The sequence below is a fragment of the Sandaracinobacter sp. genome (genome assembly GCF_041909755.1).
Classification (GTDB): Bacteria; Pseudomonadota; Alphaproteobacteria; order Sphingomonadales; family Sphingomonadaceae; genus Sandaracinobacteroides.
In genome coordinates this window covers 1-55,331 of the sequence record NZ_JAYRCW010000003.1, presented here as the reverse complement: position 1 = coordinate 55,331, position 55,331 = coordinate 1, and the positions used below count along the sequence as shown (strand labels likewise).

Below are 55,331 nucleotides of genomic sequence, written 5' to 3'. Positions count from 1 at the left end.
CGAAGGCAAGCGCGTCATCGCCGTGCAGCCGGCCCGAGGGCAGCGGCCGCGCCCGGGTGCGCTTCATCACCGCGTCGATGTCCGCTTCCCACCATTGATTGAAGGCAGCGGCGGCGCCCGCGCCGACGGCGATGCACAGGATCGCCACGAAGGCGAGGAAGGGCGGCAGGCTACCCGGCGCCGCGAACAGGCCGCAGGCGCCGGTGAACACCACCAGAGTCATAACCCGGGGTTTCAGCAGCGACCAATAGTCGCGCCAGTCCGAGTGAGAAAGGGCGCCTGTCGGCGCCCTTTCGGTTTCGAGATCGGGCGTGAGTGCCATTCCCGCCTCAGTGCGAGCCCTTCATGTTCCGCAGATCGGGAAGCGTCTCGAACTGGTGGAACGGGGGCGGGGAAGACAGCGTCCACTCAAGCGTGGTGGCGCCTTCGCCCCAGGGGTTGGCGGCCGCCTTGCGGCCCGCGAACAGCGACCAGAAGACGTTGATGAAGAACACCACCATGCCGGCCAGCATGATCGCATAGCCCCAGGACGCGATGTTGTTCCAGTAGGCGAAGGCTTCCGGATAGTCCGGGATGCGGCGCGGCATGCCGTCCTGGCCCAGGAAGTGCATCGGGAAGAACAGCACGTTCACGCCGATGAAGAAGATCCAGAAGTGCAGCTTGCCCAGGAACTCGTTGTAGTTCCGGCCCCACATCTTGCCGAACCAGTAGTAGAAGCCCGCGAACAGGCCGAACACCGCGCCCAGCGACAGCACATAGTGGAAGTGGGCGACGACATAATAGGTGTCGTGCATGTAAGTGTCCACGCCGCCGTTCGAGAGGACGACGCCGGTGACGCCGCCGACGGTGAACATGAAGATGAAGCCGATGGCCCACAGCATGGGCGTCTCGAAGCTGAGCTTGCCGCCCCACATGGTGGCGATCCACGAGAAGATCTTGATGCCGGTGGGCACCGCGATGATCATCGTGGCGGCGGTGAAGTACATCTTGGTGTTCACGGACAGGCCGACGGTGAACATGTGGTGCGCCCACACGACAAAGCCGACGAAGCCGATGGCGACCATGGCATAGGCCATGCCCAGATAGCCGAAGACGGGCTTGCGGCTGAAGGTGGAGAGAACCTGGCTGACGATGCCGAAGGCCGGCAGGATCATGATGTACACTTCGGGATGGCCGAAGAACCAGAACAGGTGCTGATAGAGGATCGGATCACCGCCGCCGGCGGGATCGAAGAAGGTGGTGCCGAAGTTGCGGTCCGTCAGCAGCATGGTGATGGCGCCGGCCAGCACGGGCAGCGACAGCAGCAGCAGGAAGGCGGTGACCAGCACGGACCAGACGAACAGCGGCATCTTGTGTAGCGTCATGCCCGGCGCGCGCATGTTGAAGATGGTGGTGATGAAGTTGATCGCGCCCAGGATCGAGGCAGCGCCGGCGAGGTGCAGCGAGAAGATCGCGAGATCGACCGCCGGCCCGGGGTGGCCCGAGGTGGAGAGCGGGGGATAGACCGTCCAGCCCGTGCCCGCGCCGTCGAAGCCCGCCGGGCCCGGCACGAACATGGAGACGCCCAGCAGCACGAAGGCCACCGTCGTCAGCCAGTAGGAGACGTTGTTCATCCGCGGGAAGGCCATGTCGGGCGCGCCGATCATGATGGGGACGAACCAGTTGCCGAAGCCGCCGATGACGGCGGGCATCACCATGAAGAACACCATGATGAGGCCGTGGCCGGTGATGAACACGTTCCACAGGTGATAGGCGGCGTCGATGTTGCCCTTGGTGAACCAGGGCAGCACCTGCATGCCGGGGTTCGCAAGTTCCCACCGCATGAAGCCGGACAGCGCGCCGCCGACGATCCCCGCGAAGATCGCGAAGATCAGGTAGAGCGTGCCGATGTCCTTGTGGTTGGTGGACAGGAACCAGCGGGCGAAGAAGCCCGGCTTGTGGTCGTGATCGTCGTGCGCGTGATGATCGTCATGCGCGTGAAGTGCGTGGGTGGCCATCTGGCGTGTCCTTCTCAGGCGGCGGGCGCTGCGGGCGCAGCTGCCGGAGCTTCGGTGGTGATCTGGGGGGCGGCAGCAGGCGCGACCGCCGCGCGGACGGCGCCGGCGACCTGCGCCGGGGTCAGCGCGACCTTTTCGGCCGCGATGCCGGGACCCGTCGGCTCGATGCCGTCGGCGGCCTGCTTCATGCGCACCCAGCGCTTGAAATCCTCTTCCGACAGCACTTCGATCGCGATGGGCATGAAGCCATGCTTGGTGCCGCAGAGTTCCGAGCACTGGCCGTAATAGACGCCGGGGCGATCCACCTTGAACCAGGCTTCGTTGATGCGGCCGGGCACGGCATCCATCTTCACCCAGAAGCTGGGCAGCGCGAAGCTGTGCAGGACGTCGGCGGCGGTGATCAGCACCTTCACCGTCTTGCCCGCGGGCACGACAAGGCGGTTGTCCACGTCGAGGAGATAGGGTTCGCCTGCCTTGGCGGCCTCATCCTTGGAAAGCGGCACGGAATCAAAGCTGATCCCGCCGAAATCCGGATATTCATAGCCCCAATACCATTGATAGCCCGTCACCTTCACGGTGACGTCGGCCTTGGGCGGGCTGTATTGGTTGGCGAGCAGCCGGAAGCTGGGGAAGGCGACCGCCAGCAGGATCAGCGCGGGCACCAGCGTCCAGATCACCTCGATGGTGAAATTGTGGGTGGTGGTGCTGGGCGTTTCCACCGCCGCAGAGCGGTAGCGCAGGGCAACCCAGGCCAGCAGGCCCAGAACCACCAGCGAAATCACGCCGATGATCGGGTTCAGGATCTTTTCCAGCAGGAACTTGGCTTCCTGCCCGATCGGGGTGAACTGGTCCTGGATGGCGATGCCGGCCGGAACCGGCTGGCCGACGCCGGGCGTGGGCTTGGTGCGGGTGTAGCCGGCCAGCGCATCGTTCTGCGCGGCGGCATGGGCGGCGCCGGCCTCGGTGACGGCCACGGCGGCTGCTGTCGGTGCGGCTGCGACGGCCGCCACTGGGGCAGCGGCGACGGCAGGCGCGGCATCCTGCGCGCCCGGCGCATCCGCCATCTGTGCACTGGCCGTGCCGGCCATCATCAGAGCCGCGGCAATGGCGGCACCCTTCAGGCCCGAAGGCCAACCCTTTTTCATTCCCTAATCCTCTGGTTCCGGGATTCTCGACGTCAAGTTGGGGCCATACCGGAGGGGAACGGGCACGACAAGAAGCTGTGAACCCGTGCGACGATCAACCCCGGTCGGCAGCAGGCAGGGGGGCGGATCAGGCGGCGAGATCGTCGAACTTCGCCTCGCCCGCCTTGGTGAGCTGGGCGGCGACGGCCCGGCGCATGTCCTCGCCCTGAAGCATCGCGGCATTCCACACCGCCACATAGTCGAGCCCCTGCTCGATCGTCATGTCGCGGCCCGCGTTCAGCACCTGCTTGATCCCCGTGATGGCGAGCGGGCTCTTCGCCGCAATCTCCCTTGCGAGCGCCAGCGCGCCCTCCACGGTTTCCTCGTGGCTTTGGAAGCAGCGGTTCAGGAATCCCTGTGCCATCGCCTCGTCCGCCTTCCAGCGCCGCCCGGTATAGGCCAGCTCGCGCACCAGCCCCTGCGGCAGCAGCAGGGGAATTCGCTGAAGCGTGCCGACGTCGGCGACGATGGCGATGTTCACTTCCTGGATGGTGAAGAAGCAGTCCGCGCTGCCGACGCGGATGTCGCAGGCGGTGATCAGGTCCACGCCGCCGCCGATGCAGCCGCCCTGGATGGCTGCGATCACGGGCACGCGGCAGCGATCCACTACGCTGATCGTTTCCTGCATGTGCTTCACATGGCGGCGGAAAGCTTCGCGCGCGCGGCCCGCATCGGCATGCGGCGCGGGCATCGAGGTGGCCGCCCAGTTCAGATCGAGCCCGGCGGTGAAGTGGCGGCCGGTGGACGACAGCACAACGGCCCGGATCGCCGGGTTCGAATCGATCTCGGCGAACACGCGGGGAATCTCGTCCCAGAAGTCGCCGTTCATGGTGTTCAGCGCCTCTGGCCGGTTCAGCCGCACATGGGCCACATGCTCTTCGACAGAATAGGCGATCGTGGCGTAGGTCATCGCGGCTGCTTCCCTCTTGCGCTGCTGTCAGCTATCGCAGGCGGCATGACCCGCTTCACCGTGAACGGCAACCCCACACAATATGAGCTGGCGGCCGACACCCCTCTGCTGTGGGCGCTGCGCGAAGCCTCCAACCTGACGGGCACGAAGTTCGGCTGCGGTGCCGGGCTGTGCGGGGCCTGCACCGTGCATGTGGACGGCGTGGCCCAGCGCAGCTGCCAGGTGCCGATCGGCACCATCGAGGGCACCTTCGTCACCACGATCGAGGGGCTGTCGGATGCGCGCGATCATCCGGTTCAGACGGCCTGGCTGGAACAGCAGGTGCCGCAGTGCGGATTCTGCCAGTCCGGCATGATCATGGCGGCGGCGGCGCTGCTGAAGGCGAACCCGAACCCCAGCCGCGCCGACATCCGCGCCGCGATCAGCAACATCTGCCGCTGCGGCACCTATCCGCGGGTGGAGGCGGCGATCCTGCGCGCCGCGGAAATCGCCCGCGGCAGCTGACGCGGGGGATGCGCGGCCGGGGCCGCGTAGAACCCTGCATGAAAGCTGCACTCGCCCTTGCCGCGCTGATGGCCGCGGCCCCCTCGCTCGCCGCGCCGGTCTGCGACGGCATCCTGCCCGATCCCAAGCGGGGGCGGGACATTCCCGTTCGCGTGCGGATGCCGGAAGGCGGGGCCGGCAAGGCGCCGGTCATTCTGTTCTCGCACGGGCTGGGCGGCTCGGTAGAGGCCGGCACGGCCTTTGCGAAGGCCTGGGCGAAGGCGGGGTTCCTGGTGATCCATGTGCAGCATCCCGGGTCCGATACCGGTGTCTGGAAGGGCAGCGGCAATCCGAAACAGGCGCTGACGGGGGCTGCGAACGGCCGGCAGCTGATGGCGCGCGTGGCGGACATGGGGCGGGCGGCGGACGCCGTGCAGGCGGGAACCCGGGTGGGCGCCTGCAATCTGGCCACCGGCGACATCGCCCGGCTGGGCGCGGCCGGGCACAGTTTCGGTGCGCACACCGTGCTGGCGCTGGCCGGGCAGAGCTTTGGGCCGATGGGTGCCCGCGGGCGGGACCCGCGCATCCGGGCCGTCGCCGCCCTGTCACCCATCGCGCCGCGCAACGACGCCGCAAAGGCCCCGGCCGCATTCGGCGGCATCGCCATTCCGGTGCTGGCCGCGACCGGCAGCGAGGATGGCTCCCCCTTCGCCAATGGCAAGAGCCTCGCCGAAATCACGGCGGCGCGTGCCGCCGTCTTCACCGCGCTTCCGCCGAGCCGGACGGGCAAGGCAAGCGTCGGCCTGTGGCTGGAGGGCGCGGACCATGGCGCCTTTTCCGGCGGCGGCGGGCGTGCCGGCGGCTCGCCGAATGCCCATGCCACTGCGGTCGTTTCCGCCGCGACGACCGCCTTCTTCACCGCCAACCTCGGCGGCAACGGCAGGCCCGACCTGGCCGCCGCCCGCAGCCTGCTGGCCCCCGGAGACCGGCTGAGCCAGCGCTGAGGCTTCAGATGTCCGCGTAGGTGAAGCGCTCTGCCTTGCCGCCGGGGTGGGTGACCGCGCCCAGAGAGGCAGGTCCGACCGTCCGGCTGTAGCGATAGAGCGCGCCGGACTGGTAATCGTTGGTGCGCGGCTTCCAGCCCGCGCGGCGGGCGGCGAGCGTGGCGTCGTCCACCAGCAGATCGATGGTGCCGGTTTCGGCGTCGATGCGGATCCTGTCGCCGTTCTCGATGAGGGCGATGGGGCCGCCCTCGGCCGCTTCCGGCCCGACATGGCCGATGCAGAAGCCGCGCGTCGCGCCGGAGAAGCGGCCGTCGGTGATGAGGGCGACATGCTCCCCCATGCCCTGCCCATAAAGGGCGGCGGTGGTGGACAGCATTTCCCGCATGCCGGGCCCGCCCCTGGGGCCTTCATAGCGGATGACGAGGACTTCGCCCTTTTCATAGAGCCGCTTCTCGACCGCCTCGAAGCAATCCTCCTCGCAGTCGAACACGCGGGCCGGGCCTTCGAAGACCAGCTTGTGCAGGCCCGCCACCTTCACGATGGCGCCGTCGGGCGCAAGGCTGCCCTTCAGCCCGATCACGCCGCCGGTTGGGGTGATGGGGTTGTCGATGGGGCGGATCACGTCCTGGTCGGGGTTCCAGCGGATCTCTGCCAGATTTTCGGCGAGCGTCTTGCCGGTGACGGTGAGGCAGTCGCCATGGAGGTAGCCACCATCCAGCAGCGTCTTCATCGCCATGTAGATGCCGCCGGCTGCGTGCATGTCTTTCGCGACATAGCGGCCGCCGGGCTTCAGATCGGCGATGTAGGGCGTGGTGCGGAAGATTTCGGCCACGTCGAACAGCGTGAATTCGATCCCGGCCTCATGCGCCATGGCGGGCAGGTGCAGCGCGGCGTTGGTGGAGCCGCCTGTCGCGGCGACGACGCGCGCGGCATTTTCGAACGCCTTGCGCGTGCAGATGTCGCGCGGGCGGATGTTCTTTTCCAGCATGTGCATCACCGCACGCCCGGCGGCGCGGGCGATGTCCTCCCGGCTCTCATAGGGGGCGGGCGCCATGTTGCTGTTCGGCAGCGACAGGCCAATGGCTTCGGCCACGCACGCCATGGTGTTGGCGGTGAACTGGCCGCCGCAGGCGCCATGGCCGGGGCAGGCCACCTTTTCCAGCGCGATCAGCTCCTGCAGCGGGCAGGTGCCCGCCGCGTGCTGGCCAACGGCCTCGAACACGTCCACCACCGTCACGTCCTTGCCGTGGAAGCGGCCCGGCAGGATGGAGCCGCCATAGACGAACACGGACGGCACGTTGAGGCGCAGCATCGCCATCATCATGCCCGGCAGGGATTTGTCGCAGCCCGCAAAGCCGACGAGCGCGTCATAGCAGTGGCCGCGCACCGACAGCTCCACCGAATCAGCGATCACCTCGCGCGAAACAAGGCTGGCCTTCATGCCCTGGTGGCCCATGGCGATGCCGTCGGTGACGGTGATGGTGTTGAAGCGGCGCGGCATGCCGCCACCTTCCTCAACGCCTTCACGGCAGATGTCGGCCTGAAGGTCCAGCGTGGTGTTGCAGGGCGCGCTGTCGTTCCCCGCCGACGCGATGCCGACGAACGGCCGGGCGATTTCCTCCTCCGTCAGCCCCATCGCATAATAATAGCTGCGGTGCGGGGCCTTGGACGGCCCGACCGAGACATGGCGGCTGGGCAGCTTCGATTTGTCGAACGGCATTGAAAAACTCCGGGTGGTCGCGTCGGGGGTGTCGGCGGGCGGGTTAGGCCCTGCCGAGGCGGTGCGTCAACGGCAAAAAGTTGCGCATGGAATAAAACAAGCGCAATAAAATAACGAACACGAACGGATCGCGCTAGATGCGCACCATTCTCATCATTGCCGGATTGCCATAGCGTTCGCCGGCCGTGCTGCCCACCGGCGCGGCGGCATCCAGTTCGGCAAGATCTGCCGCTGTCAGCTTCAGGCTGGCGGCGCCTGCGCTGTCCTCCAGCGTGGCGCGGCGCTTGCAGCCGGGAATCGGCACCACGTCCGGTCCCTGCGCCAGCAGCCAGGCGATGGCGACCTGCGCGGCGGTCGCCTGATGCCGGTCGGCGACGGCCTTCACCACCGCGACGGCCTTCATGTTCGCGTCGAAATTCGCGCCCTGATAGCGCGGGTCGTGCTTGCGATAGTCGCTGTCGGGCAGCTCCTCGGCGCGCTTGGCTGTACCGGCCAGGAAGCCGCGGCCCAGCGGCGAATAGGGCACGAAGCCGATGCCCAGTTCGCGCACCAGCGGAATGATGTCCGGCTCGGCGGTGCGTTCCCACAGCGACCATTCAGATTGCAGCGCGTCGATCGGGTGGGTGGCGTGCGCCCGGCGGATGGTTTCGGGCCCTGCCTCGGACAGGCCGATGGCGCGGATCTTCCCCTCGCGCTTCAGGTCGGCCAGCGTGCCGACGACATCCTCGATCGGCACCTTCGGATCGACGCGGTGCTGGTAGAACAGGTCGATATGATCTGTCCGCAGGCGCTTGCATGCGGCTTCGCAGACGGCGCGGATATGATCCGGGCGGCTGTTCACGCCGACCGAGCGGCCGTCGACGATGTCGAAGCCGAACTTGGTGGCAATGATCGCCTTGTCGCGCCGGTCGGCCAGCGCTTCGCCCAGCAGCTCCTCGTTGGCGAAGGGGCCATAGACTTCGGCCGTATCCAGGAAATCGATGCCGATCTCCAGCGCGCGGTGCAGGGTGGCGATCGCCTCTGCCCGGTCCACCGCGCCATACATGGCCGCCATGCCGTTCACGCCCGCCATGCCCATGCAGCCCAGCCCGATGGCCGAGACCTGAAGTGAACCGAGTGTCCTGCGTTCCATGCTTGCCTCCCGTTCGGAACAGGGCCTATCTGCCCGCCAAGTAGGAAGCGAGGACGCCGATGGCAAAGCGCTATTTCGGAACCGACGGCATCCGGGGGGCAGCCAATGGCCCGAAGATGACCCCGGAACTGGCGATGAAGGTGGGGCAGGCGGCGGGCACGCTGTTCCTGGACGGGCCGACCAAGCACCGGGTGCTGATCGGCAAGGACACGCGGCTTTCAGGCTATATGCTGGAACAGGCGCTGACGGCGGGCTTCACCAGCGTGGGCATGGACGTGGTGCAGGTGGGGCCGATGCCCACGCCCGCCGTCGCGATGCTCACGCGGGAGATGCGGGCGGATATCGGCGTGATGCTGTCGGCCAGCCACAATCCCTTCCACGACAACGGGATCAAGCTGTTCGGCCCCGACGGCTACAAGCTGACGGACGCGCAGGAGGAAGCGATCGAGGCGCTGATCGACAGCGGCGTGCCCCGGGTGGACGGCGACCGCATCGGGCGGGCGCGGCGGATCGACGATGCGCGCGGGCGCTACATCCATGCGGTCAAGTCCAGCGTTCCGGATGGTGTGCGGCTGGACGGGCTGAAGCTGGTGCTGGATTGCGCCAATGGCGCGGCCTATCGCGTGGCGCCCGAGGCCCTGTGGGAACTGGGCGCAGAGCTGGTGTCGATCGGCGTCAGCCCGGACGGGGTGAACATCAATGCGGGCTGCGGCTCCACCCACCCGCAGCAGCTGGCAGCAAAGGTGGTGGAAACCGGCGCGGACATCGGCCTTGCGCTCGACGGCGACGCCGACCGGCTGATCGTGGTGGATGAAACCGGCCGCATCATCGACGGCGACCAGATCATGGGCGTGATCGCCCGCCAGCTGCACATGGCCGGCAAGCTGAAGGGCGGCGCGCTGGTGACGACGGTGATGTCCAACATCGGGCTGGAAAAGTTCCTGGAAGGCCTGGGGATCGGCATGATCCGCACCGCCGTGGGGGACCGGCATGTGCTGGAGGCGATGCGGGAACGGGGCTGCAATCTGGGCGGCGAACAATCCGGGCACATCATCCTGTCGGACCATGCCACCACCGGCGACGGGCTGCTGGCGGGTCTGCAGTTGCTGAGCCTGCTTGTGGCGGACGGGCGCAAGGCAAGCGAGGTGCTGACCTGCTTCACCCCCTGGCCGCAGCTGCTGAAGAATGTGCGGCAGGAACCGAAAGTGCTTGAGACGGATTCGGTGAAGGCGGCGATCGCGGCCGCCGAACGGGCGCTGGAGGGGCGGGGCCGCCTGCTGGTGCGGAAATCCGGCACCGAGCCGCTGATCCGGGTGATGGCGGAAGGCCAGGACGAGGCGCTGGTGCAGCGCACGGTGGACTCCGTGTGCGAGGCCGTCGCGCGGGCCGCATGATTCCCCGGGTTCTGATCATCGCCGGCTCGGATTCCGGGGGCGGCGCGGGCATCCAGGCCGACATCAAGACGGTGACGATGCTGGGCGGCTATGCGGCTACCGCCGTGACGGCGATCACCGTTCAGAACACGCTGGGGGTTTCCGCTGTGCATCCGGTGCCGCCGGAGATTGTGGGCGCGCAGATCCGCGCCGTGCTGGACGACATCGGCGCGGATGCGATCAAGATCGGGATGCTGGGGGACGTGGCCACGATCGACGCCGTGGCGGACGCGCTGGCGGGGGTGACGGTGCCCATCGTGCTGGATCCGGTGATGGTGGCGAAGGGCGGCTCCGCGCTGCTGGCGGAAGAGGCCGTGGGTGCGTTGCTGGCGCGGTTGCTGCCGAAGGCGGCGGTGATCACGCCCAATGTGCCCGAGCTGACGGTTCTGACGGGCACGGGAATCGCGGACGAGGCCGACATGCTGCTGGCGGCGCAGGAACTGGCCGGCGACGGGGCGGTTTCGGTGCTGGCGAAGGGCGGGCATCTGGAGGGCGACACGGTCGCCGACTGGCTGGTCACGCGAAACGGCCAGCAGCGCTTCGAAGGCGCGCGGATCGAAACGCGCCACACCCATGGCACCGGCTGCACGCTGGCCAGCGCGATTGCCTGCGCGCTGGCGGCCGGGCTGCCGCTGGCCGATGCGGTGGAGCGGGCGCGCCGATTCGTTGTGACGGCGCTGCAGGAAGCGCCGGGGCTGGGGAAGGGCCATGGGCCGATGGGGCATCAGGCGGTCCGGCTGGATGTGGGGCTGGAGCAGGCGGGCACGTCCGGGCGGCTGAACCAGATCACAGTTTCCGCGCGCGATTACCGGGCTTCGGTGGAATTCTATCGCGCGTTGGGGCTGACGCAGATCGTCGATGCGCCGCCGCGCTATGCCCGGTTCGAGGCCGGGGGCGGGGCGACGCTGTCCATTCACGCGGCCGGGGAACCGGGCGCGACCGTCTATTTCGAGGCCGCCGATCTGGATTCGAGGGCCGCCGCGATGGGCGTTCCCGTGGTGGCGCAGAGCTGGGGCTGGCGGGAGGCGGAGCTGACCGATCCGGCCGGCAACCGGCTGATTTTGTTCGATGGTGGCACCAACCGCCGCTTCCCGCCCTGGCGGCTGTAGGCTGCCCGAATGAACCGGCGGCTCAAATCCTGATCGCCGGCGTCGACGAGGCCGGGCGCGGGCCGCTGGCGGGTCCGGTGGTGGCGGCCGCGGTGATCCTGTGCGACGGCGGCATCGCGGGCGTTGCCGACAGCAAGGCGTTGTCCGCGAAGAAGCGCGGGCTTCTGGCGGCCGAGATTCGGGCCAGCTGCCATGTGGGCGTGGGGCAGGCGAGCGTCGAGGAGATCGACCGGCTGAACATCCTGTGGGCCAGCATGCTGGCGATGCGGCGCGCGGTGGAGGCGCTGGTGGCCGGCTCCGGCCTTTCCCCCCGACTGGTGCTGGTGGATGGCAACCGCTGCCCGGACTGGAGCTGGCCTTCGCGCGCCATCATCGGCGGGGATGCCAGCGAACCGGCGATTTCGGCCGCCTCCATCATCGCCAAGGAGGTACGCGACGGGCTGATGCGCGGGTTGGCGGATGCCCATCCGGGCTACGGCTGGGAACGGAACATGGGCTATGGCACGGCGCAGCACCTGGCCGGAATCCGCGCGCTGGGGGTCACCCCGCACCACCGCCAGAGCTTCGCGCCGGTGAAAAACGCAAAAAGCGAAAATTGAGTCTTTTCGGCAACAGGCCCGATATCTGGTGGTTCGCGCCATGATCCGGACTCAAGGGATTGTGGCAAGCAGTGTTTGCGAGTCCCTTCCTCAAGACTCTGCTATAAATACATGACTTGACGACAGATTCCCTGAGACTCCAACCATAAGGCGTAAATGGTTCGAGAGGGGTTTCCGGTGGTTCGCGATCAGATCATCCTGGGGGACAGCATCGCAGAGATGGCGCGTCTGCCGGCGGAATCGGTGGATCTGATCTTTGCCGATCCTCCCTACAATCTTCAGCTCGGTGGCGACCTGACCCGGCCCGACGGCAGCCATGTGGACGCCGTGACAGACGCCTGGGACAAGTTCGGCAGCTTTGCCGATTACGATCGCTTCACCCGCGACTGGCTGGCCGCCGCGCACCGGGTGATGAAGCCCAACGCGGGGCTGTGGGTGATCGGCACCTACCACAATATCTTCCGTGTCGGCGCGATCCTGCAGGACCTCGGCTTCTGGGTGCTGAACGACATCGTGTGGCGCAAGGCGAACCCGATGCCCAACTTCAAGGGCACGCGCTTCACCAATGCGCATGAAACCCTGATCTGGGCCAGCAAGAGTCCGCGCGCCCGCCCGACCTTCAACTACAAGGCGATGAAGGCGCTGAACGAGGATCTGCAGATGCGCTCGGACTGGGTTCTGCCCATCTGTTCCGGGGCGGAGCGGGTGAAGGTGGACGGCGTGAAGGCGCACCCCACGCAGAAGCCCGAAGCGCTGCTGCACCGCATCCTGCTGGCGACGTCCAACGAAGGCGACGTCGTGCTGGACCCCTTCTTCGGCTCGGGCACCACCGGCGCGGTCGCGAAGCGGCTGGGCCGGCACTGGATCGGGATCGAGCGCGAACAGAAATATGCCCGCGTGGCCGAAGCGCGGATCGCCGCCGTCGAGCCGCTGCCCGCCGAGGACCGGGTGATCACCGGCGAAAGCCGCACGGCGCCGCGCGTGGCCTTCGGCCAACTGGTGGAAACCGGGATGCTCAGCCCCGGCGCTACGCTGACGGACCGGCAGCGCCGGCACCGGGCGCGGGTGCGCGCGGATGGCTCGCTGGCGCTGGAAGGCGGCCTGCAGAAGGGCAGGGCGGGCTCCATCCACCAGCTCGGCGCTGCCGTTCAGGGCCTTCCCAGCTGCAACGGCTGGACTTTCTGGCATGTTGAAACCGCCTCCCGCCTGGTCCCCCTGGACCAGATGCGAGAGGCCTATCGGGCACGAGCCGGGGCATAACCCGGCCGGACGTTCAGCCGGGGCCATGAGCCCCGGCGGGTCGCAAAATTGATGGGCGCACGGCCGGGCTTCTCCCCCTGTCGTGACGACTGCCCGGGGGCCGAACCCCCGGCGCCGGCATCTTCCGACTGCCGGTCGGCCCGACCTGCCGCTTCACCGCCCGGCCTTCTGCCGGGGCCTCACCCCCGCGCAGGCCGGGGCCGGGCGGTGAACGGCGCTGTGCAAGGGGCGTACATGGCTTGCATTGATATGTTGTAACATATACCACTCCGGCAAATCGTATCTGCCGGAGTCGCCATGCACCGCCTTGCCGCCCCCCTGCTGCTGTCCTGCGCCCTTGTGTCTGCCCCCCTTCGGGCAGAGGATGCGCCGCAGGATATTCATGATCCGGTCGGGCCCGACATCATCGTGACGGCAGCCTTCGCCCGCGACCGTTTCGCCCTGCCGACAGCGGTGGGCGTGCTGGAGGGGGAGGCGCTGTCGCGCAACATCCGCGGATCCATCGGGGAAACGCTCGCCCGGCAGCCCGGCGTTTCCGCCACCTTCTTCGGCCCCAACGCCTCCCGACCGATCCTGCGCGGCTTCGATGCGGAACGGGTGCGCATCCTGACAGACGGCATCGGCAGCTTCGATGTCTCCAATGCCTCGGCCGATCATGCGGTTGCCATCAATCCGCTGCTGGCGGATCGGGTGGAAGTGGTGCGCGGGCCGGCCGCGCTTCTCTATGGATCGGGCGCGATCGGTGGCGTGGTGAACGTGACGGACCGGCGCATCGCGCGCGAGATCCCCGAGGAATGGGCCCATGTGGAGGCCATGGGAACGCTGGCGAGCGCCGCGAAAGAGCGCAGCGCGGCCGCCTCCATCGACGTGCCGCTGGGACAGACCGGGCTCGTCGCCCACGCCGACGGCAGCTATCTGAAGACAGGCGACTATCGCGCGGGCGGCTATATCTTCTCGAAGGGGTTGCGCGAGGAAGCCGCGCATCAGGGCGGTGAAGTCGCCGAAGAAGCCGAGGCGCGCGGGCGGGTCGCCAACACCGATGCCCGCAGCTGGGAAGCGGCGGGCGGACTTTCCTGGATCGCGGACGGCGGCGGCAGCATGGGCGTCTCGCTGTCGCACACGCAGAGCAATTACGGCGTGCCCGGTACCCTGGACCTCTCGCACGACCATGATCACGACGATGACCATGACCATGGGGAAGACGGCGAAGACCATGGCCATTCGCATGAGGAGGTGCGGCTGGACATGCGGCAGACCCGCCTCGACGCGCGGGCGGCGGTGCCGATGTCCGGCGCCTTCGAGACGCTGAACGTCCGCTTCGGCTGGGCGGATTACCGGCATGACGAAGTGGAAAGCACCGGCGAGATCGGCACCAGCTTCTTCAACAACGCATTGGAGGCGCGGGCCGAACTGGTGCAACGCGACCGGGGCGGCTGGAAGGGCGCCTCGGGCATCCAGTTCATGACCCGCCGGTTCGAGGCGGTTGGCGAGGAAGCGGTCGTTCCGCTGAACATCACCGAGCAGCTGGGCCTGTTCACGGTACAGAATTTCGAACTCGGCATCCTGAATGTGGAGGTGGGCGGGCGCTTCGAACACAGCGATGTCCGCTCCGCGCCGATCGGCGTGTCGCGCAGCTTCGACGCCCTGTCTGGCTCGGTCGGCGGGTCGGTGCCGCTGGCCGAGGGGCTGCGGCTGGCGGCCAGCATCGCCTATACGGAGCGTGCGCCGGCAGCCGAGGAGCTGTTTTCCGATGGCCCGCACGCCGCGACCCGCAGCTACGAGATCGGCAACCCGGATCTCGCCAAGGAGCGCAGCATCGGTGTTGAGGCGGTGCTGCGCGGCCGGGGAGACGGCTGGCGGTTCGAACTGTCGGGCTTCTTCAACCGGTTCGAAAATTTCATCTATCTGAACCCAACGGGCGAAGAGGCAGACGAACTGCCGGTCTATGCCTATGCACAGGCGGGCGCCCGCTATTGGGGGATGGAGGCCGAAGGCGCCATGACGGTCGCGAGCTTCGGAGAGACCGACATCGACCTGACCGGCATGGCCGATTTCGTGCGCGCAGACATCCTGGGCGGCGGCGGCCCGGTGCCGCGCATCCCGCCGCTGCGGTTCATCGGCGGGGTAGAGGCCAATGGCGGCCGCTTCGGCGGCCGGCTGGAGGCCGAGCATGTGACCCGCGCCGACCGGGTGGCCGCGAACGAGAGTGAAACGCCCGCCTTCACGCTGGTGAACCTGTCCGCCAGCTGGCGCCCGTTCGGGGATGCGAGCCCGACGTCGCTGATCGCTTCGGTGAACAATCTGTTCGACGTCGAAGCCCGGCGCCATGCCAGCTTCCTGAAGGACTATGCGCCGCTGCCGGGCCGCGATTTCCGGCTGACGGCGCGCATCAGCTTCTAGGGCGGCGCTGGCGTCAGCCCTTGGGGCAGGCCTCGCGGAACTGCTGCAGCGTCTCTGCCGAAGGCGAGGGCGCGGTGCCGCGCCCCGCGAAACTGACGAGAACGAAGCGGCTCTGGCGGGTCATGCCGTCCAGGATGGCGGCCGGGTTGTCCAGCAGGCCGTCGACGCGGGTGCCGCCGGCGGGCAGCACGCGGCCGGTCGAGCCGATCACGATCTCGCGGTTGCCCTGGAACAGGCTGAGCCGGGTGGGAAATTCGCCCTCCGTCACGTTGCGCGGCGGCCGCCTTGTCCAGGTGGAAATGCTGGTGCCCTTGGCCGAGCAGTCAAGCCGGAAGGCGTTCGTCGTTTCGGGCTTGCCGAAAACGAGTGCGGCAGTGCCGTCTCCCTTGCTGACGGTCCAGCCGGACTGGGCGGACAGGGGAGCGGCGATCAGGGCGGCGGCAATCAGCGCGGCGGAAGGGGTCAGGGTTCGCATCGCGCGACCTTAGGCCGGGTGTGCGTGCGCCGCCAGTGTGAAAGCCGCTGTGGACGGACCGAGCCGATTTGCCCTAGCCTGCCGGCATGGCATCCAACGACATTGCATCCGCCGGGCGAAAGGCACCGGTCCGACTGTTTATTTCCTATGCCCGCGAAGACCGGGATGTGGTGGAGCGGCTGGCCCATGCCCTGGAAAAAGCGGGCTTCATCGTGTGGTGGGATGCCGCGCTCGAAGGCGGCCATCATTTCGCGGCAGAGATCGAACGCGAGCTGAACGCGGCGGAGGCCGTGATCGTGCTGTGGTCCGCCGTGTCGGTCAAATCCAACTGGGTGCTGGACGAGGCGATGCACGGCCGGGACCGGGGCTGTCTGATCCCCGTCCGGTTCGACGACACACCTCCGCCCTTGGGCTTCCGCCAGATCCAGACGATCGACCTCAACGAAGGCGACGAGGCGCAGGAGATCGAGGCAATTGGACGCGCAGTCGCCCGGATCCGGGGCTTGCCCGTGCAGGAGCCGGGCGTGCATCCGCGATCCACGCCGACAAGGCGGCGGGGCGAGCAGAGACCCGCGTGGGTTCCGTTAGCCTGGGCGCTGTTCGGAATGGTCTGGGCGCTGATCTTCTGGGGAATGGCCAGAAACGGCTGACCATTCCCCGAAAGAGCCCGGTTCAGCCGTGCGTTTGCGCGCGCGGGCCGCGCCCGCCGCCACCACCGCCACCGCCGCCACGACGACGGTTGCCGCCGGGGCGTCCGCCGCCCGGCTTGCGTTCGCCGCGCGCCGCGCCCGGATGCGCATGCGCGGCCCGGTCTTCGCCGCCCGCCGATTCAGCGCGGCCAGCCATGCCCTGCGGCTGCGGGCGTCCGCCGCTGCGCCGCCCGCCGCCGGGCCGTTCGCCGAACCGGCGCGGGGCGTTGCGATGGGTGCCGACTTCGCCGGACCGGGCATGGTCTTCGCGCTCCTGCCCCTTGCCGACCGGCATGGGCTTGGGCAGGCGGGCGGCTTCCTTCAGGAAGTTGTCCGGCAGGGGCAGCACATCCACCTTCTGCCGGGTCAGCTTCTCGATGTCCTTCAGATAGGGCTTCTCATCCGGCGCGCAGAAGCTGACGGCGACGCCGTCAAGGCCCGCGCGGGCGGTGCGGCCGATGCGGTGCACATATTGCTCCGGCACGTTCGGCAGCTCGAAGTTGATCACATGGCTGACGGCGTCGATGTCGATCCCGCGTGCGGCGATGTCGGTCGCCACCAGCACGCCGATCTCGCCGCGCTTGAAGGCGTCCAACGCGCGCTCGCGCTGCGGCTGGCTCTTGTTGCCGTGGATCGCGGCTGATCGGATGCCCGCGCCCGCCAGATGGCGCACCACACGGTCCGCGCCATGCTTGGTGCGGGTGAACACCAGGCACTTCGCGAATTCGGGCTGGCGCAGCGTCAGCGTCAGCAGCGCCTGCTTTTCCGCCTGGTTCAGGTGCGTCACATATTGGCGCACCTTTTCCGCCGTGGTGGCGACAGGGGTGACTTCCACCTTCACCGGGTTCACCAGATAGCGCCCCGCCAGATCGGCGATCGAGGCAGGCATGGTGGCCGAGAAGAACAGGCTCTGTCGCTGGCGCGGCAGGATCTGCGCGATGCGCTTCAGGGCGTGGATGAAGCCCAGGTCCAGCATCTGGTCGGCTTCGTCCAGCACCAGCACTTCCACCTGGTCCAGCAGGAGCGAGCGGCGGTCCACCAGGTCGAGCAGACGCCCGGGCGTCGCGACAAGCACGTCGGCGCCGGAAAACAGCTGCTTTTCCTGCCGCGGGATCGGCACGCCGCCGAACACCGTCAGCACCGTCAGCTTCAGGAAGCGGGCATAGGCGCGGAAGCTGTCGGCGATCTGCGTCGCCAGCTCGCGGGTGGGGGCCAGCACCAGCACGCGCGGCGCCATCTTCTTGCGCGGGGCGGGATTGCTGATGATGTAGTTCAGGATCGGCAGCGCGAAGGCCGCCGTCTTGCCGGTGCCCGTCTGTGCGATGCCCAGCAGATCATGCCCTTCCATGGCGGGCGGAATCGCCTGCTTCTGGATGGGGGTGGGGGTTTCATAGCCCTCTTCGGACAGGGCAACGAGGAGCGGCTGGGCGAGGCCCAGGCTTTCGAAAGTGGTCAAGTCTCGTCTTTCAAGTCTGACCCGCGCGCAGGTTCCGGATGGAACCGCGCTTGAGCCGGCCAGACATCCCGCGTGGCAGGAATGTCGTTCAGGAGTGCAGCGGCAAACCCGGGGTCGGTTCGGACGGATCCGATGCGATCACGCGCCCCGGCGACTGGGCTCCTCGCACGCCCGAGGATTCGGGCGGAGGCCATCGCTGCACTGCGGCATATAGGGCAGCAAGGCTGACATTGCAATGAACGCCCGCCACCAACGAAAAAGGGCCGGGGGATCGCCCCGGCCCTTCTTTTCGTCTGCCCGGGGTCTGCCCCCGGACGTCAGGCGTCCTTGCCGCCCGGTGTGTGGGCGCCCGGCATCGGAGCCACGGGCACCGGCGGGGCATCGGGATCATCCTCGTGCACGTCGATGATGCCGCGGCCCACATGGCTCTTGCGATAGCCATAGAGGTAATAGACCACGAGGCCGACGGCGCCCCAGACCGGCAGCACCATCTTCGCATCGAACGGCAGGTTCAGATACAGGCCGAAGGTGCCCAGGATGGCGAGCGGAGCCACGAGCCACACGGCGGGCGTGCGGAACGGCCGGTGGCGATCCGGCTGGGTGAAGCGCAGGATCAGCACCGAGATCGCCACCATGAAGAAGGCGAACAGCGTGCCCGAGTTGGAGATATCGGCCAGCTTGCCCACGGGCAGGAAGGCCGCGAACAGCGCAACCGCGACACCGGTTATCATCGTGACGATGTGCGGCGTCTTCCACTTGGGGTGGATGGAGGCAAGCTTTTCCGGCAGCAGCCCGTCGCGCGCCATCACGAAGAAGATGCGCGTCTGGCCGAACAGCATGATGAGGATGACGGACGGCAGCGCCAGGAACGCGGCGACGCCGATCAGGTCACCCACCCGCTGCCAGCCGATGGCGCGCAGCACATGGGCCAGCGCTTCGCGGCTGCACACCAGCGGTTCCGTCATGCCAGAGGCAACGATCGCCTGGCACTGGGCGGCGAGCGCAGGGGTGCCGGGGGCAAGGATCTCGCCGTTCGGGCCGCTGACAGGCTGGGCCCCGATCGCGCCGATCGCGCCGGCGGCCACCAGCAGATAGAAGACGGTGCAGATGGCAAGCGAGCCCATCAGGCCGATGGGCACGTTGCGCTGCGGGTTCTTGGTTTCTTCCGCTGCCGTCGAAACGGCGTCGAAGCCCACATAGGCGAAGAAGATGGAGGCGGCCGCCCCAACGACGCCAAGTCCGGCGCCATGGCCGGCACCGAACCAGCCGTTCGGCGTCATCGGCTGGAAGTTGGCGCCATTGATGACAGGCAGCGTCAGCACGATGAAGACGGTGAGCGCCGTCACCTTGATGGCGACGAGCACGGCGTTGACGCGTGCGCTTTCGGTGGTGCCGATCAGCAGCAGGCCCGTCACCAGCAGCGCGATCAGCAGCGCCGGCAGGTTCACCAGCCCGCCCGCATAGGGGCCCATCACCAGGTCTGTCGGCAAGGTGACGCCCCAGCTGCCCAGAAGGCCTACGAAATAGCCCGACCAGCCGACCGAAACGGCCGACGCGGCGACGGCATATTCCAGGATCAGCGCCCAGCCGACCATCCAGGCCAGCAGTTCGCCCATCACGGCGTAGGTGTAAGTATAGGCGGAGCCGGAGACCGGCACCATCGAGGCGATTTCGGAATAGCAGAGCGCGGCGACGGCACAGACGAGGCCGGCGACGACGAAGGCCCACATCATCCCCGGCCCGGCCTTCTGCGCCGCTTCGGAGGTGAGAACGAAGATGCCGGTCCCAATGATGGCGCCGACCCCCAGAAGGGTCAGCTGCCAGGCGCCGAGCGTGCGTTCGAGGGATTTCTTTTCAGCAGTTGCGAGAATGGCGTCGAGCGGCTTGATGCGCCAGGACATTCGGTTCCCTTCCTGAACCCCGCGGCACAGCGTCCGGCGGGTGAATTTATATGGCGGCGAACCTGTCCGTTCGCGGCGCTTCGGTCAAGAAGGTCAACGCACGGTTCGGCTCAGTCGTGGCGCACCAGCATCGGGCCCAGCGGCCGCCCGCCGAAGATATGCACATGCAGATGCGGCACTTCCTGGTGGCTGTCGGTTCCGGCGTTCACCAGCAGGCGATAGCCGGGCCCTTCCAGCCCCAGCTGGCGCGCCACCTCGCCCACGGACCGCCAGAAGCCGGCCTGAAACTCGGCCGGGGCCTTGGCAGAGAAATCCGCCATCGAAACATAGGCCGCCTTCGGAATCACCAGCACATGGACGGGAGCCTGCGGGTTGATGTCGTGGAAGGCGAAGGCGAACTCATTCTCGAACACGGGCTTCGCCGGGATTTCGCCGCGCAGGATGCGGGCGAAAATGTTGCCCTCGTCATAGGCTACGCCGTTCGTCACGCTCATGTCGCTCTCCCCGCCTTTTCCTCGATGCCCGACAGGCCCTCGCGCCGTTCCAGCTCCGCCAGCACGTCCGCCAGCGGGACACCGCGCTGGTTCAGCAGGATCAGCAGGTGGAACAGCAGGTCCGCCGCTTCGCCCACCAGCGCCGCATCATCTTCGGCAAGGGCGGCGATCACCGTCTCCACCGCTTCCTCGCCCAGCTTCTGCGCGATCTTCAGCCGGCCCTTCGCCAGCTGCTTCGCCACATAGCTGCTGTCCGCCTTGCCCTCTTTCGCGCGGGCGGCGATCACGTTTTCCAGCCGGTCCAGAACCTTGCTCATGCCCGCATCATTCGCCTGCCGGCGGGCGGACGGCAACCCCGGCCCGCATCAGTGCGCGCTTGGCGTCCGCGATGGTCGCCTCCCCGAAGTGGAACAGGCTGGCGGCCAGCACGGCAGAGGCCTGCCCCTGCGTGACGCCGGCGACAAGATCGTTAAGCCCGCCGACGCCGCCGGAGGCGACGACAGGCACCGGCACCGCGCCCGAAACGGCGCGCAACAGGTCCAGATCATAGCCCGACCGCGTGCCGTCGCGGTCCATCGAGGTAAGGAGGATCTCGCCTGCGCCCAGGGCGGACACCTGCCGGGCGAAGGCGACGGCGTCGATCCCGGTCGCGCGGCGGCCGCCATGGGTGAAGATTTCCCACCGCCCGGGCGAAACCGCCTTCGCGTCGATGGCGACGGTGATGCACTGTTCGCCGAACTGGCGCGCCAATTCGCCCACCAGTTCGGGCCGGGCGACGGCGGCGGAGTTGACCGACACCTTGTCGGCCCCGGCCTTCAGCAGGGCGCGAACATCCTCAGCCGTGCGCACGCCGCCGCCGACGGTGACGGGCATGAAGCAGTGCGTGGCGGTTTCGGCCACGATGTCCAGCAGGATCGACCGGTCCTCGTGGGAAGCGGTGATGTCCAGGAACACCAGCTCGTCCGCGCCTTCGGCATCATAGCGGGCGGCGGCTTCCACCGGATCGCCCGCATCGCGCAGCCCCACGAAGTTCACCCCCTTGACGACCCGACCATTGGCGACGTCCAGGCAGGGGATCACGCGGACAGTTGCGCTCACGCGGCGGCATCCAGCGCGGCGGCGAGATCGATGCGGCCGTCATAGAGGGAGCGGCCGGCGATGACCCCGGTGATCCCCCGCTTCAGGCGCAGGGCGCGGATCTCGGAGATGTCGGCCAGCCCGCCCGACGCGATCACCGGCAGCTTCACCGCCTGCGCGAGCGCGGCGGTCGCCGCGATGTTCACGCCCTTCAGCAGCCCGTCGCGGCCGACATCGGTGAACAGCAGGGCAGCGACGCCGGCATCCTCGAAGCGGCGGCCCATGTCTGCCACCGGCACGTCCGACACATCGGCCCAGCCGCGCGTGGCGACCAGCCCGTCGCGCGCGTCCACGGCGACCACGATCTTGCCCGGATGATCGCGCGCCGCCGTCCGCACAAGGCCGGGATCGCTCAGCGCCGCCGTGCCGATCACGACACGGGCGACGCCCAGCGCGATCCAGCGGTCGATCGCGGGCATGGTACGGATGCCGCCCCCCACCTGCACATTGGCGGGCGTGGCCGACAGGATGGCTTCCACCGCCGACGCGTTGCGGGCTTCGCCCGCGAAGGCGCCGTCCAGATCGACCACATGCAGCCATTTCGCGCCGGCTTCGGCGAAGGCGCGGGCCTGCGCGGCGGGATCCTGCGCATAGACGGTGGCGCGCGCCATGTCGCCTTCGGCAAGGCGGACGACTTCGCCGCCCTTCAGGTCGATCGCGGGAAAGATGGTAAACGGCATCAGGGTTTCCAGGCGAGCCAGCGGGCAAGGAGGGAGAGGCCGTAGCTCTGGCTCTTTTCGGGGTGGAACTGGGTGCCCAGCATGGTGTCGCGCTGGACGGCGGCGGTGATTGGCCCGCCATAGCCCGCACGGGCGGCGACATGGGCGGGATTGTCCGCCTGCAGCGCATAGCTGTGCACGAAATAGGCCCAGCCGGGCTGGATCAGGCCATCCGCAGAAGGCTCCACCTCGTTCCAGCCGATTTGCGGGATTTTCAGGCTGTGGGGTTCCATCCGGCGGACGCTGCCGGGTATCCAGCCCAGCCCCCGGTGGATGCCGAACTCATGCCCTTCGGACGCCATCAGCTGCATGCCCACGCAGATGCCCAGGAACGGCCGGGCGCGGCGACGGACGGCCTCGTCCAGCGCGTCCTCCATGCCGGGAATGGCGCGCAGCGCGGCGGCGCAGGCGCCGAACGCGCCGACGCCGGGCAGCACGACGCGGTCCGCCGCCAGAACGGCCTCAGGATCTGCCGTGACGCTGACACGGCCGGCGCCGGCCGCTTCCAGCGCCTTCGCGGCAGAGCGCAGGTTGCCGGCGCCATAGTCGATCAGGGCAACCGCCATGCGCTAGACGAGCGTGCCCTTGGTGGAGGGAATCGCGCCCGGCTGGCGCGGATCGATTTCCACCGCCTGCCGCAAGGCGCGCGCCAGCGCCTTGAACAGGCCCTCGGCAATATGGTGGTTGTTCTGCCCATAGGGCACTTCGGCATGCAGCGTGATGCCGGCCGCCTGCGCGAAGCTGTGGAACACGTGCCAGAACAGCTCCGTATCCATTTCGCCCAGGCGCGGCTGGGTGAAGGCGACCTTCCAGACAAGGAAGGCGCGGCCCGAAATGTCGAGCGAGACGCGGGCAAGCGTTTCGTCCATCGGCACCTGCGCATGGCCATAGCGGGTGATGCCGGCGCGGTCGCCCAGCGCCTTGCGGAAGGCTTCGCCCAGCGCGATCGCGGTGTCCTCCACCGTGTGGTGGGCATCGATGTGCAGGTCGCCCACCGTCTTCACCTGAAGGTCGAACAGGCCGTGGCGGGCCAGTTGATCCAGCATGTGATCATAGAATCCCACGCCGGTGGAAATCTCGCGCTGCCCGGTTCCGTCGAGATTGACGGAAACGGTGACGTCGGTTTCCGACGTCTTGCGGGTGACGGTTGCGATGCGCATGGCAGGCGGCCCTTTCGAGGCCTGCGGCTATAGCAGGCGAAACGGGGGGTTCAACCTCCGGCGCCATTCGGCGGCGTCGCCGCCATCCGGTCCATTCGGCAGCTTCGCCGACTTGCCATTCATTCGGCGGCCGTGCCGCCATCCAGCCGCTTCAGTTCGGGCGCCTGCACCAGCCGCAGGGATTTTTCCACCGGGGCCAGTTCCGGAATGGGCTTCTTGCCCTTGTCCACGCCCATCTCCGGGAATTTCCGCGCCTTGGTGAGCACGCGGGATTCCAGCGACGCGATGAAATCATTGTAGGCGCCCGTCGCCTCGCCCAGATTGCGGCCCACCCGGCCCACATGCTCCGTCATGGTGGCAAGGCTGGCATAAAGCTCCGCCCCCAGTTCGCCGATGGCGCGGGCTTCCTCCGCCATTTTTTCCTGCCGCCACACCATCGCGACGACACGGGCGATCGCCAGCAGATTGGTCGGGCCCGCCAGCAGGATGCGCTGGTCCAGCGCCCAGGCCAGCAGGTCCAGATCCTGCTCAAGCGCGGCGGACAGGAAATTCTCGCCCGGCAGGAACATCACCACGAAATCCGCAGATGCCGCGAATTCCTTCCAATAGGCCTTTTCGCTGAGGCCCTTGGCGTGGGTGCGCACGCTCAGCGCATGGCGCTTCAGCGCCGCCTGGCGATCCGCCTCGCCGTCCGCCTCGGAAGCGGCGAGATAGTCCGCCAGCGAGCATTTGCTGTCCACCACCAGTTCCCGGCCGCCGGGCAGTTTCAGCACCGCATCCGGGCGGCGGCGCTGCCCGTCGGCGTCGGTCGTGCTTGCCTGCAGCTCGAAATCAATGCCTTCGCGCAGGCCGGCCATGTCCAGCACGTTGCGCAGCTGCGCTTCGCCCCACGCGCCGGACGCCTTGGAGGAGGAGCGCAGCGCGGCCACGATCTTGCCGGCCTCCGCCTTCACCGCCTGCTGCCCCAGCGCCACCGACTGCAACTGTTCGCTGAGCGAGCCATAGGCCTGCTCCCGCTTCGTCTCCAGCCGCTGCAATTCCTCGCCATAGCGGGCCAGCGTTTCCCGCATCGGCGTCACCAGCCCCGCCAGCGCCTCCCGGCTGTCGGTCAGGCCCTTCGCCGCCTCGGCGCGGTGCAGCTTCAGCGTTTCCGCCGCCTGCTCGGTGAACTGCTTCTGCGCCCGCTCCAGCGCTTCGGCCGCCAGGCGCTGGAATTCGCCGCGCATCTCTTCCAGCTGGCGGGCATGCACCCGGTCGCGCTCCTCCAGCGCGGCGCCATGGGCGCGGTCCCGTTCGGCCGACGCTGATTCGGCGGCCGAGAGCGCCGCCTGCAATTCCGCCGCCCTGCCCATGAAGGGCTTGGCTTCATCCGCCTGCGATTTCCACGCCGCCACCTCGGCAACCGCGCGGCCCAGCGCCTCGCGCCGCTCCGCAAGCTCGGTCCGGGCGCCGGACAGCGGCTTTCCCCAGATGAGCCACCCCGCAACCAGCGCGGCCAACAGGCTGACAAGGACGAGAAGTGCAGTGACCATTTCAGGCGCCATTCCGGAACATTAGGCGAACATGGTTCGCGAAGTCACGCTATTTCTAATGCCCGATTGTGCCAGGCGGGGGCACGTGGAAGCATGGCGGCAACAAACATACAGGGGAGAGACGATGGAGTTCCAGATTCTGGCCGAAGGCCTCGCGTTTCCGGAAGGGCCGGTGTTCATGGACGACGGGTCCGTGATCCTGGTGGAGATCGCGAAGGGCGAAATCACCCGGGTGAAGCGCGACAGCACGAAGCAGACCATCGCGAAGCCGGGGGGCGGGCCGAACGGCGCGGCAATCGGGCCGGACGGCGCGCTCTATGTCTGCAACAACGGCGGCTTCAAATGGGCCGAGATCGAGGGGATGATGATCCCCGGCAACGCCGCGGCGGATTATACGACCGGCCGGATCGAGCGGATCGACATCGCGACTGGCAAGGTGGAGCGGCTGTACGACAGTTACGAGGGGTTCAGCCTGTCCGGCCCGAACGACATCGTGTTCGACGCTGCCGGCGGCTTCTGGTTCACCGATCTCGGCAAGCATTACGATCACCACAGCGATCATGGCGGCATCTATTACGGCACCCCCGATGGAAAGAGCCTGAAGCGCGCCGTCTATGGCCCGGATTTCAACGGCATCGGCCTCTCCCCCGACGGGAAGACGGTGTATGCCGCCGTGTGCAGCCGCTGCTATATCCTGGCCTTCGACATCACCGGGCCGGGCGAAGTCGCGCCGTCGCCGCTGGCGGCGGTGCCGGGGCGGCTGGTCGCCGATTTCCCGGGGCGCATCCTGCTCGATTCGCTCGCCATCCTCGCGTCGGGCAAGATCGCGCAGGCGACCCTGGTGGACCGGCCCGGCATCGGCGTCGCGGACCCGGCGACGGGCGAGATCGTCTATCACGCCTTCCCCGACCTGCTGACAACCAACATCGCCTTTGGCGGGGCGGACATGCGCGATGCGGCCATCACGCTGTCCACCACCGGAAAGCTGGCGCTGGCCCGTTGGGACGAACCGGGATTGCGGCTAAACTTCAACGCGTGACCGACCTGCCGGATTCGCGCGCCATCGCCCTGTTCCTCGACATGCTGGCGAGCGAGCGGGGCGCGGCGCGGAACACGCTCCTGGCCTATGGCCGCGATCTGGAGGGGGCGTCGGCCGATCTTTCCGGCCGGCTGGCGGGGGCCGGGGGCGAGGATCTGGAACGGCTGTTCGCGGGCTGGGCGGATCTGGCGCCCGCCAGCCTGTCGCGCAAGCGCTCCGCGCTTCGCCGCTTCTTCGCCTTCCTGGTGGCAGAGGGCATCCGGCCCGACAATCCGGCGCTCGCGATCGCGGGGGTGAAGGCGGGGCAGCCATTGCCGAAAACCCTGTCCGTGGACGAGGTGGACCGGCTGTTCGCAACGCTGGACACGGATCTGGCCGATGCACCCGGCCCGCAGGCGGTGCGGCTGAAGGCGCTGATCGAGTTGCTTTATGGATCGGGCCTGCGCGCAACCGAGCTGGTGGCGTTGCCGCGCAACGCCATCCGCCCGCCGCAGCCCTTCGCCATCGTGCGCGGCAAGGGCGAGAAGGAGCGGATGATCCCGCTGTCGCCGGCGGCCATCCGCGCCGTGGCCGCGCAGCTGCAACTGGTGCCGAAGGACAGCCGCTGGCTGTTCCCGTCCGGTAAGTCACATCTTTCGCGCATCCGCCTGTATCAGCTGGTGAAGGCGCTCGCCGCGCGGGCGGGCCTCTCGCCTGACAGGATCTCCCCACACGTGCTGCGGCATGCCTTTGCCACCCACATGCTGGCCAACGGGGCAGACCTGCGCGCGTTGCAGACGCTGCTGGGTCATGCCGACATTTCCACAACGGAACGCTATACCCATGTGGACAGCGCCCGGCTGGTGGCGACCGTGAAGGGCCTGCATCCACTGGGCGACGGGTGAGGGCGGACAGGCGCCGGGCGCCTCGACGGAGGGAAAGGGCTGTGCGACCATGACAGAGATGCCGGCGACCGCACATGTGAACCGAATTTCGACGGCGGTGCCGCCGCACGACGTGCATCAGGCGTTCGAAACCTTCGTGGGCAGCCTTCTGGACGGCCGGCGCGAGGCGGCGCTGTTCCGCCGCATGGCGGGCCGATCCGGCATCGCGCGGCGCTTTTCCAGCTTCGAGCCGGTCACCAACCCGGACGGATTCATGGCCGACCGGGAGGGATTCTATGCGCCGGGCGGCTTCCCCTCCACCAGCCGCCGGATGCAGCGCTATGCGCAGGTGGCCCCTGCGCTGGCGGAACAGGCTGTTCGCGGGCTGGAGGCCGATCTGTCGCGCGTGACGCATCTGGTGCTGGCCAGCTGCACCGGATTCATGGCGCCGGGGCTGGATCAGGTGCTGGTGCGGCGGCTGGGGCTGGATCCCGGCGTGGAACGGACGGTCGTCGGCTATATGGGCTGCTATGCGGCGGTGAATTCGCTGCGGCTGGCGCATCACATCGTGCGGTCTGAGCCCGATGCCCGGGTGCTGGTCATCACGATCGAGCTGTGCACGCTGCACTTCCAGGACACGCTGGATGTGGAAAAGCTGCTGTCGATGCTGCTGTTCGGCGACGGCTGCGCGGCGGCGCTGGTGACGGCGGATGCCGAAGGTGCGGCGCTCCATGAATTCCTCAGCTTCGCCATCCCCGAAAGCGACGGTCTGATCACCTGGGACATCGGAGATACCGGCTTCGACATGCACCTGTCGGGCCATGTGCCGCAGCGAATCCAGAAGGCGATGGCAGATGAACTCAGCCGCAACGCGGCCGACGGCGTGCTGCGCGGGCGCCAGCCGGAGGCGTTCGACATCTTCGCCGTGCATGCGGGCGGGAAGGCGATCCTCGACGCCGTGGAAACCGGGCTCGGCCTCGCGGCCGACCGGCTTGACTGGAGCAGGGGAGTCCTGCGCGATTTCGGCAACATGAGCAGCGCGACCCTGATGTTCGTGCTTCAGCGCATCCTGGCGGGCGCGGCGCCGGGCAGGGGGCTGGCCATGGCCTTCGGGCCGGGCCTGGCCTGCGAGACGTTCAGCTTCACGAAGCTCTGACATGGCCTCCCCCGATTTCAGCCGCCGGGCGGACGAGCCCGAATGGATGGACGTGCGGCAATGGCCCCGTGCGGATTTCGCGGCGATCCTCAATGATCTGGAACAGGCGAACCTGCTGACCTTCGCGGCCCACCCGACGCTGGATTTTCTCGCCCGGCTCACGCGGGGATGGCCGCCCGGCGCAGAACTGCGCGTCGCCGACCTGGGCTATGGCCGGGGCGACATGCTGCGACGCATCCACCGCTGGGCCGTATCGCGAGGGCTGCGGCCCCGGCTGACCGGGGTGGATCTGAACCCGCACTGCCGCGCCCTGGCCGGGGAACTTACGCCGCCCGGACTGGCGATCGACTGGCACCAGGGCGACCTGTTCGACTGGGCACCAGCCGAGCCGCCGCATGCCATCGTCAGCGCGCTGTTCGCCCATCATCTGCCGGCCGCGGACGTCCAAAGATTGCTGACATGGCAGGAGGCGACGGCCAGCCACGGCTGGTTCGTGAACGACCTGCACCGCCACTGGCTCGCCTGGCGCGGGTTCCGCGCGCTGGCCTGGGCGATGCGCTGGCACCCCTGTGTGCGGCACGACGGGGCGCTTTCGGTGCGGCGGGCCTTCGTGCACGACGACTGGCGGGCGATGCTGGCGGAAGCCGGGCTTGCCGCAGACATTCGCTGGCATCCGCTGTTCCGCCTGTGCGTGGGGCGGATCAAGTGAAGAGGATGGAGGGCGCGCTGGTGCTGGGCGGCGGCCCGGCGGGCGCTGCGGCGGCCATCTGGCTGGCGCGCGCGGGCCGGTCGGTGACGCTGTGGGAAAGGGAGAGGCTGCCCGCCCACAGGATCTGCGGCGAATTCCTGAGCTGGGAGGCGCAGACCTTTCTGGCGGACCTGGGGCTGGATCCGGAGGCGCTGGGCGCGGTTGCGATCGACCGGGTACGGCTGGTGACGGCGCGACGGGTGGCGACCGCCCGGCTGGGGTTCACGGCGCGCTCCCTCACGCGGCGGGTGCTGGATGCGGCGCTGCTGGAGCTTGCCGCAAAGGCCGGCGCCAGGGTGGAGCGGGGGGTGACCGCGCGGGAAATTGGCCCCGGCGGGGAGGTTCAGGCGGCCCATGGCTCCGTGAAGCCGGACACGCTGTTCCTGGCGACAGGCAAGACCAACCTGCGCGGGGCCGCCCGCGACGCCGAGGGCACGCTGAACCACCAGCTGGGCTTCAAGGCCTATCTGCGGCTGGCCCCGGCCGAGCGGGCGGCGCTGGCCGGGCATGTGGAGCTGATCCTGTTCCGGGGCGGCTATGCGGGGCTGCAGCTGGTGGAGCGCGACGCCGCGAACCTGTGCTTCCTCGTCTCGCCCGATCGCTGGCGCGCCTGCGAAGGCGATTTCGGCGCGTTGCTGGCAGATCTGTCGGCCGAGGTGCCGCATCTGGGGCAGCGACTGGCGGGCGCGGTGCCGCTGCTGGACCGGCCGCTGGCGATTTCCGGCGTTCCCTATGGCTTCCTGCACCGGCCTTCGGGCGCGGAAACCCTCTGGCGGCTGGGCGATCAGGCGGCCGTGATCCCCAGCTTCAGCGGCGACGGGATGAGCCTGGCGCTGCATTCCGCCCGGCTGGCGACCGCTGCGCTGCTGACGGGGCAGGGGCCGCACGCCTATCACCGGCAGCTGGCGAAGGATGCCGGGGGCGCGGTGCGGCGGGCGACCCTGCTTCAGCGTCTGTCAGAGGAAGATGCCCTGCGCGACGGGGCCGCCGCCCTATTGGCACTGATGCCCGGCCTGGTGGGTCTGGCTGCGCGGTTCACCCGCCTGTCCGCCGGGGCGGTTCGCCGCGCGCGCCTGGCCTAGGGGCGGAAGCCCGCCACTGGCGCAGAACGCCCAGATCGAACGGCAGACCGGCCAGATGCCACCGCGCACGGGCGGCCTGCATGGCAGAAGCCCCCAGGAACGAAACCGCCAGCGGCAGCAGCAGATACATCCAGATTTCGGTCACGCCCGCGCGTTGCATCAGCCGGCCTGCAAGCATCTGAAATGTCATATGGGACGCATAGAAGACGATGGAGTTGGCGCCGATCCATTGCAGGAACTGCAGACCCGGCAACGGTCGATAGCGCGGCGCCAGCGCCAGCACGACGACGATCAACGCAAGCGGCGCCCAGGCGAACATCAGCTGGTAGCGCATCTCGTGACCGGTCAATCCGGCGCCGGCCCCGGCGATGGCTGCCGCACCAGCCGCGACGAGGATGGGCATCGGGACCCGGCCGATCCAATTCCGCGACTGAGCCAGATGCCCCAGCAGGAAAAAGGCAAACAGAAACAGGGCGCGGGCGACCGCCAATTGATCCGTGCCGAATTCAGCCAGAAGCAGGCTGGCGACTGCGACCGGCAGCAAAGGAATGCGAAGCCGGCACAAGGCAAGAAACGCCAGGTAGAACAGGAACAGGTTGTGCAGGAACCACAGATAGGTTTCCGGCTTCCACAGGATCGTCAACGCCCGTTCCGGCCATAACGTGCCACGCACCGCCAGGAACAGCAGGCTCCAGAGCAGATAGGGCCAATAGAGGCTGAAGATCTTGCCGCGGATGAACATGCCCGTCGGCTTCTTCAACGCCCGTTCCAGAAGCATGCCGGACAGGAATGTCAGAAACGGAATGCGAAAGGGGGCGAAGGCGTTGTTGAAGGCCGTAAGTCCTGCGGGAACAGGAAGCCCGAGCCATTCCATGACGAGCGCGCCATGCCACAGCATGACAAGCAGGATGCATGCCTCTCGTACGGCATCCATCCAGACCTGCCTCACATGCGTCATTGCGCCCGGCCCCCCGGAAAGCGGGCGGGATCATGAAGGACCCTGCCTGCGCGATGTTGCAGGCGGCAACATAGCCGGAAAAGCCCGGGGGCGAAACCGGACCAGGCCAAGCAAAAAGGGCGGGGATGTGATCCCCGCCCCTTCCCTGATCCAGCCTGGCTGGCTGCCGGTTATTACGACAGGTGCTTGGCCAGGTGCTTGTTCATTTCGAACATGGTCACGCTGTCGACGCCGAAGATCGGCTTCAGCTTGGCGTCGGCATTGATCCGGCGCTTGTCCTTGGCGTCCTGAAGATTGTTGGCCTTGATATAGTCCCACACCTTCTTGACCACTTCGCCGCGGGCAAGCTTGGCGCTGCCGACGATCGCGGCGAGTTCCGCAGACGGGGTCAGCGGGGTCTGAAGTGCGTTCGGTTTCTTGTCGGCCATTTTCGGTCCCTCTCCCTTATACCCTGAAACGGCTGCCCATGCCTGCGGGGGCAGGCCGGCTGGCCGGGTGTTCGGCTTGCGGCCCGGATTGTTGACGCACCGGGCCATGTACAATGATCGGCCTGGCTATATCCCCTGGCGCGACCCTTGGTGCGCTTCTCATTTCACCGCTTTTGCCCATCGTCAAACGGCAAAAGGGCGCTTTCCCCCCCTTTGGCCGCATTTTTTCGGTTTTCGGCACGGGCGGTGGCCAAATTCCGCCTTCTTCCTGCCGTGAAAGGCGGCAAGAGAGCATCGAGATGCGTCGAATCGGGGGGCCGGACGTCGCATTCGGCCTGGTGTTTGCCAGGCCGGTCTATCGCGCGGCAGTTTTGAAAAAGTTGCGCGAAAGGCACAGTTTGCGAGCAGTTGTTGCACTGGAACTGCAAGCTGTTGCGAACTGTGAATCAGATGTTTACAGTTAACGATGCGGGGCTGTGGTAAACGCGGCTCGTGGGTGAAACTGGCACGCGTTGAAATGGGGCCGGAACGAACAATATAGGGTCAGGACTGGAACGCGAACATGCGCTGTGCGGTACTCGATGACGACAAGGCTCAGACCGAGCTGGTGGTGAAGCTGCTGGCGGATGCGGGCCATGGCTGCGAAGTCTTCCACCAGGGGCGGACGCTGATCAACCGGCTTCGGCAGGATACCTTCGATCTCCTGATCGTGGACTGGAACATGCCCGGCATGTCCGGCATCGAGGTGCTGGAAACCGTGCGGCAGGGCCAGCACGCCAACCTTCCCATCCTGATGATCACCAGCCGTGCGGACGACGAGGATGTCGTGACGGGTCTGGCGGCCGGCGCCGACGATTACATCGTGAAGCCGCTGAACACGGTTGTGTTCATGGCGCGGGTGGATGCCGCCCTGCGCCGCGCGCAGCTGAACAAGCCGCAGAAGATGGCCGCCGCCTGGGGCGCCTACAGTTTCGACGTGCCGACCGAAACGGTCACCGTCCATGGCGAGCCCGTGAAGCTGACGGCCAAGGAACTGGCGCTGGCGATGATGCTGTTCGAGAACATGTCGCGCCCGCTGTCGCGCAGCTACCTTCTGGAAAGCATCTGGGGGCAGAGCCCCGAGGCGGAGACGCGCACGCTGGACGCCCATGTGTCGCGCATCCGCTCCAAGCTCAATCTCCGGGCCGAAAACGGCTTCCGTGTGTTGCCCGTCTATTCCTACGGTTACCGGCTGGAGCCGACCAACGTCGCCCACAGCGCCGAACCGATCGAGGACGCGGCGTAAGCGCCATGCGTCGCGCGGTCCCCGCCTTCCTGCTGCTTCTTGCAGCCACTGCGCCGGCGATGCCCAATGGGGCTCGCCTGGAGCAGCGGCAGCGTGCGCAGGCGGAAACGACTGACGAGATCATCACCTATCGCACGAAGGGCGGCGAAACGCTGAAGTCGATCGCCGGCCAGTGGTTCGTGAACCCCGAGGACTGGCGCCGGATGATGGCGCTGAACAAGGTGAAGGACCCGGACGACCTGCCGGCCGGCACCGTCCTTCGCCTGCGCTCCAGCTGGCTGAAGACGAACCCCATCACGGCAGAGCTCGTGGCCTTCCGCGGCGATGTCCGGGTGCTCCGCAAGAACGGCGCTCTGCCCGTTGCCAAGGGCATGGAGCTGGGCGAGGGCGACATTCTGGTGACCGGCCCGAACGGCTTCGCCACGCTTGCCCTGCCAGACAAGAGCCAGGTTTCGCTGCCCTCTGCCAGCCGCATCCGGCTCGCCCGGCTGCGGCAGGTGCCGATGTCGGATTCGATCGATCGCCGCTTCACACTGGAACAGGGCCGGTCCGAAGCGCGCGTCACGCCGATGGCGAACCCGGCTTCGCGCTTCCTGATCACGACGCCCGTCGCGGTGGCGGCTGTGCGCGGCACGCAATTCAAGGTCAGCTACACGCCCGACGAACTGAAGGCCGCGACCGTCGTGACCGAAGGCAAGGTGTCCGTCTCGCGCATCGGCGGGATCGAAGACGTGATGGTGCGGGGCGGCTATGGCAACCTCACCACCTCCGGCGGCGCCACAAAGGCCTTCAAGCTTCTGCCGGCCCCCGCCGTCGACACGCCGGATCGTGTGCAGGACGCGGAAGCCGTGACCTTCCGGATCAAGCCGGTGCAGGGCGCTGTCGGCTATATCGTGGAAATCGCGACCGATGCTGCCTTCACCGATCGCGTCGGCAGCCTTCAGGTCGATGGCACCGAAGCCGTGTTCAAGGATGTGCCCAACGGCCAGTATCATGTGCGCGCCTTCGCGGTGGATGCGCTCGGCCTGGAGGGCATGCCCGCCGACGCCGTGACGTTCCAGCGCAGCTGGGCGGGGCAGGCCGATCCGGCCGAGCAGCGTGCCGCCGAAGAACGGCGGGATCAGCTGGCCGAACTCGGCTCCCGCGAGGGCAATGAATTCGACTGGTTCGACGGTGATGCCGGCAGCACGACCTTTGCCTCCGTCAGCGGCGCGGCTGGCGCCGACGATGGCGGCGCATCCGGCGAGGATGGCCAGCTGCCCGGCGACGAGCCCATCATCCCGCTCGATGAAGCCGGCCTGTCCGACAGCGTCGGCGGAGACAGCTATGCTGCCCTGCTGCCCATCGGTAACGGTTCCGGTGGTTCCGGCGGATCGGGCGGCGGCTCCAGCGGCGGCTCCGGTGGTGGCGGCGGTGGCGGCTCCGGCGGTGGCTTTGGTGGTGGCGGCGGTGGTTCCGGCGGCGGCTCCTCCGGCGGCGGTTCCTCCGGCGGCGGTTCGGGCAACGGCGGTTCCGGCGGCGGAGTAACGCCCGGTGGCGACAACGGCATCGGCGGATCCGGCAGCACGCCCGGCGGCTCCGGCAGCACACCCGGCGGGTCGGGCGGCTTCAATGGCGGCCAGCCGGGCGATCCTGATGGGCCGACCCTTCCGGGTGAAGGCCCGGTGATCATCCCCACCGATCCTGCGCCGCCCACGGGCAATCCGCAGCAGCCGGTCGATGTCGGCCCCGGTGGCGGCAGCTCGGGCAGCAGCCCGGATCCCGGCGGCAATGGCGCGGGCGTCATCCCCGAGCCCGCGACCTGGATGATGATGATCACGGGCTTCGGCCTTGTCGGCTATGCCATCCGGCGTCGGCGCCGCCTACCGGCGGCCTGACCGCCGGGGGGGTTGAGCCGGCCGGTCCGGGCCCCTAGCATCCTGCGATGAACAAGCTGGATCGCCCCGTTCCGGTACCTGCGCGGGCGGACGTCCAGACGCCCGCAACGGGTGGGCGCGCCCTGAACAGCGGCGAGTTCAGCTTCCAGAGCAGGCGGATGCTCGTCGAATGGTGGGGTGTGCTCATCACGGCGACGATTGCCATCCTCGCCATCAGTTTCCTGTCGCCGCCCGTGCGGGCCGACAATCTCTTCTATGATTTCGTGCTGCGGCTGAATCCGCCGCCGGCGAGTCAGCGCATCCTGATCGTGTCGATCGACAATCCCAGCCTCGCCGAAATCGGCCACTGGCCCTGGAACCGCGACGTGCATGCCCGGCTGATCGACCAGCTGACCGCGGCCGGCGCCGCTGCCGTCGGCTTCGACGTGCTGGTGCCCGAACCGACCCTGCCGGAAGCTGACAGGGCGCTGGCAGACGCCATCGCGCGCAACGGCCGCGTCCTGCTCGCCTCGTACATCGAGGTGCCCGGCCCGAACGGCGCCCCGGCCCTGCGGGTGCCGCCCGCGCAGCCGATTGCGGGCGCCGCACGGGGTATAGGCCATGTCACCACCCGCCCGGATCGCGACGGCGTGGTGCGCGGCATCGATATCCTGACAGACGGCAAGGACCGGCAGGACATCCACATGTCGGAAGCGGTGGTCGCGCTGGTCCAGGGGGACGCCGCGCGGCTGGATGCGCCCAGGCCCTTGGCCGAAGCGCCCGTCTATGCGCCGGCGCGCAATCTCATTCCCTTTGCCGGCCCGTCCGGCACCTATGCCCAGCTCAGCTATGCGGACGTGCTGAACGGCCGCGTGCCTGCGGATCTCCTGCGGGGCCGCATCGTGCTGGTCGGCGCGACGGCCGCCGGCATGGGCGACCGTTTCTCCACGCCGATGTCCGGCACGCTGGAAACCATGGCCGGGGTGGAACTGCACGCCAATTATGTGGACAGCCTGATGGACGACCGGATGATCCGGCCCGTCGCGCCCTGGGTGTGGCTGCTCTATTCGCTGCTGCCGGTGTGGGCGCTGATGATGAGCCTCCTGTTCCTGGGGCCGCGCATCAACCTGTGGCTGGGTGTCGCCATCGGCTTCGGCATCTTCCTGATGACGCTGCTGGGTCTGGCGGTTTTCCGCGTCTGGCTGCCGCCTGCGATGGCGTTGATCGCCATCGGCCTCATCTATCCGCTGTGGGGCTGGCGGCGGCTCGATCTCGCCAGCCGCTACATGGTGGCGGAACTGCGCGAGCTGCGGTCAGAGCCGGATGTGTTGCCCCGCATGCGGGAACCCGTTCAGGGCGACCCGGTCGAAAAGCAGATCGTGCTGATGCACGAAGCCATCCGCGACGTGCGCGACCTTCGGCAGTTCGTCGCCCAATCGCTGGACAGCCTGCCCGACGCCGCCGTCGTGACCGATCTGGATGGGAAGGTGCTGATCGCGAATGACGCCGCCGATGCGCTGTTCGCGCGCCTCGTGCCCGGTGTTCTGCTGGGCAAGCCGCTCGCCGAGCTGTTCCGGGGCTTCGACAGCGACCCGCGCCTGCCCGATCCGCGCGCCGTGGAGCTGCTGGCGGCAATGCGTGCACAGGCCGTGCCGGACGAGGGCGGTTATGAAACCCGGCTGACGGATGGCACCAGCCTGGAAATCCGCCTCGCCTTCTTCACCGATGCGGGCCGGCGGCCGCTGGGCTGGATCGCGCGCTTTGCCGACATCACCGAACTGCGCGCGTCCGAACGCCAGCGCGAGGATGCGCTGCGCCTGCTCACGCACGACATGCGCGCCCCCCAGGCCTCGATCCTGGCGGTGCTGGAGGCCGAGGGGCAGAAGGTGCCGCCCGAACTCGCCCGGCGGCTGGAACGCTATGCCCACCAGACGCTGAGCCTTGCGGACGATTTCGTGCACCTGGCGCGCGCGGAAAGCGGCCGCTTTGTCGTGGAAACCTTCAACATGTCCGATGCGCTCCTCGACGCGGTGGACGATCTGTGGCCGCTGGCCGACGCCAAGCGCATCCGCATCGTCTCCGACTTGCCGGAGGACGAGGCGATGGTAACGGGCGACCGCGCCCTGCTGACACGCGCCGTCACGAACCTCATCGGCAACGCGATCAAGTACAGCGACGAGCGCACGCGGGTGGAGGCGCGGGTGCGGCTGAAGCCGGGCATCGTCCGCTGCGAGATCGCAGACCAGGGCCGGGGCATCGCGGAAGAGGATCTGTCGAAGCTGTTCGAGCCGTTCCGCCGCCTGGCCCCGCCGGAAGGCGCGGCGGCCGCCGCTTCCGCCCCCGGCGCGGGCCTCGGCCTTGCCTTCGTGAAGGCCGTTGTCGAACGGCATCGCGGCCGCGTCGATGTCAGCTCGGTCGAAGGGAAGGGTTCCACCTTCGCGCTCGAACTGCCCCGCGCCACACGCTAGCGCCGCGCGCTGCCCTTCAGGGTCGCACGGAGGCGCTTCGGTTCAGGCGGCCCGCACCGCCATCGCGTCTTCCGCCAGCTTCCGCGCGCTGTCGTAATCCGCCTTGCCGTTGGGCGCTCGCGGGCAGGCCGGGGCCATCACCACCGTCTTGGGCGCCTTGTAGGCGGCAAGGTTCGCCTTCACATGGGCGATCAGGTCGGCTTCGGTGACGGCGGCTCGGGTTTCCACCACGGCCGTCACCGCCTGGCCCCATTTTTCGTCCTTCACGCCGAACACCAGCGCGTCTTCCACGGCCGGATGGGTCTTCAGCGCTTCCTCCACCTCTTCGGGGAAGATCTTCTCCCCGCCGGAGTTGATGCACTGGCTGCCCCGGCCCAGCAGCACGAGGGAGCCGTCGGCCTCGTACATGCCGAAATCGCCGGGCATGGTATAGCGCTGGCCCTCGATGGTCACGAAGGTCTTGGCGCTCTTCGCGGGATCCTTCCAATAGCCGCGCGGGATCAGCCCGGTGCGCGCCACCCGGCCCGGAACGCCGGCTTCCGTGATTATCCGCATCGCGCCCGTCTCCTCGTCCAGGTCGACCAGCACGGTCGAGGGATCATGGACGAAGCGGGTGGGGGCGTCGGCATTTTCCGCCGTGTTCACCGACGCGCCATAGCCGAGCCCCTCGGACGAGCCATAGCTGTCGAAGCACATCATCGTGGGGCAATGGCCGATCAGCGCTGCCTTGATTTCCGGCGACCACATCGTGCCGGACGAGATCATCATTCCCACCTGTCCCAGCCGGCCCTCGCCCGACTCGATCGCGCGCAGGATGGGCCGCGCAAAGGCGTCGCCCACGATCACCACCACTTCGGGGTTGTGCCGCTCGGTCAGCTTCAGCGCCTCGCCGGGATCGAAGTTGCGCGCGGCCGCCGTGATCACCGTGCCGCCCAGCGCCAGGCAATAGATGCCCATCAGCAGGCCGGTTCCGTGCATCAGGGGCGGCAGGGCAAGCACCTTGCGCCGCGCCTCCGCCGCCTCGATCGCGGCGACATGCGCCTCGATCGAATCCGGCCCCGGCATGCCGGGCAGGGGCGCCCCCGCGCCCAGCACCGTCCACAGCGCGCCCTGGTCCCACATCACGCCCTTGGGCATGCCGGTGGTGCCGCCGGTGTAGATGAACAGCATGTCGTCCGGGCTGTGATCGGCCTTGACCGGGGCTGACGCGCCCCTTGAGACGGCATCGAAATCCTGCGCCCAGGCCGGCGGCGTTCCGCCCACCTGCAGCCACAGCTTCACGCCCGGCAGGCGCTGCCGGATGCCGTCCAGCACGTCGGCGAATTCCGCATCATAGACGACGACGGCGGAATCCGAATTGTCGAGGATATAGGCCAGCTCCTCGCCGGTGTAGCGGTAGTTCACGTTCACATGCACCATGCGCGCCTTGAAGGCGGCGCCGGTGGTGAGGAGGTAGGCGGGCGAATTGCGCATCAGGTGCGCGACACGGTCCCCCGGCCCGGCGCCGGCGGCCAGAAAGGCGCCCGCCAGCGCGTCGGTGCGCCGGTCATAGTCGGCCCAGCTGACGACCTCATCCCCGTGGATCAGGGCGGGGGCCTCGCCCAGCCGCCCACCGATTGCCGACAGGATCTGCCCGAAGCTGAACATCCATCTCTCCCGATTGCACTCCCAATGTTGCGGCATTGACATGGGGGCACGCGCTGCCGCAACCCGCCATAAGGGAGAGAGAGGCAAGGGAGAGGCGAATTGCGGGCCTGGGTGATCGAACGACTGGAGGGCCTCGACGCGCTGGAGCTGCGCGAGGTGCCCGATCCCGCCCCGCCGGGGCCGGGGGAAGTGACGGTCGCCGTGTCCGCCGTGGGCCTCAACTATCCTGATCTGCTGATGTTGTCGGGCGGCTACCAGTTCAAGCCGCCGCTGCCGTTCACGCCGGGCATGGAAGGCGTGGGGCGCATCGCGGCCGTGGGGGAGGGCGTTTCGGGCGACCTGCTCGGCCATCGCCTGCTGCTGGGCGGGCGCACCGGCCTGCTGGCGGAACAGGTGACCCTCCCGCTCGCAAGCCTGCGCGAGGTGCCGGAGGCGCTGGCCGACGCCGAGGCGGCCGGCTTCACCACCGGCGCGCTGACGGCCTGGGTGTCGCTGGTGCCGCGCGGGCGGCTGCAACCCGGCGAACATGTGCTGGTGCTGGGCGCGGGCGGCGGCATGGGGCTGGCGGCAGTTTCCATGGCAAAGGCGCTGGGCGCGCACGTCACGGCGGCGGCCTCGTCGCAGGCCAAGCTGGATGCGGCGAAACAGGCCGGCGCGGATGCGGTGCTGATGATGGACCGTGCCGCACCCGACCTTTCGGCCCTGAAGGGAGAGGTGGATATTCTGTTCGATCCCGTCGGCGGGCCGGCGGTGCTGCCCGCGCTGAAGACGCTGCGCTGGGGCGGGCGCTATCTGGTGATCGGCTTCGTGGCGGGCATGCCCGACAGGGTGCCCACCAACCTGGCGCTGTTGAAGGGGATCGAGATCGTCGGCGTCCGCGCGGGCGAGGCCGGGCGGCAGGATCCGGCGCTGGGCCGGCGCGCCATGCACGAGATCGACCGGATCGCGGGCGAAGGGCATCTGCGCCCGATTGTGGGGCTGGAGGTGCCGTTCGAGGAGGCCCCGCGCGCCTTCCGGGCGATGCAGGACGGTTCATTGCTGGGCAAGGCGGTCGTCCGCATGCCGGAGGGCTGAAAGGATGAAGATGATGACCAGGTTGCAACTTGCCGCTTTCCTGCTGGTGCCCGCGCTGCTGCTGGCGGGATGCAACACCACGCGCGGCATCGGCCGGGACGTGAAATCAGTGGGCACCGCGATCGAGCGCGCGGTGGACTGAACCGCCTCTCCGGCATTGACCGAATCGGCGCCCCTCGGCCATGGCTCCTCGCGTCGGCGGGCGAAGGCCCGGCGGCGCTGCGGGAGAGTGCGCCGGACCTGATCCGGGGCCGCCGAAGGAGCAACCGCCCCCGGAATCTCTCAGGCCAAAGGACCGCAGCGACGCTTCCGGGCAGGAAACGGCAGTCTGGAAAGCGGCAGTGGCGACACTGCCCACCGAAGGGGTAAGCGGGGCCGCGCAGGCCCGGCGAAAGCTCTCAGGTACTCGTGACAGGCGGGGGCGGGCGGCGGGCTTCTCAAGGGGAGGGGCCTGTTCGCGTCACGGAAGGACTGCGCCTGTGGCCGATGTCGATCTTGCGAGCCTGAAGACCCTGCCGCTCGATGCCCTGCACAAGGAGCTCGGCGGCCGCATGGTGCCGTTCGCGGGCTATGCCATGCCGGTGCAATATCCATCGGGCGTGATGGCCGAGCATCTGTGGACGCGGGACAGCGCCGGGCTGTTCGACGTGAGCCACATGGGCCAGCTGCTGCTGGAAGGCGACGGCGCGGCGGACTGGCTGGAACGCATCGCGCCCGGCGATTTCCGGGGGCTGCAGCCGCATCGCACCCGCTATACGCTGCTGCTGGCAGACGATGGCGGCATCCTCGACGACCTGATGGTCACCAACATCGATTCCGCCGCGCCCGGCAACCGCTTCTACATCGTGGTGAACGGCGCGACGAAGCTGGACGACATCGCCCACATGCGCCGCACCCTGCCGCCGGAGCTGGTGCTGACCCATCTGGAAGATCATGCGCTGCTGGCCCTGCAGGGGCCGCTCGCCGTTGAGGCGCTCGCGTCGCTGGCCTTGCCGCCCGAAAACGCCGGCCAGCCCGCTATCGCAGACATGAAGTTCATGACCGCCGGCCGGTTCCTGTGGGGCGATGCGAAACTCGCTGTCACGCGCTCGGGCTATACGGGCGAGGACGGGTACGAGATCTCGCTTCCGGCAGCCCAGGTGCGGGCCTTTGCGGACCGGCTGCTTGCCGATGCGCGGGTGAAACCGATCGGCCTTGGCGCGCGGGATTCGCTGCGGCTGGAAGCGGGCCTGCCGCTCTACGGCCATGATCTCACGCCCGAAATCGAGCCGGTCGAAGCGGGCCTCGCGTTCGCCGTTTCCAAGCGGCGGAAGGCGGAGGGCGGATTTCCGGGGGCGGCGCGCATCCTGAAGGCGCTGCTGGACGGCCCGGCCAGAAAGCGCGTGGGGCTGAAGCTGGAAGGCCGCCAGCCCGCGCGCGAAGGCGCGGAGGTGTTCGCGGGCGACGCGAAGGTGGGTGTCGTCACCTCGGGCGGGTTCGGCCCGTCTGTCGGGGCGCCCGTCGCCATGGCCTATGTGCTGTCGGCGCATGCCGCCGACGGCACCACGCTCGAGATCGAGGTTCGCGGCAAGCGCCTGCCGGCGCAGGTCGTTCCGATGCCGTTCCACCAGAAAAACTACGTCCGCTGAAGGGGATAGGTCATGCGATATTTCACCAAGGATCATGAGTGGATTGATGTTGACGGCGACATCGCGACCGTCGGCATCACCGATTATGCGCAGGGCCAGCTGGGCGACGTCGTGTTCGTGGAGCTGCCGGAGGCCGGCCGGATGGTCGCGGCCGGCAAGGAAGCGGCCGTGGTGGAAAGCGTGAAGGCCGCGAGCGAGGTCTATGCCCCCGTGTCCGGCACGGTCACCGAAGCCAATGCCGCGCTGGAAGCGACGCCGGATCTGGTGAACAGCGCGCCGGAAGGCGAAGGCTGGTTCTTCCGCCTGAAGCTCTCCAACCCGGCCGAGCTGGAAGGGCTGCTGGACGAAGCCGCCTACAAGGCCTTCACCGAGACGCTCTGATGGGCTGGAACGCCGCCGACTATGCCGCCAACGCGGGCTTCGTGCCCGCGCTGGGCAACGCCGTGCTGGATCTGCTGGCCGCGCACGCCGGCGAATCCATTCTGGACCTTGGCTGCGGCGACGGCGTGCTGACCGAAAAACTGGTCGCCGCCGGCGCGCAGGTGCTGGGCGTGGACAGTTCCGCGCCCATGCTTCAGGCCGCGCGGGACCGCGGGCTGGATGTCCGGCAGGTCGATGGTCAGGCACTGCCCTTCGATGCGCAGTTTGATGCCGTGTTCTCGAACGCGGCGCTGCACTGGATGCCGGACCAGCGGGCGGTGGCCACGGGCGTGTTCCGCGCGCTGAAGCCGGGCGGGCGCTATGTGGGCGAATGCGGCGGCTTCATGAACATCGCCGCAATCCGCACCGCGCTGCGCGCCGTGCTGAAGGCGCATGGCTACAGCCCTGAATCGGGCGGCGGGCAGACCTATCTGACGGCGGAGGCCTTCACCGCCATCCACCGGGCGGCCGGATTCACCGGGATCGACGCCCGCATCATCGGGCGGCCCACCCCGCTTCCCACCGGAATCCGCGGCTGGTTGAAAACATTCCGCGCCGGATTCCTCGATGAATCGGGCGTGCCCGAAGCCGCCCGGGCCACCGTCATCGACGAGATCGAGGCCCTGCTGGAGCCGGTGCTGAAAGACAGCGCCGGCAACTGGAGCGCCGATTATGTCCGCCTGCGCTGGCAGGCCCGGAAACCCCTGTAGGACGATCGCATGCGATATCTTCCCCTGACGCCGGACGACCGGGCCGCGATGCTCGCAAAGGTGGGCGCGCCCACCATCGACGATCTGTTCGTGGACGTCCCCGCCGAGGCCCGGCTGCCCGGCCCGATCCCCGGCCTGCCGCATCACCAGGGCGAAATGCTGGTGGAGCGCGAGCTGACCCGGATGGCGGCGAAGAACATGGCGGCGGGCGCACATCCCTTCTTCATCGGGGCCGGGGCCTATCGCCACCATGTGCCGGCATCGGTGGATCACCTGATCCAGCGCGGCGAGTTCCTGACAAGCTACACGCCCTATCAGCCGGAAATCGCCCAGGGCACGCTGCAATATCTGTTCGAGTTCCAGACCCAGGTGGCGCGGCTGTTTGGCATGGAGGTGGCGAATGCCTCCATGTACGACGGCGCGACGGCGACGACCGAGGCCATCTTCATGGCCCGCCGCATCACGAAGCGCCCCAGAACGCTGATCTCCCGCGGGGTACATCCGCACTATGTGCGCGCAGCGGAAACATTGTGCCATTTCACCGGCGACGAGCTGGAGACGGCGGCGCCCACGCCGGGCCGCACGCCACCCACGGATGACATGGCCGATCTGATCGCCCGGATCGATGACCGCACATCGGCGGTGATCGTGCAGAACCCGGACTGCTTCGGCCATGTGGCGGACCTGTCACCGCTGGCGGACGCCTGCCATGCGAAGGGCGCGCTGCTGATCGTGGTGGTGACCGAAGTGGTTTCCCTGGGTGCGATCCGCTCGCCCGGAGAGATGGGGGCCGACATCGTCGTCGGCGAGGGGCAATCGCTGGGCGTCGGGCTTCAGTTCGGCGGCCCGCACCTGGGGCTGTTCGCCTGCAACCTGAAGCATGTGCGGCAGATGCCGGGGCGCCTGTGCGGGGAAACCGTGGATGCGGATGGCCGGCGCGGCTTCGTGCTGACTCTGTCCACCCGCGAGCAGCATATCCGCCGCGAGAAGGCGACCTCCAACATCTGCACCAACTCCGGGCTGATGAGCCTCGCCTTCAGCATCCATATGACCCTGCTGGGGGAAAAGGGGCTTCGGCAGCTGGCGGCGCTGAACCATGCCCGCGCCTGCGAAACGGCAGAGCGGCTGGCGGCGATTCCGGGCGTGACCCTGCTGACGGAGCGCTTCTTCAACGAGTTTGCCGTCGCATTGCCGGTGCCCGCGCGGCAGGCCGTTCGCGACATGGCGGAAATGGGCGTGCTGGGCGGCGTCAGCGCCGAGCGGCTCTGGCCGGACAGGCCCGATCTGGCAAATGTTCTGCTGATCGCAGCAACCGAAACGGTTTCCCCTGCCGACATTGACGCGCTGGTGCGCGCACTGACCGAAGTGGTTTCGAAATGAGCATGAACACTCAGGGCCGCCCGTCCGCGCCGGCCAGCGCGCCGGGTGCCGCCGCCCCCACCATCACCGGCAACCCGGCGCTGATGCTGGAAGAGCCGCTGATCTTCGAGGTCGGCTCCCCCGACGTGACGGGCGTGGATCTCGAGGCCCCCCCCGCCCATGTCTCGCGCCTTGGCGGCCTGTCACGCGATGCCGCGATCGGCCTGCCCGGGTTGGCAGAGGGGGAGGCCGTGCGCCACTACACCCGCCTCAGCCGGCAGAATTACGGCATCGACCTCGGCTTCTTCCCGCTGGGAAGCTGCACCATGAAGCACAACCCGCGCCTCAACGAGAAGCTGGCCCGGCTGCCGGGCTTTGCAGATGTGCACCCCCTGCAACCGCAGGATACGGTGCAGGGCGCGCTGGAACTGATCCACAGCCTGGCCGAATGGCTGAAGGCGCTCACCAACATGCCGGCCGTCGCCATGTCGCCCAAGGCGGGCGCCCATGGGGAGCTTTGCGGCATGCTGGCGATCCGCGCCGCGCATGATGCAAAGGGCGATGCGCGTTCGGTGGTGCTGGTGCCGGAATCAGCGCATGGCACCAACCCGGCGACGGCGGCCTTCTGCGGCTATGCGGTGGAGAGCATCCCGGCGGATTCGCGCGGACGGGTGGATACGGCGGCGCTGCTGGCCCGGCTGGGGCCGGACGTCGCGGCGGTGATGATCACCAACCCCAACACCTGCGGCCTGTTCGAGCCCGATCTGAAGCGCATCGCGGATGCCGTTCATGCCGCGGGCGCCTTTGTCTATTGCGACGGGGCCAATTTCAACGCCATCGTCGGCCGCGTCCGCCCCGGGGACCTGGGCGTGGATGCAATGCACATCAACCTGCACAAGACCTTCAGCACCCCGCATGGCGGCGGCGGGCCCGGTTCGGGTCCGGTCGTGTTTTCAGAGGCGCTTGCCCCCTTCGCGCCGCTGCCGTTCGTGGTGGAAGCGAACGGCCGCTACCATCTGGTGGAAGAGGAATCCGCGAGCGCCGAGGATCATGGCAGCAGCTTCGGCCGGCTGTCCGCCTTCCACGGGCAGATGGGCATGTTCGTGCGCGCGCTGGCCTATATCCAGTCGCACGGGGCAGACGGGCTGCGGCAGGTGGCGGAAGATGCCGTGCTCAACGCCAACTATATCCTGCGCAGCCTGGATGATCTTCTGTCCGCGCCGTTCGGGGAAACCGGCCCGTGCATGCACGAGGCGCTGTTCGACGACAGCTTCCTGAAGGACACGGGCGTCACCACGCTGGATGTCGCCAAGGCGCTCATCGACGAGGGCTTCCACCCGATGACCATGTATTTCCCGCTGGTGGTTCATGGCGCGATGCTGATCGAACCGACCGAGACGGAGAGCAAGGCGCGGCTGGACCAGTTCATCGCGGCGCTGCGCGGCATCGCGGCTGCGGCAAAGGCGGGCGACGGCGCGCGCTTTGCCAGCGCCCCGCATTTCGCGCCGCGCAGCCGGCTGGATGAAACGCGCGCGGCGCGGCAGCCGGTGCTGAGCTGGCAGGGCTGATCGCGGCCAGCCCACGCGTCGCAACGGAAAAAGGGGCCGCCGGCGATGTGCCGACGGCCCCTTTTTCATGTCTGGTCTGAAGGGGCCAGCAGGCCCCTTCAGCCCTGCCTCAGGCGGCGACCGCCGTGCGGCGGCGGCGCATCATGGTGCCCACCAGGCCGAAGCCGGCGATCATCATCGCCCAGGTGGCAGGTTCCGGAACCACGCTCTTCAGCCAGTCTTCATGGGCGTAGATCGGCACATAGCCCGAAAATTCGCCGAAGCTGCTGTTCAGGGCGTCGTCGATGTCGCCGAAGTCCGCGCCGAAGGTCAGGCCATAGGAGGTGACCGAGGCGAGCTTGCCGTTCAGGAACTGCGGGCCGCCCGAATCGCCGCCGGCCACGCCGACTTCGATGTCGCCCAGATAGGGGTTGCAGCCAAACGCGGTGCCGGTCAGCACGACGCCGATGATGCAGCCCTGATCGTTGCCGACGAACAGCTCGCCGTCGATGATCTGCGGGCTGGCATTGTCGAAATCGGAAAGCCAGCTGTTGGTGACGTCGGCCGAGCCGAAGAAGCCATCCCAGAAGCCGCCCCAGATGGCGTCGCCCAGGGCATAGTCATAGATGTTCTCGCCCTGGCGCATCCGGCCGGTGCCCAGGTTCGCCCCGACATCGCCGCCGACATCGGACCGGCGGCCGTTGCCGACCACGTTGAACGACTGGCCCGACAGATCATCCTCGAAATAGAAGTCATAGGCCTTGGCGTAAGACGGCGCGTTGCTCGCCAGCGTGATCACGGCGATGTCGTTCTGGTCGATCACCTGGCCGGTGTAGCCGGGGTTCACATGGACATAGCTCGAATCGATGGCGATCGCGCCGGGCGCCGCGACGAAGCCGGGGCCGAAGCGCACCAGATCCGGATCGGAGCTGTCGGAGAAATAGGCCGTCACCTTGTCCGGCCCCTTGGAGCCGTAACCGTCCGACACGCAGTGCGCGGCGGTGACCACCTTGTTGCGGCCGACGAGGCTGCCGGTGCAGATGAAGGCGCCGACGCCGTTATACTGCATGATCAGCGTGACCACGCCGCTGTACTGCGGCTTGTTCGCGAAATAGAGCGGGTTGCCGCCGCCCGCCACGGTCGCGGTGGAATCCACGCCCACGATCATGTTGCTGGCGGTCCATGCCAGGCCCTTGGAAGCGCCCGAAATGGAACGGTTGCTCTGCGCGCTTGCTGCCGTCGGGATTGCCAGGCTGCTCGCTGCGAGCAGACCAAAGGCGATGGCGGACGTGCGCCCTGAGATCTTCATGATGATGTCCCCTACCTGTTGCATGAGCGTCCATCCGGCCCCGTTTGGACGACTCAATATGGATAATTGACCCTGTTCGCGGGCCGTTCGCAACAGTATTTTCATTGCGTTAACCAAAAAGTGGCGTTCCACGCCCTCGCCGGCCGGGACGGGTCCCGCCCTTGCCGCCGGGCCACCGCATGCCCATGTGCGGCTGCAGGATCGTTTCCGCGAATATGGGAGAGGGATGAATGGGCGAGGCCGCAAAGCTGGAAACGGCAATCGTTGCAGGCGGATGCTTCTGGTGCGTGGAGGCGATCTTCGACCGGTTGCGGGGCGTGCAGTCGGTGGAAAGCGGCTACACAGGCGGCCATGTGGCCCACCCCAGCTACAAGCAGGTCTGCAACGGAGACACCGGCCACGCCGAGGCCGTGAAGATCGAATTCGATCCCGCCCGGATCCCCTATGGCGACCTGCTCGACATCTTCCTGGCCACGCATGACCCGACCCAGCTGAACCGGCAGGGCAATGACGTGGGGCCGCAGTATCGCAGCGCGATCTTCCCGCAATCCCCCGCGCAGGAGGCCGAGGCGAAGGCCGCCATCGCCCGCGCCCAGGCCGACTGGGCCGCGCCCGTCGTCACCACGGTGGAGCCCGCCGCGCCCTGGTATCCGGCCGAGGACGAGCATCAGGAATATTTCGACCGAATCGGTGACAATAACCCCTACTGCACGGCTGTCGTCAGCCCCAAGGTACGGAAATTCATGGCAAAATATGCCGACAGGCTGAAGGTCTGAACCACCCGCGTTCGGCCATGTTCATGACCTTCGGATGAAGTCGGGCGGCCATTCCCGCCGCTCGTCGCGAATCTCTTTCGACTCGTCACGGATTCGCGCGCGCTGAGTCGGAGCGGCGGGGGCGCGCTGCTAGGTCGGCGCACACAGGGCGGATCAACCAGACAAGTCCAAGGGTCACCAACCTCAGTGCCAGTGCTCGCCAGCTGGAGTTCACTCTCCGGCCGATGGAACAAGCTGTTTCGCGATCATGAACTGATCGTGCGGACGGAGGGCCATGTGCGCTACTTGCGCCTTGGCGCCGGGGTGCAGCGCAAGGCCGCCGGTCTCGCGCTGGGCGCGGCCGGGCTGTGGCTTGCCGGCACCGCCGGCCTGATCGGCTGGCAGGCCTGGACGAGCTGGCAGAACCGCGACATGGCCGATCGGGCCGCCGCGCTGGCGCAGGCCGAAGTGCGGGTCGCGGCAGAACGGCGCAGCGCCGAACAGATCGCCCGCGACGTGGAATCCCGCCAGCAGCAGCTGGAAAGCCTGTTCAAATCCCATTTCGGCGATGATCCAGAGGCGGCGCGCGCGCTGGAGGATGCCCCGGCCGCGGCCAGCCCGGCCCCGCCCGCCGCCGTTGCGCAGCCGGCCGCCCTGCAGCAGCCCGCCGCCGATCCTGCCCGGCGCGTGAAGCTGATGGATGCCCGGCAGGACAGGCTGGTGGCCGCGATGACGCAGGCTGCCGCCCGCCGCACCGCGCGCGCCGAAGCCGCGCTGCTGGCCGTCGGCCTGCAACCCCGCGCCCGGCTGGCGCAGGGCGGGCCTTTCCTGCCCTGGCGCGCGAAGCGCGAGGACGCGCCGACCGATCCGGCGCTGAAGCGGCTGGAGGCGACGCTGCTCAGGATGGAGCAGGTGGAATCGCTGATTGTCGCGCTGCCGTCCGGAAGCCCGGCCGTCGGCATGCAGACGACGAGTGGCTTCGGCACCCGCTATGACCCCTTCAACGGCCAGCGCGCCATGCATGCGGGCATCGATTTCCGCGGCCCTCACGGCAGCCCGATCCGCTCGGCGGCCCCCGGCCGCGTCAGCTTCGTCGGCGTGAAATCCGGCTATGGCAATGTGGTGGAGGTCGATCATGGCCACGGCCTGCTCACCCGCTATGCCCACCTGGCCGGCTTTGCCGCCCGCGTGGGCGACAGGGTGGACTCCGGCGACACCATTGCCCGCATGGGCTCCACCGGCCGGTCCACCGGCACCCACCTGCATTTCGAAGTCCGGGTGAACGGCGCCGCCGTCAATCCCCGTCGTTTCCTGGAGGCGAACCCCCATGTTCTCGAAGTCAAGGCAGACGCCCGCGAGCGAGTCTCAGGCCGTGACGCAACCGTCTAGGGCGCAGGGCCGGGCAGGGCAGGGCGGCTCCTTCTCCGTGCTGGGCGCCGACGTCACCATCGACGGCAATATCAGCGCCGGGGTGGACCTGCACCTCGATGGCCGGGTGAACGGCGATGTCAGCTGCGCCAGCCTCGTTCAGGGCGCGGGCAGCGTGATCCGGGGTGCCGTCAGGGCCGATACCGCGCGGCTGGCCGGCACGGTGGAAGGGTCGATCGACGCCAAGGATCTGGTGATCCAGGCCAGCGCCCGCATCACCGGCGACGTCAGCTATGACAAGCTGACGATCGAGCCCGGCGGGCAGGTGGACGGCCGCTTCAGCCCGCGCGCAGCCGCCGCACCCAAGGTGGAGCTGGTCGCCAGCAACTGACGCCGGAATTCGGCGGCGCGCCGCAGCGCGCCGCCCGCCCGCGCCGCTTCTTCGCGCCGCTACTTCGCCTTACGCTCGTTGAACCAGTCGATGGGCGCCAGGATGGATTGCAGCCACTGGCTGGGCCGCCCCATGCCGTGCCCGGCGCCCGGCAGCCGGATCATCTCTGCATCCACGCCGCGCAGCTTCAGCGCGCCGAACATCTGCTCCGTCTGGGCGATGGGGGTGCGGAAGTCGCTTTCCCCGGTGATCAGCAGCGTCGGCGTCCGGATCTGCCCCGCCAGGCTGAAGGGGGAGCGGCTGAAATAAAGCTCGGGCTTGTCCCAGGGCGTGGCCCCCATCCAGTGCTTCATGAAGAAGGAGGTCCCGTCGGACGTCGTCACCTGGTTCGTCCAGTCCACCACGGGGCGCAGGGCGACGGCGGCGCGGAACTTGTCCGGCTCTTTCCCGATCGCCCACAGCGTCAGCACGCCGCCACCCGATCCGCCGCCGATGAACAGGTTCCGCGCATCCGCATAGGGGCGATTCGCCAGCTCATCCACCATGGTCATCAGGTCGTCATGGTCCTGCCCCGGATAGGCATTGGTGATCGCGTTGGCGAAGGCGTTGCCATAGCCGATCGATCCGCGCGGATTGGTATAAAGCACCAGATAGCCGGCGGCGGCATACAGGGCATGCGTCACCGAGAAGAAGGGGCCGTAATCGCTGTTGGGGCCGCCATGGATGTCGAGGATGATCGGATATTTCTTCTTCGCGTCGAAGTCCGGCGGGAAGGCGATCCAGCCCTGCACCCGCTTGCCGTCCGCGCGGGAGGCGACATTGATTTCCTCGATGCGCGCGGCCCTGCGGGTTGCGGCCCACTGGGCGTTCACGTCCAGCAGGTCCGTCTGGACGGTTCCGCGCGCGATGCCCAGCCCGGCGGGCCGGTCGGTATGGGCGCTGGTGAAGGCGCACAGATCGGCCACGCAGCTCGCCTGCCCGCCGGACGAGGGCAGATAGAGCCGCGTGCCGCCGACGGACGGCACAAGGATTGTGGTCGCGCCCGACGCGGCGTCGACGCGGGCGACGCGCTGGGTGCCTTCGTCATTGTAGAGGATGGTCAGGCTGCGCCCATCGGCCGCCCAGTCCATGCCGGCGACAGGGCGGTCCAGCGCCTTTGAAAGGTGGGTGATCACGCCGCCCGGCGTCGCCCCCGTCGTCCACAGTTCCGGCATGTCATAGAACTGGTCGGAGGCCGGCGTGCCGAGGAAGGCGACCGTCTTCCCGTCGGGCGAGACTTCGGGCGCATATTCGCTGCCCGGCCGGCTGGTCAACTGCACCGCCGGCCAGACCTTGCCGCCGTCGCCGACCTTTGCCTCATAGAGATAGAGGTCGATCTCGCGCGGGCCGTTCACCGGGTCCTTGCCGAAGGGTGCGACGATGGCGCGGCCGTCGGCCGTCCAGGCGATGCCCCCGTCGTCGTTCACCTGGTCCTTCTCCCCCACGGTCAGCTGGGTGATCGCGCCGGTCGCCGCGTCGGCCACGAACAGGTGCGTCGCGCCGGGCTTGATCTCGCCCGCGCCGTCCGCCCGCCAGAACAGGTCGTCGATGATCTTGGCGTCGGGCGCGCTTTCCGTGCCCTTGGGCTTGTCCGGCATGCCCTTGATGCTGGCAGGCTTCGCCTCGATCCGGCCGACATAGGCGATGCGCCGCCCATCGGGGGACCAGCGGATCTGCGACGGCGCCGTTTCGCCGGTGGTGATGGCGCGGCCCACGCCGTCGGCCAGCGCCAGCACATGGATCTGCGCCTTGCCCAGCGCCTGCGCGACATAGGCGATCCGGCTGCCATCGGGGGACCATTGCGCCTGCCGCGGCCCCACATCGCGCGCGACCAGCAGCCGCCTGTCGATGATCTTGCCCGACGGGTCCAGATGGGCGAGCCACAGCTCGTTCATCCGCCGGTCCAGCCCTCGGTCGAACGTGGTGCGCTGGTAAAGCACCCGCGACCCGTCCGGGGAGACAAGCGGCCCCGTCACCATGGCAAGATCATAGATGTCGGCTGCCTGGAACGGCGTGGCCGGTTGGGCGACCGCCGGAGCGGCGGTGGCGGCAAGAAGCGCGGCGACAAGGATTTTCATCAGCTATTTCCCCTCAATGGCTGATTGCTAGCGTGCAGGCCGAGGAGAATGCAATGCGACTGTTCGAACGCTGGCGGGCGAAATCGCCTTTCTATGATGAAACCCATCAGGCCGTGGCGGAAAGCGTGCGCGCCTTCGTCTCGCGAGAGGTGGATCCCCACATCGACCAGTGGGAGCGCGATGGCGAACTGCCGCGCGAACTCCACCGCAAGGCGGCCGAGGCCGGCGTGCTGGGGTTGGGATACCCAGAGGAATTCGGCGGCCATTCCGACGGCTTCGACATCTTCCACTCGCTGGTGCAGACGGAAGAGCTGTCGGCCCCCGGCGCGGGCGGGCTGGGCGCCAGTCTGATGACGCACGGCATCGGCCTGCCGCCGATTCTGGCGATGGGATCGGATGCGATGAAGCAGCGCATCGCGCCGGCGGTGCTCAGCGGCGAGAAGATCATCAGCCTTGCCATCACCGAACCGGGCGCCGGATCCGACGTGGCGAACATCCGCACCCGCGCAGAGCGGCGCGGTGGGGCCTATGTCGTCAACGGCTCCAAGATGTTCATCACCTCCGCCATGCGGGCCGATTACCTGACGGTCGCGGTGCGCACCGGCGGATCGGGCATGGGCGGCATCTCGCTGCTGCTGATCGAAGCGGACCGGCCCGGCGTTTCGCGCACACGGCTGGAAAAGATGGGCTGGCACTGTTCCGACACGGCCGCGCTCTATTTCCAGGATGTCGAGGTGCCTGCCGAGAACCTGATCGGTCCGGAAAACGCCGGCTTTCTGGGCATCATGCGCAACTTCAACAGCGAGCGGCTGGGCATGGCGCAGGGCTGCATGTCGATGGCGCGGGTGGCGCTTCAGGAAGCGGTGGACTGGGCGCTGGAGCGGGAGACGTTCGGCAAGCCGCTGATGCAGCACCAGTCGATCCGCATCAAGCTCGCCGATCTCGTCCGCCAGATCGAAGCGACGCAGGCCTGGGTGGACCTGCTGGCGCACCAGCACCGGCAGGGCACCGGAGAGCCCGCCAGCTATGCCATGCTGAAGGTGCAGGCGACGCGCACGCTGGAAGCCGTGGCCCGCGAAGCCGCGCAGGTGCTGGGCGGGGCCAGTTTCCTGCGCGGATCCAGGGTGGAGCGCATCTATCGCGAGGTGCGGGTGAACGCGATCGGCGGCGGCAGCGAGGAAATTCTGCTGGATCTTGCCGGCCGGCAGCTGTTCGGCGGCAAACGATAGCGCGGGGATATGCGGTGGACCGGCGGCTGCGGGCCGCCGGCCTTCGCCCGGGCCGGGATCAGAAGGCGAACCCTGCCGGCACGGCGCGGGTCGCTGCCTGCCACAGCCGCTGCCGGTCCGTCGCGGGCAGCAGATCCAGCATCAGCAAGTGGGCGCCCGCCTCGTCGCCGTCGCCGGCATGGGCCAGAAGGTCCAGGAAGGTCGCCTCGTCGGGCGAAAGCTGGCTGGCGCAGGGCGGGAAGGTGGTGAAGGCGTCGGGCCAGGCCGTCACCACGCCTTCCATCAGGGTGCAGAAGGCGGGCGTGCTGTCCCCCAGCAAGGCCGCGATCACCGGCTTCGGGTTGCGCTGATGGCGGGCCAGCATCACCCACATGCGCGCCGCCTTCAGCTGGATGCGGGCGTCTTCCGGCAAGGCCGTGACGGGCGGCGGCATGAAGGTGGCGGCGGACAGCATGAACCGCATGGGTCTCTCCTGCGAATGAGTCGCAGAAAAGTTATTGCGAATTGATCGCAAAAACAAGCCCTATTGACGAGCCGCCCGCCGGGTCAGCAGTTCGGTGCGATAATGCCAGGCCGTGCGGCCAGAACGCCCGCCGCGCGCCAGCGCGAAGGCGATCGCCTCGGCCTCGTCCAGCGGCAGGCCCTCGGCATCCAGATGGCGGCGCACCATCTCCAACCAGGTCGCCTGGTCGGGCACATGAAAGCCCAGGATCAGGCCAAACCGGTCCACCAGCGCCAGCTGGTCGTCGGCGGAATCCCGCCCATGCCGGCTGTCCTCGTGGCTGCGTTCCACCAGATGACGGTGGTTGGAGGTGACTGCGAGGCGGACATTCGCGGGTCGTTCCGCGACGCCGCCATCCAGCAGGGAGCGCAGGATCCGCACCTGCGGGTCCGCCGAGGCGAAGGCGAGATCATCGACATACAGCAGGAAGGGCCGGCCGGCCGCCTCCAGCCGGGTGAACAGCACCGGCAGCGTTGCCAGCGCGTCGCCGGCGGCTTCCACCAGCGCCACGCCCTCGGCAGCCGCGACGGCGCGGACAAGGGCCGATTTCCCCATTCCCCGGCTGCCCCACAGCAGCATGTCGTGCGATGGCAGGCCCTTCGCCAGCGCAGCCACATTCTGCCGAAGCGCCGCGATCTGGCTGTCCACGCCCGCGAACCGCGCCAGCGGCAGGGCGTTCAGCCGCGGCACCGCATGCAGCAGCCGGCCGTCCCAGCGGAAGGCGGCGCCCGTCGCCGGATCGGCTTCGGGCGCAGGCGGCGGGGCCAGCCGTTCAAGGCTGTGGGCAATCTGCAACAGGCTCAGCGCGATTTCATCTGGCATGCCTTGCCTGTAGCGGGCGGCGACCCATTTGAAAAACCGTGTCTGCGCGTGTAAGCGCGGCCACTTGAGATTTTCCCCCGACGTTTCACAGACGTTTTGTTGACGAGGGTCAGACCGAAATGTTCTCCACCCCTGCCTATGCCCAGGCCGCCGCCGGCGGCGCCGCTTCGGGCGGCATCGGCTATATGCTGATGCAGATCCTGCCGCTTCTGGCGCTGTTCCTGATCTTCTGGTTCCTGATCATCCGCCCGCAGCAGCAAAAGCTGAAGCAGCACCGCGCCATGGTCGACGCCGTGAAAAAGGGCGACGAAGTGGTCACGGGCGGCGGCCTGATCGGCAAGGTTTCCAAGGTGACCGACACCGAGGTGGAGATCGAGCTGGCCCCCACGGTGAAGGTGCGCGCGCTGAAGGGCACGTTGTCCAGCGTGACGCCGCGCGGGGCGCCTGCGGCCGCCAACGACGCCAAGGGCTGAGTTTTCCCTGATGCTTGATTTCCCGCCCTGGAAGATCTGGGCCATCGCGCTGACCGTGCTTGCGGCGGCCATCTTCGCGGCCCCCAATTTCCTGTCCGAGGAACAGGCGGCCGGGCTTCCGTCCGCCGTTCCGTCGAAGCAGCTGAATCTGGGGCTCGACCTGCGCGGCGGCAGCCACATCCTGCTTGAGGCCGACCCGGCCGACGTGAAGAAGGCGCGGCTGGAGGTGCTGGAGGAAGTGGTCCGCCAGGGGCTGCGCGAAGCCAATGGCGGCGCCATTCCCTATATGGACCTGTCGGTCGCCAACGGGGCGGTCAGCTTCTCGGTGCGCAATCCGGCGGATGTGGATCGCGCCGTCGAAACCATGCGCGGCCTCTCGCAGCCGGTGGGGCAGCTTTCGGCCCAGCGCGACATCGAGGTGAACCTCGCGGATTCCACCCGGGTGTCGGTGCGCCCGTCTGCCGCCGGCATCACCGCAGAGACGGACCGCGCCATGTCGCAGGCGGTGGAGGTGATCCGCCGCCGGATCGACGAACTGGGCACCCGCGAGCCGACGATCATCCGCCAGGGTGAAACCCGGATCGTGGTGCAGGTGCCGGGCCTGCAGGATCCCGAACAGCTGAAATCGCTGCTGGGGAAAACCGCGAAGCTGGAATTCAAGCTGGTCGATACCGACGCCGATGCCGCCGAAGCCGCACAGGGCCGCGCCCCGCCGGGCAGCCAGGTGGTGCCGAACGCCGATGGCGGCGTGCTGGTGGTGAAGCGCCGGGCGCTCATCACAGGGGATCAGCTGGTGGACAGCCAGCCGACCTTCCAGGATGGCATGCCCGTCGTGTCCTTCCGGTTCGACGGCGTGGGCGGCAAGCGCTTCGCCAAGGCCACGCAGGACAATGTCGGCAAGCCCTTTGCCATCATCCTCGACGGGCAGGTGATTTCCGCGCCGCGCATCAATGAACCGATCCTTGGCGGGTCGGGCATCATTTCCGGCAATTTCACCACCGAAAGCGCGAACCAGCTGGCGATCCTGCTGCGCTCGGGCAAGCTGCCGGTGGAGCTGAAAGTCATCGAGGAACGCACCGTCGGCCCGGATCTTGGGGCGGATTCGATCCGCGCCGGGGCCATCGCCTCGGTGCTGGCGACGCTGTTCGTGGCGATCTTCATGCTGATGACCTACGGTCGCTTCGGCCTCTATTCGGTGGCCGCGCTGCTGCTGAACGCGCTCTTGATCTTCGCGGTGATGACAGGGATCGGCGCCACGCTGACGCTGCCGGGCATCGCGGGCTTCGTCCTCACCATCGGGGCC

53 protein-coding genes and 2 riboswitches (1 of these 55 running past the window's edge) are annotated in these 55,331 nt (G+C 68.2%); of the genes, 30 read left to right on the top strand and 23 right to left on the bottom strand.

The window, feature by feature from the left end; translation table 11 throughout:
- From ACE3O8_RS01080 to ACE3O8_RS01065, 4 genes are all read right to left on the bottom strand, one after another.
- A protein-coding gene (locus tag ACE3O8_RS01080) for a heme o synthase (protein ID WP_374385861.1) crosses the window boundary here: on the bottom strand, positions 1 to 322 show its beginning. Its footprint begins 605 nt before the window's first position; 322 of the gene's 927 nt are visible here — the first part of the coding sequence; the start codon lies at positions 320 to 322; the stop codon falls past the left edge of the window.
- Between the two features lie 7 nt (positions 323 to 329).
- On the bottom strand, positions 330 to 1,997 hold the full coding sequence (ctaD, locus tag ACE3O8_RS01075) for a cytochrome c oxidase subunit I (protein ID WP_374385859.1): 1,668 nt from the start codon (positions 1,995 to 1,997) through the stop codon (positions 330 to 332).
- 14 nt (positions 1,998 to 2,011) lie between these two features.
- Positions 2,012 to 3,142, bottom strand: coding sequence for a cytochrome c oxidase subunit II (coxB, locus tag ACE3O8_RS01070; protein ID WP_374385857.1), 1,131 nt, complete (start codon positions 3,140 to 3,142; stop codon positions 2,012 to 2,014).
- Positions 3,143 to 3,269: 127 nt separating this feature from the next.
- Positions 3,270 to 4,091 carry a crotonase/enoyl-CoA hydratase family protein gene (locus tag ACE3O8_RS01065; RefSeq protein ID WP_374385855.1) on the bottom strand — a complete coding sequence of 274 codons (822 nt, stop codon included), beginning with the start codon at positions 4,089 to 4,091 and terminating at the stop codon, positions 3,270 to 3,272.
- A gap of 45 nt (positions 4,092 to 4,136) precedes the next feature.
- Between ACE3O8_RS01065 and ACE3O8_RS01060 the strand changes: the two genes are divergently transcribed.
- On the top strand, positions 4,137 to 4,595 hold the full coding sequence (locus ACE3O8_RS01060) for a (2Fe-2S)-binding protein (protein ID WP_374385853.1): 459 nt from the start codon (positions 4,137 to 4,139) through the stop codon (positions 4,593 to 4,595).
- A gap of 38 nt (positions 4,596 to 4,633) precedes the next feature.
- On the top strand, positions 4,634 to 5,578 hold the full coding sequence (locus tag ACE3O8_RS01055; protein ID WP_374385851.1) for an alpha/beta hydrolase family protein: 945 nt from the start codon (positions 4,634 to 4,636) through the stop codon (positions 5,576 to 5,578).
- A 4-nt stretch (positions 5,579 to 5,582) separates the two neighbouring features.
- Here ACE3O8_RS01055 and ilvD read toward each other — a convergent pair whose 3' ends face one another.
- Both ilvD and ACE3O8_RS01045 read right to left on the bottom strand, forming a co-directional pair.
- Complete coding sequence (ilvD, locus tag ACE3O8_RS01050; RefSeq protein ID WP_374385849.1) at positions 5,583 to 7,298, bottom strand: dihydroxy-acid dehydratase; 1,716 nt, start codon at positions 7,296 to 7,298, stop codon at positions 5,583 to 5,585.
- A 133-nt stretch (positions 7,299 to 7,431) separates the two neighbouring features.
- Positions 7,432 to 8,430 (bottom strand): aldo/keto reductase, encoded by a 999-nt coding sequence (locus ACE3O8_RS01045; RefSeq protein WP_374385847.1) that lies wholly within the window; start codon positions 8,428 to 8,430, stop codon positions 7,432 to 7,434.
- A 59-nt stretch (positions 8,431 to 8,489) separates the two neighbouring features.
- Between ACE3O8_RS01045 and glmM the strand changes: the two genes are divergently transcribed.
- The 5 genes from glmM (at position 8,490) to ACE3O8_RS01020 (ending at position 15,231) form a co-directional block, all read left to right on the top strand.
- A complete protein-coding gene (glmM, locus tag ACE3O8_RS01040; protein ID WP_374385845.1) occupies positions 8,490 to 9,824 on the top strand; it encodes a phosphoglucosamine mutase in 1,335 nt (444 codons plus the stop codon).
- Positions 9,821 to 10,972 (top strand): bifunctional hydroxymethylpyrimidine kinase/phosphomethylpyrimidine kinase, encoded by a 1,152-nt coding sequence (gene thiD / locus ACE3O8_RS01035; protein WP_374385843.1) that lies wholly within the window; start codon positions 9,821 to 9,823, stop codon positions 10,970 to 10,972. Before glmM ends, thiD begins: the two co-directional genes overlap by 4 nt.
- 26 nt (positions 10,973 to 10,998) lie before the next feature.
- On the top strand, positions 10,999 to 11,571 hold the full coding sequence (locus ACE3O8_RS01030; RefSeq protein WP_374385891.1) for a ribonuclease HII: 573 nt from the start codon (positions 10,999 to 11,001) through the stop codon (positions 11,569 to 11,571).
- A 219-nt stretch (positions 11,572 to 11,790) separates the two neighbouring features.
- Positions 11,791 to 12,831 (top strand): site-specific DNA-methyltransferase, encoded by a 1,041-nt coding sequence (locus tag ACE3O8_RS01025; RefSeq protein ID WP_374385889.1) that lies wholly within the window; start codon positions 11,791 to 11,793, stop codon positions 12,829 to 12,831.
- Positions 12,832 to 13,128: 297 nt separating this feature from the next.
- Positions 13,129 to 15,231, top strand: a complete 2,103-nt coding sequence (locus ACE3O8_RS01020) for a TonB-dependent receptor (protein ID WP_374385841.1) — start codon at positions 13,129 to 13,131, stop codon at positions 15,229 to 15,231.
- A 13-nt stretch (positions 15,232 to 15,244) separates the two neighbouring features.
- On the opposite strand, the gene ACE3O8_RS01015 is transcribed toward ACE3O8_RS01020, so the two are convergent.
- A complete protein-coding gene (locus ACE3O8_RS01015; protein ID WP_374385839.1) occupies positions 15,245 to 15,706 on the bottom strand; it encodes a hypothetical protein in 462 nt (153 codons plus the stop codon).
- Between the two features lie 86 nt (positions 15,707 to 15,792).
- Between ACE3O8_RS01015 and ACE3O8_RS01010 the strand changes: the two genes are divergently transcribed.
- Positions 15,793 to 16,356 carry a toll/interleukin-1 receptor domain-containing protein gene (locus ACE3O8_RS01010; protein WP_374385836.1) on the top strand — a complete coding sequence of 188 codons (564 nt, stop codon included), beginning with the start codon at positions 15,793 to 15,795 and terminating at the stop codon, positions 16,354 to 16,356.
- A gap of 22 nt (positions 16,357 to 16,378) precedes the next feature.
- Here ACE3O8_RS01010 and ACE3O8_RS01005 read toward each other — a convergent pair whose 3' ends face one another.
- The 9 genes from ACE3O8_RS01005 to ACE3O8_RS00965 form a co-directional block, all read right to left on the bottom strand.
- Positions 16,379 to 17,851 (bottom strand): DEAD/DEAH box helicase, encoded by a 1,473-nt coding sequence (locus ACE3O8_RS01005; RefSeq protein ID WP_374385834.1) that lies wholly within the window; start codon positions 17,849 to 17,851, stop codon positions 16,379 to 16,381.
- A 317-nt stretch (positions 17,852 to 18,168) separates the two neighbouring features.
- Positions 18,169 to 19,752, bottom strand: a complete 1,584-nt coding sequence (locus ACE3O8_RS01000; RefSeq protein ID WP_374385831.1) for an amino acid permease — start codon at positions 19,750 to 19,752, stop codon at positions 18,169 to 18,171.
- Between the two features lie 110 nt (positions 19,753 to 19,862).
- Complete coding sequence (locus tag ACE3O8_RS00995) at positions 19,863 to 20,246, bottom strand: histidine triad nucleotide-binding protein (protein WP_374385829.1); 384 nt, start codon at positions 20,244 to 20,246, stop codon at positions 19,863 to 19,865.
- Positions 20,243 to 20,563 (bottom strand): phosphoribosyl-ATP diphosphatase, encoded by a 321-nt coding sequence (locus ACE3O8_RS00990; protein ID WP_374385826.1) that lies wholly within the window; start codon positions 20,561 to 20,563, stop codon positions 20,243 to 20,245. Before ACE3O8_RS00990 ends, ACE3O8_RS00995 begins: the two co-directional genes overlap by 4 nt.
- Positions 20,564 to 20,570: 7 nt before the next feature.
- A complete protein-coding gene (gene hisF, locus ACE3O8_RS00985) occupies positions 20,571 to 21,344 on the bottom strand; it encodes an imidazole glycerol phosphate synthase subunit HisF (RefSeq protein WP_374385824.1) in 774 nt (257 codons plus the stop codon).
- Positions 21,341 to 22,063 carry a 1-(5-phosphoribosyl)-5-[(5-phosphoribosylamino)methylideneamino]imidazole-4-carboxamide isomerase gene (hisA, locus tag ACE3O8_RS00980; RefSeq protein ID WP_374385822.1) on the bottom strand — a complete coding sequence of 241 codons (723 nt, stop codon included), beginning with the start codon at positions 22,061 to 22,063 and terminating at the stop codon, positions 21,341 to 21,343. Before hisA ends, hisF begins: the two co-directional genes overlap by 4 nt.
- Positions 22,063 to 22,668 (bottom strand): imidazole glycerol phosphate synthase subunit HisH, encoded by a 606-nt coding sequence (gene hisH / locus ACE3O8_RS00975; RefSeq protein ID WP_374385820.1) that lies wholly within the window; start codon positions 22,666 to 22,668, stop codon positions 22,063 to 22,065. The genes hisA and hisH overlap by 1 nt, the downstream gene beginning before the upstream one ends.
- Positions 22,669 to 22,671: 3 nt before the next feature.
- A complete protein-coding gene (gene hisB / locus ACE3O8_RS00970; protein WP_374385818.1) occupies positions 22,672 to 23,262 on the bottom strand; it encodes an imidazoleglycerol-phosphate dehydratase HisB in 591 nt (196 codons plus the stop codon).
- Positions 23,263 to 23,381: 119 nt separating this feature from the next.
- Positions 23,382 to 24,794 (bottom strand): DNA recombination protein RmuC, encoded by a 1,413-nt coding sequence (locus ACE3O8_RS00965; protein WP_374385815.1) that lies wholly within the window; start codon positions 24,792 to 24,794, stop codon positions 23,382 to 23,384.
- Between the two features lie 124 nt (positions 24,795 to 24,918).
- Here ACE3O8_RS00965 and ACE3O8_RS00960 point away from each other — a divergent pair, with 124 nt between their 5' ends.
- From ACE3O8_RS00960 to ACE3O8_RS00940, 5 genes are read left to right on the top strand one after another with little or no spacing between them, the layout of a single operon-like run.
- Positions 24,919 to 25,833 (top strand): SMP-30/gluconolactonase/LRE family protein, encoded by a 915-nt coding sequence (locus tag ACE3O8_RS00960; RefSeq protein ID WP_374385813.1) that lies wholly within the window; start codon positions 24,919 to 24,921, stop codon positions 25,831 to 25,833.
- On the top strand, positions 25,830 to 26,717 hold the full coding sequence (locus ACE3O8_RS00955) for a tyrosine-type recombinase/integrase (RefSeq protein WP_374385810.1): 888 nt from the start codon (positions 25,830 to 25,832) through the stop codon (positions 26,715 to 26,717). The genes ACE3O8_RS00960 and ACE3O8_RS00955 overlap by 4 nt, the downstream gene beginning before the upstream one ends.
- A gap of 58 nt (positions 26,718 to 26,775) precedes the next feature.
- Positions 26,776 to 27,852 carry a type III polyketide synthase gene (locus tag ACE3O8_RS00950; protein WP_374385887.1) on the top strand — a complete coding sequence of 359 codons (1,077 nt, stop codon included), beginning with the start codon at positions 26,776 to 26,778 and terminating at the stop codon, positions 27,850 to 27,852.
- A 1-nt stretch (position 27,853) separates the two neighbouring features.
- A complete protein-coding gene (locus tag ACE3O8_RS00945; protein ID WP_374385808.1) occupies positions 27,854 to 28,561 on the top strand; it encodes a methyltransferase domain-containing protein in 708 nt (235 codons plus the stop codon).
- Between the two features lie 5 nt (positions 28,562 to 28,566).
- Positions 28,567 to 29,682, top strand: a complete 1,116-nt coding sequence (locus ACE3O8_RS00940; RefSeq protein ID WP_374385885.1) for an NAD(P)-binding protein — start codon at positions 28,567 to 28,569, stop codon at positions 29,680 to 29,682.
- Here ACE3O8_RS00940 and ACE3O8_RS00935 read toward each other — a convergent pair.
- A complete protein-coding gene (locus ACE3O8_RS00935) occupies positions 29,636 to 30,640 on the bottom strand; it encodes an acyltransferase family protein (RefSeq protein ID WP_374385806.1) in 1,005 nt (334 codons plus the stop codon). The two genes, ACE3O8_RS00940 and ACE3O8_RS00935, sit on opposite strands and share 47 nt — an antisense overlap.
- A gap of 173 nt (positions 30,641 to 30,813) precedes the next feature.
- Positions 30,814 to 31,176: an SWIB/MDM2 domain-containing protein gene (locus tag ACE3O8_RS00930; protein WP_374385804.1), complete on the bottom strand. Its 363-nt coding sequence runs from the start codon at positions 31,174 to 31,176 to the stop codon at positions 30,814 to 30,816.
- Between the two features lie 5 nt (positions 31,177 to 31,181).
- Here ACE3O8_RS00930 and ACE3O8_RS00925 point away from each other — a divergent pair, with 5 nt between their 5' ends.
- The 4 genes from ACE3O8_RS00925 (at position 31,182) to ACE3O8_RS00910 (ending at position 36,677) form a co-directional block, all read left to right on the top strand.
- Positions 31,182 to 31,532, top strand: coding sequence for a hypothetical protein (locus ACE3O8_RS00925; RefSeq protein WP_374385802.1), 351 nt, complete (start codon positions 31,182 to 31,184; stop codon positions 31,530 to 31,532).
- Between the two features lie 98 nt (positions 31,533 to 31,630).
- Complete coding sequence (locus tag ACE3O8_RS00920) at positions 31,631 to 32,353, top strand: response regulator transcription factor (protein WP_374385800.1); 723 nt, start codon at positions 31,631 to 31,633, stop codon at positions 32,351 to 32,353.
- A 59-nt stretch (positions 32,354 to 32,412) separates the two neighbouring features.
- On the top strand, positions 32,413 to 34,230 hold the full coding sequence (locus ACE3O8_RS00915) for a FecR domain-containing protein (protein ID WP_374385798.1): 1,818 nt from the start codon (positions 32,413 to 32,415) through the stop codon (positions 34,228 to 34,230).
- Positions 34,231 to 34,277: 47 nt separating this feature from the next.
- Positions 34,278 to 36,677 (top strand): CHASE2 domain-containing protein, encoded by a 2,400-nt coding sequence (locus ACE3O8_RS00910; RefSeq protein WP_374385796.1) that lies wholly within the window; start codon positions 34,278 to 34,280, stop codon positions 36,675 to 36,677.
- 42 nt (positions 36,678 to 36,719) lie between these two features.
- Here the strand turns inward: ACE3O8_RS00910 and ACE3O8_RS00905 are convergent, their stop codons facing one another.
- Positions 36,720 to 38,324, bottom strand: coding sequence for an AMP-binding protein (locus ACE3O8_RS00905; protein WP_374385794.1), 1,605 nt, complete (start codon positions 38,322 to 38,324; stop codon positions 36,720 to 36,722).
- 111 nt (positions 38,325 to 38,435) lie between these two features.
- On the opposite strand from ACE3O8_RS00905, the gene ACE3O8_RS00900 reads away from it, so the two are divergent.
- The 7 genes from ACE3O8_RS00900 to gcvPB all read left to right on the top strand — a co-directional run bounded on the left by ACE3O8_RS00900 (position 38,436) and on the right by gcvPB (position 45,083).
- Entirely contained in the window at positions 38,436 to 39,398 is a 963-nt protein-coding gene (locus ACE3O8_RS00900) for an NADPH:quinone oxidoreductase family protein (RefSeq protein ID WP_374385792.1), read from the top strand.
- A 13-nt stretch (positions 39,399 to 39,411) separates the two neighbouring features.
- Positions 39,412 to 39,540 (top strand): entericidin A/B family lipoprotein, encoded by a 129-nt coding sequence (locus tag ACE3O8_RS00895; RefSeq protein WP_374385790.1) that lies wholly within the window; start codon positions 39,412 to 39,414, stop codon positions 39,538 to 39,540.
- A 70-nt stretch (positions 39,541 to 39,610) separates the two neighbouring features.
- A riboswitch (glycine riboswitch) is annotated at positions 39,611 to 39,706 on the top strand.
- A 10-nt stretch (positions 39,707 to 39,716) separates the two neighbouring features.
- Positions 39,717 to 39,823, top strand: a riboswitch (glycine riboswitch).
- 54 nt (positions 39,824 to 39,877) lie between these two features.
- On the top strand, positions 39,878 to 41,026 hold the full coding sequence (gene gcvT / locus ACE3O8_RS00890) for a glycine cleavage system aminomethyltransferase GcvT (RefSeq protein ID WP_374385788.1): 1,149 nt from the start codon (positions 39,878 to 39,880) through the stop codon (positions 41,024 to 41,026).
- 12 nt (positions 41,027 to 41,038) lie between these two features.
- Positions 41,039 to 41,407: a glycine cleavage system protein GcvH gene (gene gcvH, locus ACE3O8_RS00885; protein ID WP_374385786.1), complete on the top strand. Its 369-nt coding sequence runs from the start codon at positions 41,039 to 41,041 to the stop codon at positions 41,405 to 41,407.
- Positions 41,407 to 42,156, top strand: a complete 750-nt coding sequence (locus ACE3O8_RS00880; RefSeq protein ID WP_374385784.1) for a trans-aconitate 2-methyltransferase — start codon at positions 41,407 to 41,409, stop codon at positions 42,154 to 42,156. The genes gcvH and ACE3O8_RS00880 overlap by 1 nt, the downstream gene beginning before the upstream one ends.
- Before the next feature lie 9 nt (positions 42,157 to 42,165).
- Entirely contained in the window at positions 42,166 to 43,536 is a 1,371-nt protein-coding gene (gcvPA, locus tag ACE3O8_RS00875; RefSeq protein WP_374385782.1) for an aminomethyl-transferring glycine dehydrogenase subunit GcvPA, read from the top strand.
- Positions 43,533 to 45,083, top strand: a complete 1,551-nt coding sequence (gene gcvPB / locus ACE3O8_RS00870; RefSeq protein ID WP_374385780.1) for an aminomethyl-transferring glycine dehydrogenase subunit GcvPB — start codon at positions 43,533 to 43,535, stop codon at positions 45,081 to 45,083. Before gcvPA ends, gcvPB begins: the two co-directional genes overlap by 4 nt.
- Positions 45,084 to 45,192: 109 nt before the next feature.
- Here gcvPB and ACE3O8_RS00865 read toward each other — a convergent pair whose 3' ends face one another.
- The gene (locus tag ACE3O8_RS00865; protein WP_374385778.1) at positions 45,193 to 46,371 is read right to left on the bottom strand and encodes a PEPxxWA-CTERM sorting domain-containing protein; all 1,179 of its coding nucleotides are present in this window, start codon (positions 46,369 to 46,371) and stop codon (positions 45,193 to 45,195) included.
- Between the two features lie 230 nt (positions 46,372 to 46,601).
- Here ACE3O8_RS00865 and msrA point away from each other — a divergent pair, with 230 nt between their 5' ends.
- From msrA to ACE3O8_RS00850, 3 genes are all read left to right on the top strand, one after another.
- Positions 46,602 to 47,147 (top strand): peptide-methionine (S)-S-oxide reductase MsrA, encoded by a 546-nt coding sequence (gene msrA / locus ACE3O8_RS00860; RefSeq protein ID WP_374385776.1) that lies wholly within the window; start codon positions 46,602 to 46,604, stop codon positions 47,145 to 47,147.
- A gap of 186 nt (positions 47,148 to 47,333) precedes the next feature.
- Positions 47,334 to 48,515, top strand: coding sequence for a M23 family metallopeptidase (locus ACE3O8_RS00855; RefSeq protein ID WP_374385774.1), 1,182 nt, complete (start codon positions 47,334 to 47,336; stop codon positions 48,513 to 48,515).
- Positions 48,499 to 48,885, top strand: a complete 387-nt coding sequence (locus tag ACE3O8_RS00850) for a polymer-forming cytoskeletal protein (RefSeq protein WP_374385773.1) — start codon at positions 48,499 to 48,501, stop codon at positions 48,883 to 48,885. The genes ACE3O8_RS00855 and ACE3O8_RS00850 overlap by 17 nt, the downstream gene beginning before the upstream one ends.
- A 59-nt stretch (positions 48,886 to 48,944) precedes the next feature.
- Here ACE3O8_RS00850 and ACE3O8_RS00845 read toward each other — a convergent pair whose 3' ends face one another.
- Positions 48,945 to 51,002, bottom strand: a complete 2,058-nt coding sequence (locus ACE3O8_RS00845) for a prolyl oligopeptidase family serine peptidase (protein WP_374385771.1) — start codon at positions 51,000 to 51,002, stop codon at positions 48,945 to 48,947.
- Between the two features lie 53 nt (positions 51,003 to 51,055).
- Here ACE3O8_RS00845 and ACE3O8_RS00840 point away from each other — a divergent pair, with 53 nt between their 5' ends.
- On the top strand, positions 51,056 to 52,231 hold the full coding sequence (locus tag ACE3O8_RS00840; protein WP_374385769.1) for an acyl-CoA dehydrogenase family protein: 1,176 nt from the start codon (positions 51,056 to 51,058) through the stop codon (positions 52,229 to 52,231).
- 58 nt (positions 52,232 to 52,289) lie between these two features.
- Here the strand turns inward: ACE3O8_RS00840 and ACE3O8_RS00835 are convergent, their stop codons facing one another.
- Together ACE3O8_RS00835 and ACE3O8_RS00830 are read right to left on the bottom strand one after the other, a co-directional pair.
- Positions 52,290 to 52,694, bottom strand: coding sequence for a hypothetical protein (locus ACE3O8_RS00835; RefSeq protein WP_374385767.1), 405 nt, complete (start codon positions 52,692 to 52,694; stop codon positions 52,290 to 52,292).
- Between the two features lie 60 nt (positions 52,695 to 52,754).
- Entirely contained in the window at positions 52,755 to 53,555 is an 801-nt protein-coding gene (locus tag ACE3O8_RS00830; RefSeq protein WP_374385765.1) for a DUF815 domain-containing protein, read from the bottom strand.
- Between the two features lie 119 nt (positions 53,556 to 53,674).
- On the opposite strand from ACE3O8_RS00830, the gene yajC reads away from it, so the two are divergent.
- Together yajC and secD are read left to right on the top strand one after the other, a co-directional pair.
- Positions 53,675 to 54,028, top strand: coding sequence for a preprotein translocase subunit YajC (yajC, locus tag ACE3O8_RS00825; protein ID WP_374385763.1), 354 nt, complete (start codon positions 53,675 to 53,677; stop codon positions 54,026 to 54,028).
- Between the two features lie 10 nt (positions 54,029 to 54,038).
- On the top strand, positions 54,039 to 55,331 hold a 1,293-nt coding region (secD, locus tag ACE3O8_RS00820; RefSeq protein ID WP_374385761.1), incomplete at its 3' end, for a protein translocase subunit SecD.

Excerpts from the sequence above, each read along its gene's own strand:
- ACE3O8_RS00880 (WP_374385784.1), top strand. The coding sequence starts at position 41,407 with ATGGGCTGGAACGCCGCCGACTATGCCGCCAACGCGGGCTTCGTGCCC.
- ACE3O8_RS01020 (WP_374385841.1), top strand. The coding sequence starts at position 13,129 with ATGCACCGCCTTGCCGCCCCCCTGCTGCTGTCCTGCGCCCTTGTGTCT.
- ACE3O8_RS01000 (WP_374385831.1), bottom strand. The coding sequence starts at position 19,752 with ATGTCCTGGCGCATCAAGCCGCTCGACGCCATTCTCGCAACTGCTGAA.
- ACE3O8_RS00945 (WP_374385808.1), top strand. The coding sequence starts at position 27,854 with ATGGCCTCCCCCGATTTCAGCCGCCGGGCGGACGAGCCCGAATGGATG.
- glmM (WP_374385845.1), top strand. The coding sequence starts at position 8,490 with ATGGCAAAGCGCTATTTCGGAACCGACGGCATCCGGGGGGCAGCCAAT.
- ACE3O8_RS00925 (WP_374385802.1), top strand. The coding sequence starts at position 31,182 with ATGATCGGCCTGGCTATATCCCCTGGCGCGACCCTTGGTGCGCTTCTC.
- ACE3O8_RS00965 (WP_374385815.1), bottom strand. The coding sequence starts at position 24,794 with ATGGTCACTGCACTTCTCGTCCTTGTCAGCCTGTTGGCCGCGCTGGTT.
- ACE3O8_RS01060 (WP_374385853.1), top strand. The coding sequence starts at position 4,137 with ATGACCCGCTTCACCGTGAACGGCAACCCCACACAATATGAGCTGGCG.
- ACE3O8_RS01010 (WP_374385836.1), top strand. The coding sequence starts at position 15,793 with ATGGCATCCAACGACATTGCATCCGCCGGGCGAAAGGCACCGGTCCGA.
- gcvH (WP_374385786.1), top strand. The coding sequence starts at position 41,039 with ATGCGATATTTCACCAAGGATCATGAGTGGATTGATGTTGACGGCGAC.
- thiD (WP_374385843.1), top strand. The coding sequence starts at position 9,821 with ATGATTCCCCGGGTTCTGATCATCGCCGGCTCGGATTCCGGGGGCGGC.
- ACE3O8_RS00930 (WP_374385804.1), bottom strand. The coding sequence starts at position 31,176 with ATGGCCCGGTGCGTCAACAATCCGGGCCGCAAGCCGAACACCCGGCCA.
- ACE3O8_RS00910 (WP_374385796.1), top strand. The coding sequence starts at position 34,278 with ATGAACAAGCTGGATCGCCCCGTTCCGGTACCTGCGCGGGCGGACGTC.
- yajC (WP_374385763.1), top strand. The coding sequence starts at position 53,675 with ATGTTCTCCACCCCTGCCTATGCCCAGGCCGCCGCCGGCGGCGCCGCT.
- msrA (WP_374385776.1), top strand. The coding sequence starts at position 46,602 with ATGGGCGAGGCCGCAAAGCTGGAAACGGCAATCGTTGCAGGCGGATGC.
- ctaD (WP_374385859.1), bottom strand. The coding sequence starts at position 1,997 with ATGGCCACCCACGCACTTCACGCGCATGACGATCATCACGCGCACGAC.
- ACE3O8_RS01015 (WP_374385839.1), bottom strand. The coding sequence starts at position 15,706 with ATGCGAACCCTGACCCCTTCCGCCGCGCTGATTGCCGCCGCCCTGATC.
- ACE3O8_RS00845 (WP_374385771.1), bottom strand. The coding sequence starts at position 51,002 with ATGAAAATCCTTGTCGCCGCGCTTCTTGCCGCCACCGCCGCTCCGGCG.
- ACE3O8_RS00950 (WP_374385887.1), top strand. The coding sequence starts at position 26,776 with ATGCCGGCGACCGCACATGTGAACCGAATTTCGACGGCGGTGCCGCCG.
- ACE3O8_RS00840 (WP_374385769.1), top strand. The coding sequence starts at position 51,056 with ATGCGACTGTTCGAACGCTGGCGGGCGAAATCGCCTTTCTATGATGAA.
- hisH (WP_374385820.1), bottom strand. The coding sequence starts at position 22,668 with ATGGCGGTTGCCCTGATCGACTATGGCGCCGGCAACCTGCGCTCTGCC.
- coxB (WP_374385857.1), bottom strand. The coding sequence starts at position 3,142 with ATGAAAAAGGGTTGGCCTTCGGGCCTGAAGGGTGCCGCCATTGCCGCG.
- hisB (WP_374385818.1), bottom strand. The coding sequence starts at position 23,262 with ATGCGCATCGCAACCGTCACCCGCAAGACGTCGGAAACCGACGTCACC.
- ACE3O8_RS00835 (WP_374385767.1), bottom strand. The coding sequence starts at position 52,694 with ATGCGGTTCATGCTGTCCGCCGCCACCTTCATGCCGCCGCCCGTCACG.
- ACE3O8_RS00895 (WP_374385790.1), top strand. The coding sequence starts at position 39,412 with ATGACCAGGTTGCAACTTGCCGCTTTCCTGCTGGTGCCCGCGCTGCTG.
- ACE3O8_RS00830 (WP_374385765.1), bottom strand. The coding sequence starts at position 53,555 with ATGCCAGATGAAATCGCGCTGAGCCTGTTGCAGATTGCCCACAGCCTT.
- ACE3O8_RS01055 (WP_374385851.1), top strand. The coding sequence starts at position 4,634 with ATGAAAGCTGCACTCGCCCTTGCCGCGCTGATGGCCGCGGCCCCCTCG.
- hisA (WP_374385822.1), bottom strand. The coding sequence starts at position 22,063 with ATGCCGTTTACCATCTTTCCCGCGATCGACCTGAAGGGCGGCGAAGTC.
- ilvD (WP_374385849.1), bottom strand. The coding sequence starts at position 7,298 with ATGCCGTTCGACAAATCGAAGCTGCCCAGCCGCCATGTCTCGGTCGGG.
- gcvPA (WP_374385782.1), top strand. The coding sequence starts at position 42,166 with ATGCGATATCTTCCCCTGACGCCGGACGACCGGGCCGCGATGCTCGCA.
- ACE3O8_RS01065 (WP_374385855.1), bottom strand. The coding sequence starts at position 4,091 with ATGACCTACGCCACGATCGCCTATTCTGTCGAAGAGCATGTGGCCCAT.
- ACE3O8_RS00995 (WP_374385829.1), bottom strand. The coding sequence starts at position 20,246 with ATGAGCGTGACGAACGGCGTAGCCTATGACGAGGGCAACATTTTCGCC.
- ACE3O8_RS00865 (WP_374385778.1), bottom strand. The coding sequence starts at position 46,371 with ATGAAGATCTCAGGGCGCACGTCCGCCATCGCCTTTGGTCTGCTCGCA.
- ACE3O8_RS00990 (WP_374385826.1), bottom strand. The coding sequence starts at position 20,563 with ATGAGCAAGGTTCTGGACCGGCTGGAAAACGTGATCGCCGCCCGCGCG.
- ACE3O8_RS00920 (WP_374385800.1), top strand. The coding sequence starts at position 31,631 with ATGCGCTGTGCGGTACTCGATGACGACAAGGCTCAGACCGAGCTGGTG.
- ACE3O8_RS00960 (WP_374385813.1), top strand. The coding sequence starts at position 24,919 with ATGGAGTTCCAGATTCTGGCCGAAGGCCTCGCGTTTCCGGAAGGGCCG.
- ACE3O8_RS00905 (WP_374385794.1), bottom strand. The coding sequence starts at position 38,324 with ATGTTCAGCTTCGGGCAGATCCTGTCGGCAATCGGTGGGCGGCTGGGC.
- ACE3O8_RS01025 (WP_374385889.1), top strand. The coding sequence starts at position 11,791 with ATGGCGCGTCTGCCGGCGGAATCGGTGGATCTGATCTTTGCCGATCCT.
- ACE3O8_RS00915 (WP_374385798.1), top strand. The coding sequence starts at position 32,413 with ATGCCCAATGGGGCTCGCCTGGAGCAGCGGCAGCGTGCGCAGGCGGAA.
- gcvPB (WP_374385780.1), top strand. The coding sequence starts at position 43,533 with ATGAGCATGAACACTCAGGGCCGCCCGTCCGCGCCGGCCAGCGCGCCG.
- ACE3O8_RS00935 (WP_374385806.1), bottom strand. The coding sequence starts at position 30,640 with ATGACGCATGTGAGGCAGGTCTGGATGGATGCCGTACGAGAGGCATGC.
- ACE3O8_RS00940 (WP_374385885.1), top strand. The coding sequence starts at position 28,567 with ATGGAGGGCGCGCTGGTGCTGGGCGGCGGCCCGGCGGGCGCTGCGGCG.
- ACE3O8_RS01045 (WP_374385847.1), bottom strand. The coding sequence starts at position 8,430 with ATGGAACGCAGGACACTCGGTTCACTTCAGGTCTCGGCCATCGGGCTG.